The 41,795-nt window shown below is 66.8% G+C and carries 43 protein-coding genes and 1 tRNA gene; 27 read left to right on the top strand and 17 right to left on the bottom strand.

The genetic code is table 11. The annotated features are described in order from the left end of the window. Positions 1-224: 224 nt before the first annotated feature. The 3 genes from gyrB (at position 225) to ACTHJR_RS09335 (ending at position 4,280) form a co-directional block, all read left to right on the top strand. A complete protein-coding gene (gyrB, locus tag ACTHJR_RS09345) occupies positions 225-2,711 on the top strand; it encodes a DNA topoisomerase (ATP-hydrolyzing) subunit B (protein WP_440522877.1) in 2,487 nt (828 codons plus the stop codon). A gap of 88 nt (positions 2,712-2,799) precedes the next feature. Then, complete coding sequence (locus ACTHJR_RS09340; protein WP_440522876.1) at positions 2,800-3,543, top strand: class I SAM-dependent methyltransferase; 744 nt, start codon at positions 2,800-2,802, stop codon at positions 3,541-3,543. After that, complete coding sequence (locus ACTHJR_RS09335; protein ID WP_440522880.1) at positions 3,543-4,280, top strand: class I SAM-dependent methyltransferase; 738 nt, start codon at positions 3,543-3,545, stop codon at positions 4,278-4,280. The genes ACTHJR_RS09340 and ACTHJR_RS09335 overlap by 1 nt, the downstream gene beginning before the upstream one ends. A gap of 131 nt (positions 4,281-4,411) precedes the next feature. Here the strand turns inward: ACTHJR_RS09335 and ACTHJR_RS09330 are convergent, their stop codons facing one another. Beyond that, positions 4,412-5,398 (bottom strand): NAD(P)H-dependent glycerol-3-phosphate dehydrogenase, encoded by a 987-nt coding sequence (locus ACTHJR_RS09330; RefSeq protein WP_440522875.1) that lies wholly within the window; start codon positions 5,396-5,398, stop codon positions 4,412-4,414. Continuing rightward, positions 5,395-6,423 carry a tRNA (adenosine(37)-N6)-threonylcarbamoyltransferase complex transferase subunit TsaD gene (tsaD, locus tag ACTHJR_RS09325; protein WP_440522874.1) on the bottom strand — a complete coding sequence of 343 codons (1,029 nt, stop codon included), beginning with the start codon at positions 6,421-6,423 and terminating at the stop codon, positions 5,395-5,397. Before tsaD ends, ACTHJR_RS09330 begins: the two co-directional genes overlap by 4 nt. A gap of 253 nt (positions 6,424-6,676) precedes the next feature. On the opposite strand from tsaD, the gene hemC reads away from it, so the two are divergent. From hemC to ACTHJR_RS09310, 3 genes are read left to right on the top strand one after another with little or no spacing between them, the layout of a single operon-like run. After that, the gene (gene hemC / locus ACTHJR_RS09320; protein WP_440522873.1) at positions 6,677-7,579 is read left to right on the top strand and encodes a hydroxymethylbilane synthase; all 903 of its coding nucleotides are present in this window, start codon (positions 6,677-6,679) and stop codon (positions 7,577-7,579) included. Beyond that, on the top strand, positions 7,576-8,250 hold the full coding sequence (locus ACTHJR_RS09315) for a uroporphyrinogen-III synthase (RefSeq protein WP_440522872.1): 675 nt from the start codon (positions 7,576-7,578) through the stop codon (positions 8,248-8,250). Before hemC ends, ACTHJR_RS09315 begins: the two co-directional genes overlap by 4 nt. Positions 8,251-8,281: 31 nt before the next feature. Then, positions 8,282-9,109, top strand: coding sequence for a hypothetical protein (locus ACTHJR_RS09310; protein WP_440522871.1), 828 nt, complete (start codon positions 8,282-8,284; stop codon positions 9,107-9,109). 62 nt (positions 9,110-9,171) lie between these two features. Here ACTHJR_RS09310 and ACTHJR_RS09305 read toward each other — a convergent pair whose 3' ends face one another. Then, the gene (locus tag ACTHJR_RS09305) at positions 9,172-9,957 is read right to left on the bottom strand and encodes a DUF72 domain-containing protein (RefSeq protein WP_440522870.1); all 786 of its coding nucleotides are present in this window, start codon (positions 9,955-9,957) and stop codon (positions 9,172-9,174) included. 99 nt (positions 9,958-10,056) lie between these two features. Continuing rightward, positions 10,057-10,251 carry a KTSC domain-containing protein gene (locus ACTHJR_RS09300; RefSeq protein ID WP_440522869.1) on the bottom strand — a complete coding sequence of 65 codons (195 nt, stop codon included), beginning with the start codon at positions 10,249-10,251 and terminating at the stop codon, positions 10,057-10,059. A gap of 177 nt (positions 10,252-10,428) precedes the next feature. Between ACTHJR_RS09300 and ACTHJR_RS09295 the strand changes: the two genes are divergently transcribed. The 8 genes from ACTHJR_RS09295 to virB11 are packed head-to-tail and all read left to right on the top strand — an operon-like array spanning position 10,429 to position 18,231. Continuing rightward, positions 10,429-10,746: a TrbC/VirB2 family protein gene (locus tag ACTHJR_RS09295; protein ID WP_440522879.1), complete on the top strand. Its 318-nt coding sequence runs from the start codon at positions 10,429-10,431 to the stop codon at positions 10,744-10,746. Positions 10,747-10,749: 3 nt separating this feature from the next. Further along, positions 10,750-11,037: a type IV secretion system protein VirB3 gene (locus ACTHJR_RS09290; RefSeq protein WP_440522868.1), complete on the top strand. Its 288-nt coding sequence runs from the start codon at positions 10,750-10,752 to the stop codon at positions 11,035-11,037. Next, a complete protein-coding gene (locus tag ACTHJR_RS09285; RefSeq protein WP_440522867.1) occupies positions 11,016-13,388 on the top strand; it encodes a VirB4 family type IV secretion/conjugal transfer ATPase in 2,373 nt (790 codons plus the stop codon). Before ACTHJR_RS09290 ends, ACTHJR_RS09285 begins: the two co-directional genes overlap by 22 nt. After that, positions 13,388-14,659 carry a type IV secretion system protein gene (locus ACTHJR_RS09280; protein WP_440522878.1) on the top strand — a complete coding sequence of 424 codons (1,272 nt, stop codon included), beginning with the start codon at positions 13,388-13,390 and terminating at the stop codon, positions 14,657-14,659. Before ACTHJR_RS09285 ends, ACTHJR_RS09280 begins: the two co-directional genes overlap by 1 nt. Beyond that, positions 14,656-15,462, top strand: coding sequence for a virB8 family protein (locus tag ACTHJR_RS09275; RefSeq protein WP_440522866.1), 807 nt, complete (start codon positions 14,656-14,658; stop codon positions 15,460-15,462). Before ACTHJR_RS09280 ends, ACTHJR_RS09275 begins: the two co-directional genes overlap by 4 nt. Beyond that, a complete protein-coding gene (locus ACTHJR_RS09270; protein WP_440522864.1) occupies positions 15,459-16,145 on the top strand; it encodes a TrbG/VirB9 family P-type conjugative transfer protein in 687 nt (228 codons plus the stop codon). The genes ACTHJR_RS09275 and ACTHJR_RS09270 overlap by 4 nt, the downstream gene beginning before the upstream one ends. Beyond that, a complete protein-coding gene (locus ACTHJR_RS09265; protein ID WP_440522863.1) occupies positions 16,145-17,251 on the top strand; it encodes a TrbI/VirB10 family protein in 1,107 nt (368 codons plus the stop codon). The genes ACTHJR_RS09270 and ACTHJR_RS09265 overlap by 1 nt, the downstream gene beginning before the upstream one ends. A gap of 50 nt (positions 17,252-17,301) precedes the next feature. Next, positions 17,302-18,231: a P-type DNA transfer ATPase VirB11 gene (virB11, locus tag ACTHJR_RS09260; protein WP_440522861.1), complete on the top strand. Its 930-nt coding sequence runs from the start codon at positions 17,302-17,304 to the stop codon at positions 18,229-18,231. A gap of 150 nt (positions 18,232-18,381) precedes the next feature. On the opposite strand, the gene ACTHJR_RS09255 is transcribed toward virB11, so the two are convergent. Further along, a complete protein-coding gene (locus ACTHJR_RS09255; RefSeq protein WP_440522860.1) occupies positions 18,382-19,326 on the bottom strand; it encodes a hypothetical protein in 945 nt (314 codons plus the stop codon). A gap of 248 nt (positions 19,327-19,574) precedes the next feature. Next, positions 19,575-20,567, bottom strand: coding sequence for a hypothetical protein (locus ACTHJR_RS09250; protein WP_440522858.1), 993 nt, complete (start codon positions 20,565-20,567; stop codon positions 19,575-19,577). Between the two features lie 599 nt (positions 20,568-21,166). Here ACTHJR_RS09250 and ACTHJR_RS09245 point away from each other — a divergent pair. After that, positions 21,167-21,568, top strand: a complete 402-nt coding sequence (locus ACTHJR_RS09245) for a hypothetical protein (RefSeq protein WP_440522857.1) — start codon at positions 21,167-21,169, stop codon at positions 21,566-21,568. Between the two features lie 260 nt (positions 21,569-21,828). Here ACTHJR_RS09245 and ACTHJR_RS09240 read toward each other — a convergent pair. Then, positions 21,829-21,903: transfer RNA gene (locus ACTHJR_RS09240), tRNA-Gly, on the bottom strand. A 172-nt stretch (positions 21,904-22,075) separates the two neighbouring features. Between ACTHJR_RS09240 and ACTHJR_RS09235 the strand changes: the two genes are divergently transcribed. Together ACTHJR_RS09235 and ACTHJR_RS09230 are read left to right on the top strand one after the other, a co-directional pair. Further along, a complete protein-coding gene (locus ACTHJR_RS09235) occupies positions 22,076-22,969 on the top strand; it encodes a tetratricopeptide repeat protein (protein ID WP_440522856.1) in 894 nt (297 codons plus the stop codon). Then, positions 22,966-23,580, top strand: coding sequence for an LON peptidase substrate-binding domain-containing protein (locus ACTHJR_RS09230; RefSeq protein WP_440522855.1), 615 nt, complete (start codon positions 22,966-22,968; stop codon positions 23,578-23,580). Before ACTHJR_RS09235 ends, ACTHJR_RS09230 begins: the two co-directional genes overlap by 4 nt. A gap of 145 nt (positions 23,581-23,725) precedes the next feature. Here ACTHJR_RS09230 and ACTHJR_RS09225 read toward each other — a convergent pair whose 3' ends face one another. The 3 genes from ACTHJR_RS09225 to ACTHJR_RS09215 form a co-directional block, all read right to left on the bottom strand. Beyond that, the gene (locus ACTHJR_RS09225) at positions 23,726-24,403 is read right to left on the bottom strand and encodes a hypothetical protein (protein WP_440522854.1); all 678 of its coding nucleotides are present in this window, start codon (positions 24,401-24,403) and stop codon (positions 23,726-23,728) included. A 144-nt stretch (positions 24,404-24,547) separates the two neighbouring features. After that, a complete protein-coding gene (locus ACTHJR_RS09220; protein ID WP_440522853.1) occupies positions 24,548-25,525 on the bottom strand; it encodes an agmatine deiminase family protein in 978 nt (325 codons plus the stop codon). Further along, a complete protein-coding gene (locus ACTHJR_RS09215; protein WP_440522852.1) occupies positions 25,522-27,165 on the bottom strand; it encodes a M28 family metallopeptidase in 1,644 nt (547 codons plus the stop codon). Before ACTHJR_RS09215 ends, ACTHJR_RS09220 begins: the two co-directional genes overlap by 4 nt. Positions 27,166-27,361: 196 nt before the next feature. On the opposite strand from ACTHJR_RS09215, the gene ACTHJR_RS09210 reads away from it, so the two are divergent. Continuing rightward, positions 27,362-29,359, top strand: a complete 1,998-nt coding sequence (locus ACTHJR_RS09210; protein ID WP_440522851.1) for an alpha/beta hydrolase family protein — start codon at positions 27,362-27,364, stop codon at positions 29,357-29,359. 176 nt (positions 29,360-29,535) lie between these two features. On the opposite strand, the gene rpsD is transcribed toward ACTHJR_RS09210, so the two are convergent. From rpsD to ACTHJR_RS09185, 5 genes are all read right to left on the bottom strand, one after another. Next, a complete protein-coding gene (gene rpsD / locus ACTHJR_RS09205) occupies positions 29,536-30,150 on the bottom strand; it encodes a 30S ribosomal protein S4 (protein ID WP_440522850.1) in 615 nt (204 codons plus the stop codon). A gap of 187 nt (positions 30,151-30,337) precedes the next feature. Further along, positions 30,338-30,607 carry a hypothetical protein gene (locus ACTHJR_RS09200; RefSeq protein ID WP_440522849.1) on the bottom strand — a complete coding sequence of 90 codons (270 nt, stop codon included), beginning with the start codon at positions 30,605-30,607 and terminating at the stop codon, positions 30,338-30,340. A 67-nt stretch (positions 30,608-30,674) separates the two neighbouring features. Continuing rightward, positions 30,675-31,406 (bottom strand): RNA methyltransferase, encoded by a 732-nt coding sequence (locus tag ACTHJR_RS09195; protein WP_440522848.1) that lies wholly within the window; start codon positions 31,404-31,406, stop codon positions 30,675-30,677. Next, a complete protein-coding gene (locus tag ACTHJR_RS09190) occupies positions 31,399-32,010 on the bottom strand; it encodes a class I SAM-dependent methyltransferase (protein WP_440522847.1) in 612 nt (203 codons plus the stop codon). Before ACTHJR_RS09190 ends, ACTHJR_RS09195 begins: the two co-directional genes overlap by 8 nt. A 20-nt stretch (positions 32,011-32,030) precedes the next feature. Further along, positions 32,031-33,266 (bottom strand): DUF3419 family protein, encoded by a 1,236-nt coding sequence (locus ACTHJR_RS09185; protein ID WP_440522846.1) that lies wholly within the window; start codon positions 33,264-33,266, stop codon positions 32,031-32,033. Between the two features lie 263 nt (positions 33,267-33,529). On the opposite strand from ACTHJR_RS09185, the gene rpiB reads away from it, so the two are divergent. Genes rpiB through nrdR form a run of 4 tightly spaced genes read left to right on the top strand, consistent with a single transcriptional unit; the run spans position 33,530 to position 36,073 of the window. Then, positions 33,530-33,970: a ribose 5-phosphate isomerase B gene (rpiB, locus tag ACTHJR_RS09180; RefSeq protein ID WP_440522845.1), complete on the top strand. Its 441-nt coding sequence runs from the start codon at positions 33,530-33,532 to the stop codon at positions 33,968-33,970. 3 nt (positions 33,971-33,973) lie between these two features. Next, positions 33,974-35,287, top strand: coding sequence for a serine hydroxymethyltransferase (gene glyA, locus ACTHJR_RS09175; protein WP_440522844.1), 1,314 nt, complete (start codon positions 33,974-33,976; stop codon positions 35,285-35,287). Positions 35,288-35,290: 3 nt separating this feature from the next. Beyond that, a complete protein-coding gene (locus ACTHJR_RS09170) occupies positions 35,291-35,605 on the top strand; it encodes a zinc-ribbon domain-containing protein (RefSeq protein ID WP_440522843.1) in 315 nt (104 codons plus the stop codon). 3 nt (positions 35,606-35,608) lie between these two features. Next, complete coding sequence (nrdR, locus tag ACTHJR_RS09165; RefSeq protein WP_440522841.1) at positions 35,609-36,073, top strand: transcriptional regulator NrdR; 465 nt, start codon at positions 35,609-35,611, stop codon at positions 36,071-36,073. A 317-nt stretch (positions 36,074-36,390) separates the two neighbouring features. On the opposite strand, the gene hemA is transcribed toward nrdR, so the two are convergent. Continuing rightward, complete coding sequence (hemA, locus tag ACTHJR_RS09160) at positions 36,391-37,635, bottom strand: 5-aminolevulinate synthase (protein ID WP_440522840.1); 1,245 nt, start codon at positions 37,633-37,635, stop codon at positions 36,391-36,393. A 199-nt stretch (positions 37,636-37,834) separates the two neighbouring features. Between hemA and ACTHJR_RS09155 the strand changes: the two genes are divergently transcribed. Further along, positions 37,835-38,008 (top strand): hypothetical protein, encoded by a 174-nt coding sequence (locus ACTHJR_RS09155; protein WP_440522839.1) that lies wholly within the window; start codon positions 37,835-37,837, stop codon positions 38,006-38,008. Between the two features lie 6 nt (positions 38,009-38,014). On the opposite strand, the gene murI is transcribed toward ACTHJR_RS09155, so the two are convergent. Next, the gene (murI, locus tag ACTHJR_RS09150; protein WP_440522838.1) at positions 38,015-38,830 is read right to left on the bottom strand and encodes a glutamate racemase; all 816 of its coding nucleotides are present in this window, start codon (positions 38,828-38,830) and stop codon (positions 38,015-38,017) included. Between the two features lie 72 nt (positions 38,831-38,902). On the opposite strand from murI, the gene plsY reads away from it, so the two are divergent. The 4 genes from plsY (at position 38,903) to ACTHJR_RS09130 (ending at position 41,687) form a co-directional block, all read left to right on the top strand. Then, positions 38,903-39,511, top strand: a complete 609-nt coding sequence (plsY, locus tag ACTHJR_RS09145) for a glycerol-3-phosphate 1-O-acyltransferase PlsY (protein ID WP_440522837.1) — start codon at positions 38,903-38,905, stop codon at positions 39,509-39,511. Continuing rightward, positions 39,504-40,583, top strand: coding sequence for a DNA-processing protein DprA (dprA, locus tag ACTHJR_RS09140; protein WP_440522836.1), 1,080 nt, complete (start codon positions 39,504-39,506; stop codon positions 40,581-40,583). Before plsY ends, dprA begins: the two co-directional genes overlap by 8 nt. Before the next feature lie 67 nt (positions 40,584-40,650). Then, positions 40,651-41,316, top strand: a complete 666-nt coding sequence (locus tag ACTHJR_RS09135) for a hypothetical protein (RefSeq protein ID WP_440522835.1) — start codon at positions 40,651-40,653, stop codon at positions 41,314-41,316. Beyond that, positions 41,313-41,687 carry a hypothetical protein gene (locus tag ACTHJR_RS09130; RefSeq protein ID WP_440522834.1) on the top strand — a complete coding sequence of 125 codons (375 nt, stop codon included), beginning with the start codon at positions 41,313-41,315 and terminating at the stop codon, positions 41,685-41,687. Before ACTHJR_RS09135 ends, ACTHJR_RS09130 begins: the two co-directional genes overlap by 4 nt. Positions 41,688-41,795 lie beyond the last annotated feature (108 nt).

Genomic DNA, 41,795 nt, shown 5'->3' with positions numbered 1-41,795 from the left:
TATCGCCCGATCCGCGACGGCAGCGTCGGCGCAGCGATGGCGAACGCGGTCTGTACGTCGACCCTGCCGCCCGACATCAGCATCGACGCGGTCGGTGGCGGCCAGACGATGAACCAGCGAGTCAGGGAACGCTGAAACCACGGCGATCCGGTCCCGGATCGACTCGCCGGAAAGCCGTGCGCGACTCGCCCATTTCGCTTCCGTTTACGGGGGCGACTCCCTATATGCTCGCTATGGCAACACCCCCGCAGAATTCAGAATATGGCGCCGAGTCGATCAAGGTGCTCAAAGGCCTCGACGCCGTCCGCAAGCGCCCCGGCATGTATATCGGCGATACCGACGACGGATCGGGTCTCCACCACATGGTGTTCGAGGTCTCCGACAACGCGATCGACGAGGCGTTGGCCGGTCATTGCGACCGCATCGACATTGCGCTGAACCCGGATGGATCGGTCAGCGTCACCGACAACGGCCGCGGCATTCCGACCGGCATCCACCCCGAGGAAGGCGTGTCGGCGGCCGAGGTCATCATGACCCAGCTCCATGCCGGGGGTAAGTTCGAGAACACGTCTGACGACAATGCCTATAAGGTTTCGGGCGGCCTGCACGGCGTCGGCGTGTCGGTGGTCAATGCGCTCAGCGAATGGCTCGACCTGACGATCTGGCGCGACGGCGAGGAGCATTACATGCGCTTCGCCCATGGCGATGCCGTCGCTCCGCTCAAGGTCGTCGGCAAGGCCGAAGGCAAGAAGGGCACCCGCGTCACCTTCCTGCCGAGCCCGGCCACGTTCAAGATCACCGAATTCGACTTCGAGAAGCTCGAGCATCGCTATCGCGAGCTCGCCTTCCTCAATTCGGGCGTGCGACTGTTCCTGACCGACGCGCGGCATGAGGACGTCAAGACGATCGAACTCTATTACGAAGGCGGCATCGCCGCGTTCGTGAAGTGGCTCGACCGCACCAAGACGCCGCTGTTCCCCGATCCGATCGCGATCTCCGGCCAGCGCGAAGATATCGGCATCGACGTCGCGCTCGAGTGGAACGACTCCTATTACGAGAACGTCCTATGCTTCACCAACAACATCCCGCAGCGTGACGGCGGCACCCATCTCGCCGCGTTCCGCTCGGCGCTGACCCGCACGATCAACAATTACGCCGAGAAATCGGGGCTGATGAAGAAGGAGAAGGTCACGCTCCAGGGCGACGACATGCGCGAGGGGCTGACCGCGATCGTCTCCGTGAAGCTGCCCGACCCCAAGTTCAGCTCGCAGACCAAGGACAAGCTCGTCTCGTCCGAGGTGCGCCAACCGCTCGAAAGCCTGCTCGCCGACAAGATGGCCGAGTGGCTGGAAGAGAATCCGGCCAATGCGCGTCAGATCATCCAGAAGATCATCGACGCCGCCGCCGCGCGCGAAGCCGCGCGCAAGGCGCGCGAGGCGAGCCGCAAGTCGGTACTGGGCATCGCCAGCTTGCCGGGCAAGCTTGCCGATTGCCAGGAGAAGGATCCGGCCAAGTCGGAGCTGTTCCTGGTCGAGGGCGATTCGGCCGGCGGCTCGGCCAAACAGGGCCGCGACCGCCATTTCCAGGCGATCCTGCCGCTGCGCGGAAAGATCCTCAACGTCGAGCGCGCGCGGTTCGACCGCATGCTGTCGTCGAAGGAGATCGGCACGCTGATCCAGGCGATGGGCACCGGCATCGGGCGCGACGACTTCAACCTGGAAAAGCTGCGCTACCACAAGATCGTCATCATGACCGACGCCGATGTCGACGGCGCGCACATCCGCACCTTGCTGCTGACCTTCTTCTATCGCCAGATGCCCGAGATCATCGAGGCCGGACACCTCTACATCGCGCAGCCGCCGCTCTACAAAGCGACGCGCGGGCGCTCGGAAGTGTATCTCAAGGACGAGGCCGCGCTCGACGAATATCTGGTCGAAGCCGGCGTCGCGGCGAGCGCGCTGGAGAGCATCGGCGGGGGCGACGCGCTGCGTCATCTGGTCGAACATGCCCGCCGCATGCGGACGCTGATGCGCTTCGTTCCGCGGCGCTACGATCCGGTGATCATCGAAGGCCTCGCACTCGGTCGCGTGCTCGATCCCGAAGCGAGCAGCGCTGAGCGCGCCGAGCGGCTGGCGACGGCGACCGCGCGGCTCGACGCGGGCGATCCCGAGGCGACCTGGTCGGCACGTGTCACCGGCGAAGGTTCGCTTCATTTCGAGCGGTTGTGGCGCGGCGTCACCGACCATCACATCATCGAGGCGGCGTTCCTGACCTCGGCCGAGGGGCGCAAGCTCCACGCGCTGGCCGCCGAACAGGCCGACGCTTATGCCGCGCCGACTAAATTGGTCCCGAACAAGGGCGCAACGGCGGCCGAGGAGGCCGTCGAGACCGACGAGGACGGCGAGGAGCTGCCGGTCACCGTCGGCAAGGGCGAGGCGCTGATCGCGCGGCCGTCGCAATTGCTCGAGGCCGTCCTGGCGGCGGGGCGCAAGGGCCTGTCGATCCAGCGCTACAAGGGGCTGGGCGAGATGAATCCCGAGCAATTGTGGGAAACCACGCTCGATCCGACCAACCGCTCGATGCTCAAGGTCGCGGTCGACCAGGCCGACGTCGCCGACGAGATCTTCACCCGATTGATGGGCGACGTGGTCGAGCCGCGCCGCGAATTCATCCAGGAGAATGCGCTGAACGTCGCCAATTTGGACGTGTGACGCGCCGCGGGCATTGAACCGCCGCCGCGCCGATCTAGATCAAGGGCGTAACGATTGTCACTGAACCATGGTCACGGGGAGAGGGTCGATGCGCTTTGGAATCCTGTTGGCGGCGGCTGCCGCGGTCGCGGTGCCGGTCGGCGTGATGGCGAAATCGGACGGATCGCCGACGATCGCCAAGGCATTGGCCGATCCCGCGCGTGCCGATCAGGCCAATGACGACGCCCGGCGCCAGGCGGCCGCCGTGGTCGCATTCTCGGGCGTGAAGCCCGGCTGGCGGGTGGTCGATTACCTGCCGGGCCAGGGCTATTGGACGCGCATCTTCACCGGCGTGGTCGGCCCGGCCGGCCATGTCTATGCGCTGTGGCCGAGCGTCGCGGGCGCCGGCGCCAACGCCACGATCGACGCGATGAACGGACGCAAGCTGGGCAACGTCACCGCCGCGCGCGACCCGGCGATGATCACGCTCGACAAGCCGGCGGACCTGGTCTGGACCGTCCAGAATTATCACGACATCTCCAATGGCGGCCGCGGAGAGGCGGCGCTCAACGCGTTCAACGCCGCGGTGTTCAAGGCGCTCAAGCCCGGCGGCACCTATGTCGTGATCGACCATGTCGCTCCCGCGGGCAGCGGCCTTTCCGATACCGAGACGCTGCACCGGATCGACCCGGCGATCGTCAAGAAGGAAGTGCTCGCCGCCGGCTTCACCTTCGCCGGCGAGTCCAAAGTCCTGGCCAATCCCAAGGACGATCACAGCCTCAAGGTGTTCGACCCCGCGATCCGCGGCCATACCGACCAGTTCGTCTACAAGTTCCGGAAGCCGCTCAAGTGATGCGGGCCGGGCTGGCGGTGCTGATGGGCATCGCGATGCTGGGCGGCTGCACGGCCAAATGGGATACCGGCAACACGGCGACCGCCGACACCCGGCTGGCGCGCGACGTCGCGGCGGATGCGCGCCGTCACGGCCCGGAGATCGCGGCGTTCGCCGGGCTGAAGGCGGGCGACAAGGTCATCGACCTGATCCCGGGCGGCGGCTATTGGACGCGCACCTTCGCGCGGATCGTCGGGCCGACCGGGCATGTCTACGGCATCTGGGCCGAGCCCTACGCGCATGAAGCGGCGAGCGATGTCAAAACTTATGCCGCGCTCGCCGGCAGCCCGGCCTTCGCCAATGTGTCGGCGAGCACCCAGCCGGCGACCAGCCTGGCCGTGCCGGAGAAGGTCGACCTGGTCTTCACTTCGCAAAACTATCACGATTATCCCGACAAATTCATGGGCCCGACCGATCCCGCCTTGCTCAACAAGGCGGCGTTCGACGCGCTCAAGCCGGGCGGCATCTATCTGATTATCGACCATGTCGCGGCCGCGGGATCGGGACTGCGCGACACCGACACGCTGCACCGGATCGATCCCGAGATCGTCCGCAAGCAGGTCACCGCGGCGGGATTTGTGTTCGCCGGAGAATCGAAATTGCTGGCCAATCCGCAGGACGATCACAGCAAGCCGGTGTTCGACAAGGCGATCCGCGGGCACACTGACCAATTTATCTATAAGTTTCGGAAGCCCTGAACCCTCCAACCCTGCACCGTCAACCCGGCCTTGTGCCGGGGTCTGCCTGGCCCCGCGTCATGGACAAGGGGCTCAATGGCATGACGGGTAGCACGGCGGATCCCGGCACAAGGCCGGGATGACGTACTGGGTTAGCCCCGTTCGTCACGGAGAGGGCGGGACAGAAGGGCGCCGATGACGTCACCGACCGGCGCACCGTCGAGCAACGCGCAGACCGCTTCCGACACCGGCATGTCGATCCCCGCCTCTGCCGCCGCTTCGCGCAACACCGGCGCGGTGAACGCGCCTTCGGCCACGGTGCGGCGATCCGCGAGCAACTCGCGCGCCGAACGCCCCTCGCCCAGCCCGACGCCGAGCGAGAAATTGCGGCTGCTGGTCGAGGAACAGGTCAGGACGAGGTCACCGAGCCCCGACAGTCCCGCCATGGTTTCCGCTCGCGCCCCGCGCGCCAGCCCGAACCGCGTCATCTCGGCGAACCCGCGCGCGATCAAGGCGGCGCGCGCATTCTGGCCGAGCCCGGCACCCTCGACCACGCCGCAGGCGATCGCCAGCACATTCTTGACAGCGCCGCCGATCTCCGCGCCGATGGCGTCGTCCGAGGCATAGATACGGAAGGTGGGTCGGCCGATTAACTCGGCAAGATAGCCGGCAAGATCTAGGTCATCGGCAGCCAACGTAACCGCCGTTGGCAATCCGGCGGCAACTTCGTGCGCGAAAGTAGGTCCGGACAATACCGCGATCGGAGAACCGTCTACTTCTTCGGATGCAACCTCATGGAGCAATTTGAAGCTGCCCGCTTCGATGCCCTTGGAACACAGGACCAGTGGTTGCCCATGGCAAGGCATGTCGGCGAGCACAGAACGCATATGTTGTGCCGGCGTAACCACCAGCACCACCTCCGCCTCGCCGACCCAAGTGATATCGTCGGTTGCCTCGATACGCGGAGAGAGATCAATGTTCGGCAAGAAAAGCGAATTTTGGCGCGTTCCGTTGATCGCACCGATCACTTCCGGTTCGCGCGCCCACAGCCGCACGTCACGACCGGCCGAGGCCGCGACTTGTGCCAACGCCGTGCCCCACGCCCCGCCACCAACGACACCAACCGCCTTGCTACTCATGCCTTCACTCCCGCGCCGCGCACCTTTTCCGCGTCCGGGTCGAGCGGCCAGCGCGGGCGCGCGGCGATGTCGAGCGGATCGGTGAAGCCCGCGGCGAAACGCTCGGCGCCGGCCCAGGCGATCATCGCGGCATTGTCGGTGCACAGCCATTGCGGCGGCACGCTGAACGGCAAGGCATAGTCGCCAGCGAGCGATTCGAGCGCCGCGCGCACCGCGCCGTTCGCGGCGACCCCGCCCGCGACCACCAGCGCCGTCGCGTCGGTATCGCCCAATTGACGTCGCGTGCGGTCGACGAGGCAATCGACCGCCGCCTGCTGAAAGCTCGCGGCGATGTCCTCGACCCGCCATTGCCCGGTCTCGTGCGCGCGCAGCACCGCGCTCTTCAATCCAGCGAAGGAGAAATGCGGCTCGGCCGAGCCGACCAACGGACGCGGCAGCGGTACCACGTCCCTGCCCTGCGCCGCCGCGCGCTCGACGGCGGGACCGCCGGGAAAGCCGAGCCCGAGGATCTTGGCCGTCTTGTCGAACGCCTCCCCGGCCGCGTCGTCGATCGTGGTGGCGAGACGACGATAGCGCCCGACGCCCTCGACCAGCAGCAATTGGCAATGCCCGCCCGAGACGAGCAGCAGCAGGTAGGGGAAATCGAGATCGGGATCGGCGAGCCGCGGGCTCAGCGCATGGCCCTCGAGATGATTGACCGCGACCAGCGGCTTGCCCGCCGCGTGGGCGAGCGCCTTGCCGGTGACCAGCCCGACCATCACCCCGCCGATCAGCCCGGGGCCGGCGGTCGCGGCGATCGCGTCTACGTCCGCCAGCGTCAAGCCTGCCTCGGCCAATGCCGCCTCGATCAGCGGCTCGAGCGCCTCGACATGCGCGCGCGCGGCGATCTCTGGCACGACGCCGCCAAAGGGGCGGTGCGCGGCTTCCTGTCCGGCCAGCTTGTGCGCCAGGATGCGCCGGTCGCCGGTCACCAGCGCCGCCGCGGTCTCGTCGCACGAGGATTCGAGGCCAAGGATCAGAGTCATCGGATTGCCCTACACCGTTCGGGTTGGACTTGTCGAAGGCATGCCATGGGGAATGATCTAGGGTGCCAGACAGTTCACATCCACGTCATCCCCGCGAAAGCGGGGACCCATCTCCGACGCGATCGGCAAACCACTTCGACCGTAAGGTGGGATAGGGCATGAGATGGGTCCCCGCTTTCGCGGGGACGACGATAGAGTTCGGCGCAGTGTCATCCCTTCGACACGACCGAAACGACCCGCTAGAGGCTGGGCTATGACCATCCTCAAGCTCGGCACGCGTGGATCGCCGCTGGCCCTTATCCAGGCCGATATGGTGAAGGACACGCTGTTCGCCGCGCACGGCATCGCGTGCGAGATCCACGTCATCAAGACCACCGGCGACCGCGTGCAGGACCGCGCGCTGGCCGAAATCGGCGGCAAGGCGTTGTGGACCAAGGAACTCGATCGCGCCTTGCTCGATGGCGAGATCGACGCGGCGGTGCATTCGATGAAGGATGTCGAGACGATCCGGCCCGACACGATCACTATCGCGGCGATGCTCGAACGCGCCGATGTCCGCGACCGGCTGGTCGGCGTCGACAGCCTGGCGGCGATCCGCCACGGCGGGGTGGTCGGCACCAGCAGCCCACGGCGCAGCGCCCAGGTGCGGCGCGCCCGGCCGGACCTGTCGGTGGTGCTGTTCCGCGGCAACGTCGACACGCGGCTGGCCAAGCTGGCGGCGGGCGAGGCCGATGCCACCTTGCTCGCCGCGGCGGGCCTCGCACGACTGGGTCGCGACGATGTCGGCGTGCCGATCGCGATCGAGGAGATGCTGCCCGCCCCGGCGCAAGGCGCAGTGGGGATCGAATGCCGCGCCGATGACGCCATGACGCGAGGCTTGCTCGCTGCGATCGACCACCAGGCGACCAGCCGAGCCGTGCGCTGCGAGCGCGCGTTCCTGGCGGCGCTCGGCGCGACTTGCCATTCGCCGGTCGGGGCGCTGGCGATGACCGACGGCGATACGCTGACGCTGCGCGGCGAATTGTTCTCCGAAGACGGCGCCGAGCATGTCGCCGGCGACGCCGCCGGCCTCGACGGCGAGGCTCTGGCGCGCGACCTGGCGACCGCTTTGCTTGAGCGTGCGACCCCGGCGGTGCGCGCGGGGTTCGGCGGATGACGCGCCCGCTCGCGGTGCTGCGCCCCGAGCCGGGCAACGCCGCGACCGTCGCCCGGATCGAGGCGCTCGGGCTGGCCGCGATCCGGCTGCCGCTGTTCGAGGTGCGGGCGCTCGACTGGGCAACGCCCGATCCCGCGCGGTTCGACGCTCTCCTGCTGACCAGCGCCAATACCGTGCGTCACGCCGGGTCGGGGCTCGCGGCGCTGGCACAGCTTCCCGTTCACGCCGTCGGCGAAGCGACCGCTACGGCCGCGCGCGGGGCGGGCCTCGACGTCGTCGCGGTCGGGGCACGAGACGGCGCCGCCTTGCTCGCGACCGCCGCCGAGCGCGGCGTGCGGCGCGCCTTGCTGCTCGGCGGGCGCCATCGCGCGGTCGACAACCATCCGATCATCGCCGCGACGATCGCGGTCTATGCCAGCGAGCCGATCGCCATCGCGGTCGCGGCGATCGATCGACTCGCGGGATCGGTGGCATTGCTCCATTCGCCGCGCGCCGCGCGCCGCGTCGCCGAGCTGGCCGGTCGCGCCGGGCTCGACCGCCGCAGAGTGCGGCTCGCGGCGATCAGCGCGGCGGCCGCCGAGGCGGCGGGTGGCGGCTGGGACCGGGTCGCCGTTGCCGGCACGCCGGAGGATGCCGCACTGATCGATCTCGCCCGCACGCTGGCCGATTGACCGCTTCCACGTCGCGACGGATAAGGGCGCCATGACCGACATCGCGCCAAGCCCGCCGGAACAGAACCGGCAGCTGACCTTGACCGCGACCGCCGGGATCGCACTCGCCACGTTCGTCGTCGGCCTGCTGATCGCGGGATTGATCGCGTGGCGCCTGATGCCGGCATCGCCCGCGCCGCAACCCCAGACGGCAGCCCCGGCCGCGACCAAGGTCATCGTCGCCCCGCCCGTCGCGACCGATCCCGCCTCCCTGTCGGCGCGCCAGCAGATGCTCGCCGCCGAGCTTACCGCGCTCGAACAGCGGACCGCGGCGGTGACCGGAGAGGCCGCCAATTCCTACGGCAATGCGACGCGTGCCGAAGGGCTGATGATCGCCTTCGCGTCGCGCCGCGCGATCGATCGCGGGCTGGGCCTGGGCTATCTCGAACAGCAATTGAAGGACCGGTTCGGCGCTACCCGGCCCAATGAGGTCGCCGCGATCATCGACGCGGGGCGCCATCCGATCACGGTCGAGGACCTGCGGCTGGGACTAGACCAGATCGGGTCGCAACTCGCATTGGGGCCGGCGGGTGACGGTTGGGGCGGATCGTTCCTGCGCATGCTCGGCAGCCTGGTGGTGATTCATCCGCGCACCGCGCTGTCGCCAGTGCCGGGCGAACGGCTGGCACGGATCCGCCGCCTGCTCGCACAGGAACAGGTCGAGGCCGCGGTCGAGGAAGTGAAGCGCCTGCCCGGCGCGGCGCAATCCAAGGCGTGGCTCGACGGCGCCAATCGTTATGTCGCGACGCGTCGCGCGCTCGACACGCTCGAGGCCGCGGCGTTGCAGGGCAATACGGCAGCGGCGCCGGCCAAGCCCTGACGACAGAATTCGTCCCGTCATCGCCGCGAAAGCGGAGACGACGGCTTGGGGTCGGGAGAATCCTACAACCGCGCGATCAAAGCCTGCGCCGCGGCGGGCGCGCGGACCTTGGCGCCGTTGATCATGAAGACGAAGGTGTCGCGCGGCCGCTTCGGCGCGGGGTCGGCGACATAAGGCAGTCCGTCGGGCGACCCGCCCGCCGCCCAGTCCTTCGCCACCGCCACCCAGCGGTCGAGCGCGGCGGCGGAATAGCCCTGCGGCTCTTCCTCCACCGCATTCTCCAGCCGGGCATAGACAAAATCGGCGGTGACGTCGGCGATCGCCGGATAGTCGGCCGATTCGGCATAGATGATCGCGACGCCGGCCTGGCGACACAGGTCGACGAAGGCGGGAACATGGAAGCTGTCGTGCCGCACTTGCACCGCGTGGCGCAATGCGACGCCCCCGTGACTGGCGGGCAGCAGCTTGAGGAAGGCGCCGAAATCGTCGGGGTCGAATTTCTTGGTCGCCATGAACTGCCACAGGATCGGGCCGAGTTTCGGTCCCAGCTCGACTATGCCCTGGCCGACGAAGCGGGCGATCGATTCGCCGCCTTCGGCCAGCACCTTGCGATTGGTGCAGAAACGCGACGCCTTGACCGTGAAGACGAAGTCGTCTGGCACGACTTCTCGCCAGCCGGCGAAGGTGGCCGGCTTGAACCCCGAATAATAGGTGCCGTTGATCTCGATCGCGGTCAGCTGGCGCGAGGCATATTCGAGCTCGCGCTTGTGCGGCCATTTGTCCGGAAAGAAGGTCCCCCGCCAGGGTTCGTAGGTCCAGCCGCCGATGCCGACTCGTATCTTTGTCATGCCCGATGGATAAACCCAGGTCGCATCGACATTCAAATTATCCTCCCCAGCCAAGGGGAGGATTATGACGACTGGACGCCAGTCTGAATATCGAGGTCTCTACCGCTTCACGAAGCGATAGCGGTCGCGGATGCGGCGGTTGAAGAATCCGCCCTTGGAGGTCGCGCGGCGCATCGCCGCGACCACGCGTTCGGGAACGTCGAGATAGGAATAGAGCCGCCCGCTGACGAAGTGGATGTCGAGCCGGTGCTCGGCAGGGTCGTAGTCGAACGATCGGATCACGCTGGACGGCATGATTCCTCAACGCATTTGGCCGTCGCGACGTTTCACGACGGGAAAGGCGCGCCGCTTGAATCGCATGGCGCGCTGGTGCACACCCGCGACTCGGGTGTGGGGGGTGCCTGAAACCGCGAAATGCGGTCCAGCGCGCCGTCACTCCAGCAAGTGAGAGGGTAAGGCGTGTTGCGTTCGATCAAGTCACGGATTGTTCCCCTGCTGGTGGCGTTGGGCGCCACGATCAACGCGAGCGTCGCCTATGCGCAGGAAACGGTCGGCGATCCCGCCGGGTCGGGCGTGCTGGTGTCGGCGGTGCGCTGGCTGCAGGGCACCTTGCTCGGCACCGTCGCCACCGTGGTCGCGATCATCGCGGTCGCCTCGGTCGGCTTCCTGATGCTGACCGGGCGGATCAACTGGCGCTATGGCGCGACCGTCATCGTCGGCTGCTTCATCCTGTTCGGCGCCGCCTCGATCGTCGCGGGAATCCAGTCCACCGCCACTTTGGGCAATTGAGCCATGGCCGGGGGGCTCGATCGCGATCCCTTGTTCGTCGCGTTGACGCGCCCGCAGATGTTCGCGGGCGTGACCTATAGCTATTTCGTCGTCAACGGCGTCATCGCGACCGAATTGTTCCTGATCTTCCATTCGATCTGGGTGCTGGCCGCGGCCGCCCTGATCCATGTCGTCGGCATGATCCTGTGCGTGCGCGAGCCGCGCTTTTTCGACTTGTGGCTGACCAAGGTCAGTCGCTGCCCGCGCGTCCGCAATTATGCGATCTGGCGATGCAACTCCTACCGCCCCTGACCAGCGACCGGCGAGCGGTGGCTCGCGAGAAAGCGGCGGGCGCGCATCTGCCTTATGCGCGGCACGTCGACGATCACACGATCGAGACGCGCGACGGCCTGCTGATGCAGGTCATCCAGTTGCGCGGCCTGCTGTTCGAGACCGCCGACACCGACGAGATCAATTACCGCAAGTCGCTTCGCGACGCGATGCTCCAGGCGATCGGGTCGTCGCGCTTCGCGGTCTATCATCACGTCATCCGGCGCGAGGCCGATGCCCAGCTGAGCGACAAATTCCCCGACGAGTTTTCGACCCGGCTCGACGCCGCCTGGCGCGCGCGGCTGTCGGCGCGCCGGCTCTACGTCAACGACATCTTCCTGACCCTGGTCCGCCGGCCGATGCAGGGCCGCGTCGGGATCGCCGATCGCATTCGCGGCTGGTTCGGCTCGACCGGGGTCGATCCCGACGTGACGCGCAGCCACGAAGTGCACCAGCTCGACACCGCGCGCGACGCCTTGCTGGCACAGCTCGGCAGCTATGATCCGCGGCTGCTGTCGGCCTATGAGACCAAGGCCGGCTTCTGCTCCGAGCCGCTCGAATTCCTCTCTGCGCTGTACAATGCCGAGATGCGCCCGGTGCTGATGCCGATGCAGGATGCCGGCGCCTATCTCCCCTATCGCCGCGTCAGCTTCGGCGAGGAGACGGTCGAGCTCGGCCCGGCGGGCAACACGCCGCGCAGCTTCGTCGGCATGGTGTCGATCAAGGATTACCCCGCGCAGACCGCGCCGGGGATGCTCGACGAACTCTTGCGGCTCCCGTTCGAGATCACCGTGTCGCAGAGCTTCGGCTTCGTCGATCGCCAGGCCGCGCTCGGCAAGATGAACCTCGCGCTCCGCCGGATGCGCTCGGCCGAGGATGAGGCCGTCAGCCTGCGCGCCGAGCTGTCCAACGCCAAGGACGACGTCGCTGCTGGCCGCGCCGGGTTCGGCGAGCATCACATGACCGTCGCGGTGCACGGCGAGACGATCGACGAGGTCAATGCCGGCGTCGCCGAGGTCCAGGCCTCGCTGTCCGACCTGGGGATCATCGCGGTGCGCGAGGAGATCGCGATCGAGCCCGCCTTCTGGGCGCAATTCCCCGGCAACTTCAAATATATCGCACGCCGCGGCCTGATCTCGACCGGCAATTTCGCCGGCTTCGCCTCGAGCCACAATTTCGCGCTGGGCAAGCCGGAGGCCAACCATTGGGGCCAGGCGGTCAGCCTGCTCGAGACGACTGCGGCCGGCCCTTATTATTTCAATTTCCACCAGGGCGACCTGGGCAATTTCACCGTCATCGGCCCCTCGGGATCGGGCAAGACGGTGGTGCTCAATTTCCTGCTCGCCCAGGCGCGCAAATTCCACCCGCGGATCATCTTCTTCGACAAGGATCGCGGCGCCGAATTGTTCATCCGCGCGATCGGCGGGCGCTACGACGTGCTGCGCCCCGATCTCGCCGCCGGGCTCAACCCGCTGCAGATCGACGACAGCCCGGCCAATCGCCAGTTCCTGATCGACTGGGTCGCGCAATTGGCCGGCGGCGCCGATATCGACGAGATGGCGCGGATCAAGGACGCGATCGACGCCAATTTCGATCAGCCGATCGAGCATCGCCGCCTGCGCCACCTCGCCGAATTGTTCCGCGGCGGCTCACGCCCGACCGCGGCCGACCTCTATTCGCGGCTCAGGCCCTGGTGGGGCGAGGGCGAGCGCGCCTGGCTGTTCGACAATGAGCGCGACCTGACCGACCTATCGGCCGAGGCGGTCGGGTTCGACATGACCCAGATCCTCGACGATCCCGCGGTCCGCACCCCGGCGATGATGTATCTGTTCCACCGCGTCGAGGAGCGGCTCGACGGGTCGGCGGCGATCATCGTCGTCGACGAAGGGTGGAAGGCATTGGACGACGAGGTGTTCGTCCGCCGCATCAAGGATTGGGAAAAGACGATCCGTAAAAGGAACGGCATCGTCGGCTTCGCGACGCAGAGCGCGCAAGACGCGCTCGAGAGCCGGATCGCCTCGGCGATCATCGAGCAAGCCGCGACGCAGATCTTCATGACCAATCCCAAGGCGCGCGCGGCCGATTATATCGACGGCTTCGGGCTGACCCCGCACGAATACGAGATCGTGCGGACCTTGCCCGACGACGCGCATTGCTTCCTGATCAAGCACGGTACCGAAAGCGTCGTCGTGCGGCTCAACTTGACCGGCGAGCACGATATCCTGACCATCCTGTCGGGCCGCGAACGCACGGTGCGGCTGCTCGACGAAATCCGCGCGGCCAAGGGCGACGATCCCGCCGACTGGATCCCCGCCTTGCTGGAGCGCGCGTGATGCAGGTGACCTGCCCCGCGATCAACGACAGCCAGTTCCTGTCGAGCGTGCTCGGCCATATCGATTGCCAGGCGCAGACCTTGGGCGCGGCCGGCTATCAGGCGATGGCGGCGGGGGGATCGGCGTCGTCGCTGGTGCTGGGCGGCGTGCTGACGATCTTCATCGCCTTGTTCGGCTATCGCCTGATCCTGGGCGACACGCCCGACGTGCGCTCGGGCATACTGACCGCGGTCAAATTGGGCGTCGTGCTGGTGCTGGCGACGAGCTGGCCAGCGTTTCGCACGCTTACCTATGACGTCGCGCTGAAGGGGCCGGCCGAGCTGGCCGGCGCGATCGGCGGCGCGTCGGGTCTGCCGGGTGCGGGCAGCGGACTGGTTGCGCGGCTGCAGGTGATCGACGACGAAATCGCCGAACTCACCGTGATCGGGACCGGGCGGCCGCCCAATACCGACCTGGTCACGGGCCCGACCACCCAGCCGATGACCCCGGACCAGCAAGCGCAGGAGCGCCGTCGGCTGCAGGATCTCGCCAGCCATGCGCGCTGGGACCCGGCGCGCGACCTGTCGCTGCTGGGCAGCGCCCGAACGTTGTTCCTGTCGGGCACGATCGCCGCTTTCGCCAGCGTGCGGTTGCTCGCCGGGCTGTTGCTTGCGCTGGGCCCGTTGTTCGCGATCTTCCTGTTGTTCGCAGGGACGCGCGGCCTGTTCGTAGGCTGGGTGCGCGGGCTGGCCGGCGCGGCGCTCGGCGCACTCGGCACGTCGATCGTCCTCGGCGTCGAGCTCGCCTTGCTCGAACCCTGGCTCGCCGCGGTGATGGACCTGCGGCATCAGGAGATCGCGACGCCCGCGGTGCCGGTCGAGTTGCTTGCCCTGTCGCTGGTGTTCGCGGTCACGCTGATCGCCGTGCTGGTCGCGGTCGCGCGCGTTGCGCACGGCTTCCGCATTCCCGACAATTGGGGGCAGGCCCGCGAGCGCATCGTCGGCGGGCTGGTGCCCGCGGTGCCGTTGCTCGCCGGGCCGAGCGCGGCAGAAGGCAATATCCACGACCAGCGTTCGCGCGCGATCGCGATCGCCGATGCGGTCGCCGCGACGCAGCGGCGCGAGAGCCACGCCGCGCAGCCGGCGCCGGCCTCGCTCGGCCGCGCGGCGATTTCGCCCACCAATACGCGAGAGATCGCCGTTGCGGCCGCGGTGCCGCTCGGCCAGAGTTTCAGGCGGCGGACGCGGGGGCGCGTGTCGGCCGGGGCAACACGGCGGGATAGCAACAGATGAAACAGGCCGCGCGCGAGTCGCTCGACGCTTATTACCGCGAAGCGGACAGCTGGGCCGACGACCGGCAGGACATGCTGCGCGCGTCGCGCCGCACGGCGTGGATCGTCGCCGGCGTGGCGGTGGCGATCGCCTTGTTCGAGGCGATCGCGCTGATCGTGCTGATGCCGCTCAAGACCGTCGTTCCCTATACGCTGATGGTCGACAAGCAGACCGGCTATGTCCAGGAATTGAAGCCGCTCGACGCCGAGAAGATCGCGCCCGACACCGCGCTGACCCAGTCGTTCCTGGTGCAATATGTCATCGCGCGCGAAAGCTATGACGCGACCACGCTGCAATCGCAGTATCGCAAGGTGCAATTGTGGTCGGTCGACGTGGCCAGGGCCGATTACGTCAACACGATGCAGGCGGCCAATCCCGCGAGCCCGCTGGCGCGCTACCCGCGCAGCACGATCGTCGACACGCGAGTCAAGAGCATCAGCGCGATGGGCGGCAACCAGGCGCTGGTCCGGTTCGACACGGTGCGCCGCGACCAGGGCGGGCAAGTTCAGCCGCCCGAAAGCTGGGTGGTGGTGATCAGCTATCGCTTCTCGACCGGGCCGATGCGGGCCGAGGATCGCTTCGTCAATCCACTCGGATTCCAGGTCTTCCGCTACAATCGCAGCCAGGAGACTCTCGCGCCGGCGCCGGCGTCCGCCGTCGTCACCCCACCTCCGCCGGCGTCGGGCCAGCCGCAAGTGCTCGCTCCCGGCGCACAGCCGACCCCGGCGCCGCGTCCCGCCAATACCCCAGAGGTCGTGCTTTGAGGCGCTTTGCCGCTTTTCTGCTGGCCGCGGCGATCGTGGCGGCGCCGGCGCATGCCCAGGTGCGACCGCAGCCAGGCGCCGGCGATCCGCGCATCCAGACGGTGATGTACGATGCCGACCAGGTCGTGTTGCTCCAGGTCCCGACCGGCTACGAGCTGACGGTCGAATTCGCCCCCGACGAGCGGATCGAGAATGTCGCGGTCGGCGATAGCGCCGCTTGGCAAGTCACGCCCAACAAGCGCGGCGACCGGCTATTCCTGAAGCCGATCCAAGGCAGCACCACCAACATGACGGTGGTGACCGACGCGCGCACCTATGTCTTCGAGCTGTCGCCGGGCAGCCCGGGCAGCGCGCCCTATATCGTCCGCTTCCAGTTCCCGCCGCCGCCCACCCCGGCCAATACCGGCCCGGCGCCGGTCGAGCCTGGGCGCTACAAATTGGCGGGATCGGCGGACATCCGGCCCGACGCGATCTCCGACGACGGGTCCAAGACCTATATCATCTGGCGCGACAGCCAGACCCTGCCCGCGGTGTTCGTGATCGACCGCGACGGCAAGGAGACATTGGCCGACGGCGCGATGCGCGACGGGCGCTACGTGCTCGACAGCATCAACAACAAACTGGTCTTCCGCCTCGACAAGAAGATGGCGACCGCGGCGCGGGTGCCGCAGGTGGCGCGCTGATGGCGGTGGCCGGCCAGGATCCGCGCGCGCTGCCGCCGCCGGTCGAGGTCGAGCCCGGCGCGCGCCCGGTGGTCGCGCGCCCGGGCCGAGGCCTGCCCAATTGGGCGATCGCCGCCGGCATCGTCGTCGCCGCGCTGATCCTGTTCCTGATCCTCGACGGACGCCGCCGCCAATTGTCGGCGCCGGCGACGCGGGTGCGCACCGCCGATCTGCGCAATGGCGCCGAGCCCCCGGCGCTGTACGTTCCGCCGGTACCGGCGCCGCCACCGCCGCCAGCCCCGCCACCGCCGCCTCCCCCGCCGCCGCCGCCGGCACAGCCCAGGATCGTCTATGTACCGGCGCCGCCGCCGCCTCAGCCGGTCGCGCCACCGGCGCCGCCGCCGCGCGCGTCGACCGAGCCGGTGCTGGTACTCGACACGACGACCGGCGAAGCGACCGGCCCCGCGGCGCCGGCGGGCGAAGGCGGCGCGCAAGGTGCCGTGGCGACGACCAACCCGGGCGGCAGCGCGGGGGCCCTCGGCGGTCGCGCGCGCGCCTCGGTCCTGCGCAATCGCGCGACCACGGTGCCGCAGGGAACGCTGATCCCGGCCGTGCTCGAGACCGCGCTCGATTCGACGCGCCCGGGCCCGGCGCGCGCGCTGGTCACGCGCGACGTGCGCGGATTCGACGGCAGCAAGGTGCTGATCCCGCGCGGCAGCCGCTTGATCGGCGAATACAAGGCCGACCTCCAACCCGGGCAGAATCGCGCGCTGGTGATCTGGACGCGGCTGGTCCGTCCCGACGGTGCGACGATCGCTCTGTCCTCGCCTTCGGCCGACCCGCTCGGACGCATCGGCATCAAGGGCAAGGTCAACAGCCATTTCCTCGAACGGTTCGCCAGCGCGCTGCTCCAGACCACGCTCAATGTCGGTGTCGGGCTCGCGTCGCGGATCGGTAGCAGCAATTCGGTCGCGGTGCTGACGCTGCCCGGCGCGCTCGGCGGCACCACCCCGCAACTGACCAATGGCGACCAGATCCAGCGCACGCTCCGCGTCAAGCAAGGCGTGTCGGTCAGCGTGTTCGTCGCGCGCGACCTCGATTTCACCGCCGTGGAGACGAAGCGATAGCCGCCAGCGATCCCGTCTATCTCAAAAGCTACCTCGCGCCGCTGGGCGGGGTGCTGGCGCGCGACGACGTCACCGACATCTATGTCAACCGGCCGGGCGAGATCTGGGTCGAGACGCTGGGCGGCGCCACCGAGCGGCACGAAGCGCCGGCGCTCGACCGCGCTACGCTCGACCGGCTGTCGCGCCAGATCGCGGCGCTGTCGCATCAAGGGATCAGCCGCGAACATCCCCTGCTCTCGGCGACGCTGCCCGACGGCGCGCGCGTCCAGGTCGTGGCGCCGCCAGCGACGCGCGGCGACCTCGCGCTGGCGATCCGCAAGCATATCTCCTCGGACCTCAGTCTCGGCGATTATGTCGCGGCTGGGTCGTTCGCCGAGACCAGGCGCGGCGATGTCGGTGAACGCTCGCCGGTCGATATCGAATTGTCACGCCTGCTCGATAGCGGCGACATCGCGGGAATGCTCGCCAAGGCGGTGACGGCGCGCAAGAACATCCTGGTGTCGGGCGGCACCTCGACCGGCAAGACCACGTTTCTCAACGCGCTGATTCGCGAAATCCCGCCGCACGAGCGGCTGATCCTGATCGAGGATACGCCCGAGCTCCATCTCGGCCATGCCAATGCGGTCGGGCTGCTCGCCGCGCGCAGCGCCCTGGGCGAGGCACAAGTCACCGCCGACAGCCTGCTCGCCGCATCGCTGCGCATGCGGCCCGATCGCATCATCGTCGGCGAGTTGCGCGGTCCGGAGGCCTATACCTTCCTGCGCGCGGTCAATACCGGCCATCCCGGATCGATGACCACGGTCCATGCCGACAGCGCCGAGCGCGCGATCGAGCAGATCGCCCTGCTGGTGCTGCAGACCGGCACCCGGCTGGGCCGCGACGATGTCCATCATTATGTCCGCAGCACGGTCGACGTGTTCGTCCAGCTCGCGCGCACCGGCGGCCGCCGCCACGTCGCCGAGGTCGTGCTGGCACGCTGAAGCGATGTCGGAGCGGGGAGGCGCCCGCCAGCGAGGAAGTCGCGCCAAGCCAGGACTGGAGCGATCGCTCCCGAGCGGTCCGGCTATCCGCTCCAGAAAAAAGGCCCGGCCGTCTCCGGCCGAGCCCCTTTTCCCCGATCCGTGCGACGATCAGCTGTGCGGGATCGTCGCGGTGAATGCGCCCGGATTGCTGTTGGCGGTCACGTCATTGTCGCCGAAGCTCTCCAGCTTGGCGCTGTTCGCGCTGTTGAGTGCGGTGCCGTTGTTGGTGATCGCCGTGCCGCCCACCCGAACCGCCGCGCCGGCACCGTTCGAATTGATGCCATAGATCGGGTTGCCCGAGATCGACGACGACTTGATGAGGATGGTCGCGGTGCCGGTCAGCGCCTTTGCCACGACGCCGCTCGCGCCAGCGGTGCCGCCGCCCGCGATCTCGCTGTCGACGACCGTCGCCACGATCGCGGTACCGCCGCTGGCGGTCGAAACGGCCAGGCCGGTCACGCCGTTGTTCAGCAACCGGACGTTATGCAGCTCGAGACCCGCAGTGTATCCCGAACCGGGCTGAACGACGATGCCGCCACCGGTATTGTTGTTGATCGTGCTGTTGTTGACGAAAAGCTGGACGTTCGATGTCGTGCCGTCGACGCTGATGCCGCGCGCGCTGCCCGAACCGAACCCGAAGATATAGGAATCCTCGATGGTCACGCTCTGCGCTTGAAAGATGTGCACACCATAAGTCCCGGGGGTCGTGCCGGCGCCGTTGATCGCCAATCCGCGCAGGATCACCACGGCATTCGCGCCGTTGACATTGATGCCGGTCGTGCCGGAAGCCAGGATGCTTCCTTCGGTTTCACGACAGTCGAACGTGATCGACTTCGTGATCGTCACCGTGCCGAAGCCACCCGGATCGAGACAATCGATCTCACCGCCCGTGGCCGTCTTGGAAATGGCGCCGGCGAAGGTCTTGCACGGCGCGGTGCGGCTGCATGGATTGGCATCGTCGCCGACGCCTGAAATCCAGGTACGGGTCGCCTGCGCCGCGGCGGGCGAGCTGTAGAGCAACGAAGCCGCGAACAGCGCACCGATCAGCAGCATCAACCGTTTGCTAATGTGAGACATCCTCTCCCCCAATCTTCAATGCGCCGACTCTCGCGCGCGCCAGATGATTAACAGTCTATTGCAGTTTTGGAGGGAGAGATAGTCCTCCTTTTCAAGTCTTCGACCGTGCCGATCCAAGGCTTGACGCCGGTTTCGAACTCTCAATTCGGGTAAGGCTGAAGTAAAAAGGGGTCCGGCCATTGCCGGCCGGAACCCCTTGTTTTGAAGCACTTGGTGTTGACGGATCAGTGCCGCGGGATCGTCCCGGTGAAGGCGCCGTCGACGCCATTGCCGTCGAGACGATTGTCGCCGTAGCTGTAGAGCTGCGCGGTGTTGAGGATCATCAGGCCGGTACCGTTGCCCGTGATCGACGTCCCGCCGACGCGCGCATTGACCGAGGTCGGCGTGCCGTTGACGATGATCCCCTGATTGGCGTTGAGCGTCACCCGCGAATCGGTGAGCAGGAACTTCACCGTGCCGGTTCCATTCGGCGCCTTGACCAGGATACCGGCGCTGTCGTTCGACAGCGTGACGTTGTCGATGGTCGCGTTGATCGCCGAACCGACGATGCCGGTGGTGTCGACGCGGATGCCGACGTTCATATTGTCGACCACCTGGGTGTTGGTGATCGTCGCATTGCCGGTGAAGCCTGCCGCAGGGTTGATGGTGATGCCGCCGGTGGTCGTCGGCGAGCCGCTGCCGCCATTCTCCGTCAGCGTGACATTGTCGACGAACAGCTGGCTATTGCCGCTCTGCGGCGAGAAATTGATTCCATAGCCGTTCCGGAAGCCGCGAATCTTGGTGTTGCGTACGTGTACCGCCGCCGCGTTTATGACGTAGACGCCGTTGATACCGGCCGTGGTCGGCGCATTGCCGAGCCCCTCGAGATCGAGCCCGCTGATCACGACATAGGCGGTCGTCGAGTTGATGACGATCGCGCTGCTGCCCGCGACGACGATCCCGGCCTGGGTATTGTCGCAGATCAGCGAAATCGACTTGGTGATGGTGACGGCGCCGAACCCGCCGGGATCGAGGCAGTTGATCTCGCCGCCCGCGGCGGTCTTGGAAATCGCGCCGGCGAAGGTCTTGCAGGGCGCCGTGCGGCTGCAGGGATTGACGTCGTCGCCGACCCCCGAAATCCACGTCCGGGTAGCCTGCGCCGCGGCCGGCGCGCTCCATAGCATCGCCCCCATCGCCGCGGCGATGACGAACAATATCGAACGCTTCAATCTCATCATGATTTTCCCCTCCTCATTCGAGCGCCTGCGCGGCGCGAACCCGACCCGCGATGGGGCCGTATCGATGCGATCGACGTGCCGCCGCGTCCCGGTCGCGCAGCCAGGGCTCGACGAGAAATCGGCCTATCCATCCGCTACCGGATCCCGCCCCCGGCCCTGTGCCGCGATTTATTGCACTTCTCGCGAGATGGGTAGTCCCTTTGCGGACAATGTCGGCGGTCGAAAAGGCGATCGACTTGCCGCTGCCGCTCTCGACTTTCCGTCGGCAAGAATCCGCGGGATTTTTTCGGCCGTGCCGCGCACAATACCCGCCGATCCACAGCCGAGTCTCCCAACAAGCTGATCGAGATGGATTTTTTCTCACCCCGCGATCAGCGCCGACCTATAACGCTCGCCAATTTTCCTGTTCGGTTGGCCTGTCGCCCGTCGCCTTACTATCCTCGCGCGTCCGGTTATTGCTCGAAAACGACACGGCTCAATCGTTCATACTGGTTGTATTGAGGCCAACGGCGGCTTAGGCTGACGGTAATAGTTTGTTAGGGGAAATCGACATGGGCACTTCCCGGAATTCCATCAGTCGCCGCGGAGCGATGGGCCGAATGGCATTGGCGGCGGCGGCGGGCGCAGTCGCCCCGGGACTGACCCCTGCGGCGCATGCCGCGCTCGGCGGCGACGGCGATCTCAGCGTCTTCAAGGGCCGCTACGCGTTCAGGGGCGGCCGGATCATCGACGGCTATTTCGTCGCGCCCAAGGGTGGAACCGGCCTGGACGTCGTCGTTCTGCTGCATGGCGAAGGGGGGCTGGATGCCGGCATCTGCACGCTGGCGCACCGCTATGCCCGCGCCGGCAAGCTGGCGATCGTGCCCGACATGCCGGCGACCTATGGCGGGGCGGCGGCGCTCGCGGGGCGCGACGCGCACCTCGCCGATCTGGCGCGCTTGCGCGCGACCTTCGGCAATCATCTGCGCGGCAACGGCAAGGTCGAGTATATCTCGGCCTGACGCGGCGACAGCGCCGATCGAAAGAAGCCGCCGAAGATCTTCGGCGGCTTTTTTTGTGACTGCGGAAAGATGGTTCGCGGGAAGTTCGCCCGCATGGCGGGCGGAGGATCCGGAGTCCGCATAGGGCGAAGGGCGAAGGGGAAGCACCAGCAAAGAGCGGGGGTTCCGGCACCGCGAAGCCGTGCCGTCGGTCGCCGCGAGCGGCGCCGGCCGACTTCTTGCTCCGTCGCGAAACAGCGCCGCTATTTCGCGGCAAGAACTGGAGCGGGCGAAGGGATTCGAACCCTCGACCCCAACCTTGGCAAGGTTGTGCTCTACCCCTGAGCTACGCCCGCTCTGGCGCCGGCCCGTGGTGTCACGGGCGGGTAAGGAGCGGGGCCATTAGCAGCGCTCCCGCGGGTCCGCAACCCCTTGTCGCGCCATCCGCAAAAAGCCTTGGCTTCGCGGGCGCAGCGCCCACATAAGGACCTTTGCCGCTGACGGAGAAGAGACTTGGCCACGCTTGGAATGACCCCGGAGCAGAAGGAAGCCGTCGAGGGGTTCCGCCGTGACGTCGTCGAACCGTCGATGAGCAAGCTGGTGATCATCGATTTCTGGGCCGAATGGTGCGGGCCGTGCAAGGCGCTCGCCCCGGTGTTGGAAAAGGTCGCTGCCGATTATGCCGACAAGGGCGTGGTGCTGGCCAAGGTCGATACCGACAAGAACCAGTTCATCGCCGCGCAATTCCAGATTCGCTCGATTCCAACCGTCTATGCGATGTTCCAGGGCCAATTGGTCGCCGACCTGACCAGCGCGCGCACGGAATCGCAGCTCAAGGCAACGCTCGACCAATTGCTTCGCCAATTGCCCGTCGACAGCGCCGAGCAGCAACAGGAGGCCGAGCTCGAGCCGCTGATCGCGATGGGCGAACAAGTGCTGAGCGAGGGCGATGCCGAACGCGCGCTGTCGATCTTCGACCAGATCGCCGAGATCGCGCCCGACCATGCGGAGGTCGCCTCTGGCCGCGCCCGCGCCTTGGTCGCGCTGGGCCGACTTGACGAGGCCGATGCGGCGCTCGCCGCCTTGCCCGAGGATGCCAAGGGCCCCGAGATCGATCGCGCGCGCGCCGCGCTCGATCTCGCGCGCTCGGCGCCGCCCGCCGAGGATCTGGCGCCGCTGGTGGCCGCGGCCGAGGCCGATCCCGACGATTTGCAGGCGCGATTCGATCTCGCCAATGCGCAGATGGCGGCCGGCGAACGCGACGCTGCGGCCGAGTCGCTGCTGGCGATCGTCGCCAAGGATCGGGAGTGGAACGAGGGCGCCGCACGCGCGCAATTCCTGAAGCTGCTCGAAGTGGTCGGGCTGGAGGACCCCTGGGTCTCGGCACAGCGCCGCCGCCTGTCGGCGATCTTGTTCACGTGACGACGACGCGGCTCTCGATCTTTCCGCTGGCGGGCGCCTTGCTGTTCCCGCGAATGCATCTGCCGCTGCACATTTTCGAGCCGCGCTACCGCGCGATGGTGTCCGACGCGATGGCGCGCGACCGCCGCATCGGCATGATCCAGCCGCGCGGCGAGGGCGAGCGCCCGCCGCTGTTCGACCTGGGTTGCGTCGGCCGCATCGCCGAGGTCGAGGCGCTCGACGACGGCCGCTACAATATCGTGCTCGAAGGCCAGGCGCTGTTCCGCGTCGCGCGCGAGCTCGACGTCACGACGCCGTTCCGCCAGGTCGAGGCCGAATTGCTGCCGTTGCCTGCCGAATCGGAGACGCTGTCGCTCGGCCATCGCGCCGCGCTCGAAACCGAATCGCGGCGCTTCGCCGACGCGCAAGGCTATGCGGTCGATTGGGATTCGGTCGCGCGGCTGGACGACGAGGCGCTGGTCAACGGCATCGCCCAGATCGCGCCGTTCGATTCGGCGGCGAAGCAGGCCTTGCTCGAGGCGCCGGATCTCGCCGCCCGCGCCGAACTGACCGTGCAGCTGATGCAATTCTTCGGCCGCCACGACGGCGAGGATCGCGTCACGTTGCAGTGAAGCCGCGCGCGAAAGTGGGTTTCCGGTTTCGCGCAGAATGCGACGCGATGGCTACCAAATTGGAACGGAGCGCGTGATTCGAAAATCAGACGCTCCGCTTTAGCGTCGGCGCTTCGGCGCCCCGGAGTCCGGAGCGCCGTCGCGACTATTTCGCCGCCTGGTCCGCCTTGGCCGGCGGCCAGGTCAGTCCCTTCGCGGTGGTGAAGGTGAATTGCTGGTTGCCCGATTGATAGAAGGGCAATTCGACGATGATCTTCTTGCCCGTTTTCAGTGCCTTGATGATCCCCGCTTCGCCATTGGCGAACAGCGTGTCGTAACTGCCGTCGGACGAGGTGCTCAACGACAGGCGCCGGGTCGCCCCGTCGACGTTCATCTCACCGCTGCACGATTCGATGCCGCAGACGAACTGGCCCTTGGAGATCGTGAAATAGACATTGTCGCCGCGATGATCGTGGCGAACCGTCATCTGCAGCGACGACCCGCCATTATACGGGAAGTCGAAATCGACCTTGTTGTCGCTGGTGATCGACGCGAAGCTGTTGGTCGCGTTGCGGACCTCGTCCTTGTCGGTCGTATAGGTCCATGAGGAGCCGTCGTTCGCCGCGCCGGCGGTCGCATCGGCGGCTGCCGTCCCGGTGGCCGCCGGCGCCGCAACGTTCCCCGACGTCCCGCCAACGCCGCTCAGCGCGCCGATCGCGCCGAGGATCGTGAACAAGATGAACAATCCGACGACGATGAGAATCGCCAGGACGCATCCGGACATCTTCTTTTTCGGCGGCACGCTACCCGGCGGCTGCGCGCCGGGCGTATGGAAATCTGACATGACGACCCCCTCCTTGATTGCCGGCAAGCTGCCCGCGAGGCCGACGGCGCGTCAAGCGTCAGTTGGATCGATTTTGGCGCCAATTGGAGAAAATTGTCGATATCTCGGCCTGTTACCGGCGCCGATACGCCCGTACCGGCCCGGTCACACCGGGATTTGCTGCGAGATGCAATGGAAGCTGCCGCCACCGGTCAGGATATGGTCGGCGCGCAGCCCGACCGTCTTGCGGCCAGGGAATAGCGCGCCGATCGCCTCGACCGCCGCCTGATCGTTCTCGGTCCCGTAGAGCGGCACCACCACGCTGGCATTGCCGATATAGAAGTTCATGTAGCTCGCGGGCACGATCTCGTCGTCGCGCAGCACGCGGCCGGGCGAGGGGATCGCGACGACCTCTATATCGCCATGCTGCTGCGCGCGTGTCGTCGCGCGTTGATAGACCTGCCAATTGGGATCGTTCTCGCTGGCTTCGGGGATCGCCAGCCGGCGCTTGCCGACGAACCGCGCGAGATTGTCGACATGGCCGTCGGTATGGTCGTTGAGCAGCCCGTCGCCGAGCCACAGCACCTCGCCGAAACCGAGGTCGCGGCGCAGCAATTCCTCGATCTCGCCGCGCGACATCGACCCGTTGCGGTTGCGATTGAGCAGGCATTGCTCGGTGGTCACCACCAGGCCCTGGCCGTCGCCGTCGATCGCGCCGCCCTCGAGGATCCAGTTGAAGGTCTCGACCGTCTTGCCGCGCGCCTCGGCCAATCGCGCGCCGATATCGTCGTCGCCCGGCAGGTCGTATTTCCCGCCCCAGCCGTTGAAACCGAAATCGGCGGCGACGCCGTCGCCGCGGATGATCGGGCCGGTGTCGCGCAACCAGATGTCACCGAACGGCTGGACCACGACCCGGGCGAAATCGCCGGCGCGGCGGCGCGCGGCTTCGGCCGCCTCGTCATCGGCGGCGACCAGCAGCACCTGCTCGCCCTTGCCGTCGGCATGGACCGCCCGGGCGAAGGCGGCGACCTCGTCGCGCGCCGGCTCGAGGTCGAGCTCCCACAATTCGGGATGGCTCGGGAAACCGATCCAGACCGCCTTGTGCGGCGCCCATTCGGGCTTGGGAGGCGCGAGCTTGGTCATTTGCCGGCGGATACCCCGGCGCGCGACCGATCGCGGATCGTGCGGAATTCGGCGGTCTTGTACCACTTGGGCCACGCATTGCCGTCGGCGAGCTCGCGCCCGAGCTGATAATAAAGCGTCAGATCCTGCACCGCGCCCGCCCAGTTCCAATTGGGATCATATTCGTCCTGCGGCTTGTGGTAGCGATTCTCGATATAATCGAGCGTCGCGGCGTGCCCCTTGGCGACGCCGCCATCGACCTGGTCCTCGCCCGACCCGCCGTCGAACATCGGCACGCCCAGTTTGGCGAAGCTGAAATGGTCCGAGCGATAATAGCCGCCGCGTTCCGGATTGGGCTCGGGCTTCATCACTCGACCCTGCGCCTCGATCAGCGGTTTCATCAGATCGTCGAGCTCCGATTTGCCGTAGCCGGTGACCACCACGTCGCGGGTCGGGCCGACGACGTTCAGCCCGTCCATGTTCACCCCTCCCACCGTCCTGGCGAGCGGGAAGATGGGATGTTCGGCATAATATTTCGAGCCGAGCAGCCCCGATTCCTCGGCGGTGACCGACAGGAAGACCATCGTCCTTTTCGCCGGCCCGGCCTTGGCCTGCGCTTCCGCCAGCGCGATCAGCCCGGCCGAGCCCGAGGCATTGTCGAGCGCGCCGTTGCAGATGCCGTCGCCCTTGACCGGCGCGCAATGGCCGAGATGATCCCAATGCGCCGAATAGATCACCGTCTCGTCGGGGCGTTCGGTGCCGGGCAGGATGCCGACGACGTTCTTGGACGCCTGGCGGCGGATCGCGTTGGTGAAGCCGACCGAGAATTTGACCCCGAGCGGGACGGCCTTGAAGCCCTTGACCTTGGCGGCGGCGGATAGCCGGTCGAAATCCTTGCCGGCACTGGCGAACACTTGTTTCGCCTTGGCCAATTGCATCCAGCCGATCGCCTGGCTCTGGTCGAGATGATCGCCCTTCTCGTCGAGTTCCAGCTGCGATCCCGACCAGCTCGATTCGACCACGCCCCAGCCGTAAGCGGCGGGGTCGGTGTCGTGGACGATGATCACCGCGGCCGCCCCCTGGCGCGCCGCCTCCTCATATTTGTAGGTCCAGCGGCCGTAATAGGTCATCGCCTTGCCGTCGAACAAACCGTTCAGTCCGGGCGTCTGCCAGTCGGGATCGTTGACCAGCACGATGACGGTTTTTCCCTTGACGTCGACGCCGGCATAATCGTTCCAGCCCTTTTCGGGAGCGTTGATGCCATAGCCGACGAACACGACGTCGGAATTGCGGACGTCGACCCTGGGCACGACGCGATAGGTCGAAACCACCATGTCGGTACGATAGGCGAGGCTGACCGGCGCCTTGCCGCCGGTGAAGGTCATCGGCGTGATGTTCTCCGCGGTCATCTGGACCATCGGCACATCCTGGAACCAGCTGCCGTTGTTGCCGGGCTTGAGCCCCGCCGCCTTCATCCGCTCGACGATGTAGCCGACCGTCCTGTCCTCGGCCGGGGTGGTCGGCGCGCGGCCTTCGAACGCGTCGGAAGACAGCGTTTTCGTCACGTCCTTGAGCGTGTCGACCGAGATCGCGGGCGCGCTCGATTGCGCGAGCGCCGGCGCGGCGGCGAAAGCGGCGAGGGAAAGGATGAGACGGCGCATCGATGGTCTTTCGCGTGGAAAGGTCGCTGTCTGGCAGCGCGCCGCTGGGCACGCAAGCGTCTGCCGTCAGGGCCATCGGACCCATCCGATCATTCAATCCACAACGGCGCGAATTCTCTGGTCGTTTCGCTCCGCTCTCTTGCCGGCCAGCACGTCTTCGTTAAACTTCGCGGGATCAGGGAGTTGGGGGATATATATGCGAAAAATCGGGTTGGCGGCGGCGCTGGGGCTGGCGGCGCTGGCAGGACAGGCTGCGGTCGCGCAAGATACGCCGGCCAATCCACCCGCGGACCTCGCCGCGGCGTTCGGCGCACGCGAATATATTCAGCAAGTCAGCCTGTCGCCCGACGGGACCAAGATCGCGATGCTGGTGCCCGCCAAGCATCGGGGGCTGGCGCTGATCGTCGGCGACATCGCCAAGAACGGATCGATGAAGGCGATTCTGGCATCGACCGGCGACGGCGATCAGCTCGCCGGCTGCCATTGGTCGACCGATACGCGGCTGATCTGCCAGATCGCGCTACGCAACGGCAGCGGCAAGTCGATCATACGATACAACCGCATCGTCGCGATCAATGCCGACGGCTCGGGCATCAAGGAATTGAGCGCCAAGGCGACGGGCGAGGCCCTCGGGTTCCTGGGCTATGGCGGCGAGCTGATCGATTGGGGCGCGAACGGCAACGGCTCCGCTCTGCTGACCCGCTATTACGTGCCGGAAATGAGCACGGGCACGCTCGTGTCGAACACGCGCCAGGGTCTCGGCGTCGAGCTGGTCGACACCAATACCGCGGCGCGCAAGTCGGTCGAACCCCCGAAGGACGGCGCGGCCGGCTATATCAGCGACGGTGAGGGCAATGTCCGGATCATGGCGATCCGCCCCGACACCAGCGTCGGTTATGGCGGCAATCGCCTGATCTATTCCTATCGCCTGCAGGGCGATCGCAGCTGGAAGCCGTTGAGCACCGCGACCATCGAGGGGGGTGACCGGCTGAACGGGTTCGAGCCCGTGGCGATCGATCGTACCCAGAATCTGGTTTACGGCCTCGAGAACCAGAACGGCCATACGGCGCTGTACAGCGTGGCGCTGGACGGGAGCCTGACCAAGAAATTGATCGTGGCGCGCCCCGATGTCGACATCGACGGCCTGATTGGCATCGGGCGGCAAAATCGGGTCGTCGGAGCCAGTTTCGTCACCGACAAGCGCCAGACGATCTTCTTCGATCCCGAACTGAAGACGCTGCAAGCCAGCCTGGCCAAGGTCCTGCCCGGCCGCGCGATCTCCTTCGTCGACGCCAGTGCCGACGAAAGCAAGCTGGTCCTGTTCGCGGGCAGCGACGTCGATCCGGGGCGCTTCTACCTGTTCGACAAGAAGACGCACTCGCTCGCGATCATTTCACCCGTCCGGCCCGATCTGGCGCAAGTGAAGCTCGCGACGGTCAAGTCGATCACTTACCAGGCCGCCGACGGCACGACCGTCCCGGCCTATCTGACGCTCCCCGCTGGCAGCGACGGCAAGAGCCTGCCCGCGATCGTCATGCCGCATGGCGGCCCCGCCTCGCGCGACGAATGGGGATTCGATTGGCTGGCGCAATATTTCGCCGCGCGCGGTTATGCCGTCATCCAGCCCGAGTATCGCGGATCGACCGGCTATGGCGACGCCTGGTTCCTGAAGAACGGCTTCCAATCTTGGCGCACCTCGATCGGCGACGTCAACGACGCCGGTCGCTGGCTGATCAAGTCCGGCATCGCCGACCCGAAGAAACTGGCGATCGTCGGCTGGTCCTATGGCGGTTATGCGGCGCTGCAATCCTCGGTGCTCGACCCCGATCTGTTCAAGGCGGTCGTCGCCGTCGCGCCGGTCACCGATCTCGATGCGATCCGGGAAGAGGCGCGCAACAGCTACGACTTCCCCCAGGTCGACGCGATGATCGGCCACGGTCCCTGGGTCAATGAAGGCTCGCCGGCCAAGAACGCCGAGCGGATCAAGGCGCCGGTGCTCCTGTTCCATGGCGACCGCGACACCAACGTCGGCATCGCCGAATCGCGGTTGATGGAGGACAAGCTCAAGAGCGCGGGCGACAAGGTCGAACTGGTCGAGTTCAAGGGCCTCGACCACCAGCTCGACGACGACACCGCGCGCGCGACGCTGCTCGGCCGCGCCGACGCCTTCCTTCGGGCCTCGATGGGGATGTGACGGCGAACGGCGCGGCGCCAGCCGCTGCGCCGTTTGCTCGCCGATGCGCCGGCGGCGAGGCGGTCAGTAGAGTGGATCGCCGCCGCTGGAGAGAGGACCAAAAGAGAAAGGGCGGCCCCACCGGGGACCGCCCTCTTTCCTTGCCTGTCGGGACCGGCTCGCGCCGATCCGCGTCATCAGCGCGAATAGAATTCGACGACCAGGTTCGGTTCCATCTTCACCGGGTACGGCACCTCGTCGAGGGTCGGCACGCGGGTGAAGGTCACCTTGGCATTGCCGTCCGGCGAGACGTAATCGGGAATGTCGCGCTCGGCGAGTTGCTGCGCTTCCATCACCAGCGCCATTTCCTTGGCCTTGGTGCCCAGCGTGATCTCGTCGCCGACGAAGCAGCGGCGCGACGCGACGTTGCACTTCACGCCGTTGACGCGGATGTGGCCGTGGCTGACCAGCTGGCGCGCGGCGAAGATGGTCGGCGCGAACTTGGCGCGGTAGACGATCATGTCGAGACGCTGCTCGAGCAGGCCGATCAGGTTCTGCGAGGTGTCGCCCTTCATCCGGGCGGCCTCCTGATAGCATTGCTTGAACTGCTTCTCGGTGACGTCGCCGTAATAGCCCTTGAGCTTCTGCTTGGCGCGCAGCTGGATGCCGAAGTCCGACATCTTGCCCTTGCGGCGCTGGCCGTGCTGGCCGGGGCCGTATTCGCGCTTGTTCACCGGGGACTTGGGACGGCCCCAGATGTTCTCGCCCATGCGGCGATCGAGCTTGTGCTTGGCGCTGGTGCGCTTCGACATCGGATATTCCTTTGCAATTGCCAACAACGACGCCGCCCGAAGGCGGCGCTATCTTCCGGTCATCGCTCTGCACATGATCGCTGGGATCTGCAGGGCCACCGCTTCACCGGAAATGCGGGGCCGCTTGCGAAGGCGGCGCCTCTCGCAGAGACGCCCGCCCGAGTCAAGCTATGACGTCCGACCGCGATTAGCGGTTGATGCCGCCATTCTGGGTGTTGCGCGAGTTCGACAGCGCATTGTCGGCATTGGCCGAATTGCGCGCGTCGATCTTTTCCCATTCGGCCTTGGTATGGCAAACGGCAGGGCTGCCCAGGATCGACCCGGTCTGGGCCTCGCGGCGGCAAATCTTCTTTTCCTTGACCGGTTTCGGCGCCGAGTCGCTCGTCGTGGTCTCCTGAGCCATCGCGGGAATCGCGACAGTGATCGCGACGACGCACGCCATCATCTTGAAACGCATCAGTAACTCCAAAGATTCGGGATGGCCGACCTGTATCGGTTTCGGCGTCCGCATCAAAGTGAAAAAGTCAGGAACGCTGACGCGGATTGGAAAGTGCGGAAAGCACGCCGCGCAACGTGCGAACTTCTTGGCTCGACCAGCCGGGCTTCGTCAGCAAGGTCCGCAACGTGCGCTTGGTCGCCGGCACGCGGTCGGGCGGAAAGTAAAAACCCGCCGCATCGAGCATCTGGTCGAGCTGGCCGATCATGCCGTCGAGTTCCTCCTGCGGCGCCCGGTCCGGCAGATCCGTATCGGTCGGCTGCGCGAGCGCGACCCCCTTCGACCATTCATAGGCGACGAGGATCACCGCCTGGGCGAGGTTGAGGCTGCCGAACTCCGGGTTGATCGGCACGGTGACGATCGATCGGGCGATCGCGACGTCGTCTGTTTCGAGCCCCGAGCGCTCGGGGCCGAACAGGATCGCCGAGCGCCCGGCCTGCTCGTGAATTTCGCGCGAGGCCGCTTCGGGCGTCAGTACCGGCTTGGTGATGCCGCGTTTGCGGACGGTGGTCGCATAGACATGGGGACAATCGGCGACCGCATCTGCGACGCTGTCGAACACCCGGGCGCGTTCGAGCACGACATCGGCGCCCGATGCCGCGGGCCCCGCCTGCGGATTGGGCCAGCCGTCGCGCGGCGCCACCAGCCGCATCTCGGTCAGCCCGAAATTGAGCATGGCGCGCGCCGCCTTGCCGATATTCTCCCCAAGCTGCGGGCGGACGAGGACGATGACGGGTTGACGAAGGTCGGTATCAGTCACGGGAGAGGCGCGCGCTCCAGGCATAGCCACGATAGAGCGCGCGGTGTTGCGCCTTCAGCCCGACCTTGTCCACCACCTCGAACAGGTCGGCGCGCGGGCTGACGTCGAACTTGGCGAGCCAGGCGAACAGCATCGCGCGGAACCAGCGCGGCAGCCGCTCCTGCTGGCCGAAATCGACGATATCGAGCCGGCCGCCCGGCGCGAGCTTGGCCGCCGCCTCGCGGATCGCGCCTTGCCAGTCGGGGATCATCGACAAGGTATAGGATTGGAACACGCGGTCGAACTCGGCGCGGCCGAACATCGCCAACGCGTCGAACGCGGTGGCATCACCCTGCGCGACCTTGATGCGGTCGCTCAATCCCGCCTTGGCGACATTGGCGCGCGCCGTCTGGAGCATCGCTTCGGAAATATCGACACCGTAATACCAAGCATCGGGCCAGCGCCGCGCGGCGACGATCAAGTTGCGCCCGGTGCCGCAGCCCGCTTCGAGCACGTGCCCGCCGGCCGGCGGCGAGAGCCCCTCGATCAAGGCGTCGCGCCCCAGCAGATAATATTTGCGGGTCAGATCGTAGAAATGGCGCTGGCTGCGATAGATCGCATCCATGTGCGCCGCGTGCGGCGCGTTCAGGCGGCGTCCCCCAGAACGTAGAGATGGACGCCGCCATAGATCGAGGAACGGTCGCGGCGCGTGTAATCGAGCGATTGCTCGGCGCGATAGGTCCAGCGGCGGAGTATCGCGTCGGACACGCGCCCCGGCAGGATCGTCGGCTCGCCCGCGGTGCGGAACAGCACCCGCGATCCCGGCCGCGCGGTCCGCGTGATCTCGGTCCAGAGATCGGTCAATTGCTCGTCGGTCATCCAGTCCTGCGCATCGAGCAGGATGTAGCGGTCGAGCGACGCGTCGGGCTGACGCCGGAGGAACTCGGCATAATTCGAATGGAGGATCTCCATCCGGTCGAGCCGGTCGACCACGTCGGCGTAATTATCGGCCTGGAGATAGGGCGGCAACGGCGCTTCCGGACCTTCGCCATAGCCGCGCCCGAATGCCTGCCAGGCGAAATAATTGTCCTTGAGATCGAAATCGCAAGCGAGCTTTTCGAGCCGCTCGCGCAGCACGGTCGCCATCTTGGCGTCGCCGGCCAGCGCCTCATATTGCGCCGGCGGGATGCCGAGCCCGAACAGCGACGCCGGCTGGTCGGTCAGCCAGCGCACGAACGCCTTGTCGAAGAAGGGCGCATATTCGCGATCGAAAATCTCGCGCTGTTCCTCGATCGTCCTGGCCTTGAGCAATGCCTTTGGATCGACCCCATGAAGCCGTGCCAGCACATGCGCCGCGCCGATGAAGCCGCCGAGCAATCCGCGCTTGTAGAGTCCCTTGGCGAACCCGCCGATCCGCCGGCGGCCGATCAGGTCGCGGCTTTCCCAATAATGCCGCGTCGGCTCGTCGAGATGCGGGCGGATATAGGTCTTGTACGCCGCGATGTTCGCCTTGGTGTTCGCCTCGGCGAAGAAGCGGTGGAAGGCGTCGTAATCGGGCAGATGCCGCGCCGCGGCGAGCTTCAGCTTGTTGAGCGCGATATGCGCGGTGTTGAGGTCGACAGCGGTGATCCGGCGCGGATTGGCGGTCAGATAACTCAGCGCGTTGCACCCGCCCGAGGCGATCGTCACGACGTGGTTGTCGGGCTCGATCGCCAGCGCTTCCATGTCGACCGCCGGATCTTCCCAGATCTGGGCATAGACCAGGCCGCGGAACGCGAAAGTGAAGGCGCGTTCGAGAATGCCTTGCTTGGTCAGGTGGTCGTGGCGGTGGACCGCGTCCTGGACGGCGCGATTCTTTTGCGAGGCGAGGGCTGTGGCCATGCGAATTGTCCCAGGGATGCGCGGCTGTACCGCGCCGCTATTCCGCGCGCTAGGCCAATCCGGTGACGTTTCGATGACCATCGCCCGACGCGCGACGAGGCGAGCCGGGCGAGCGTCGCCGCCCGGTGGCGACCGGCTCGGGGCGGCGCTTCTCGAGCCCGCGACCCGGCCGCGAGATAAAAGCCAAAGTCGGGGTGGCGTAACGCGCGCGAGGCCGGTAAGGGCGTCCGCACACGACAGCTCAAAGGACCTGCGCCCAGTTCATGCGCATCGCCATCGCGTCCGATCACGCCGCCCTCGCGCTCAAGGCGATTCTGGCGGAATGGTTGCGTGCGGCGGGGCATGAGGTCGACGATCTCGGTCCCCACGACGCGACGAGCGTCGACTATCCCGATTCCGGCTACAAGCTGGCCGAGGCGGTGGCCTCGGGCGCGGCCGAGCGCGGCGTCGCGCTGTGCGGATCGGGCATCGGCATCTCGATCGCGGTCAACCGCCATCCCCGGGTCCGCTGCGCGCTGGTTTCCGAACCACTGTCCGCGGCACTGGCGCGCGAGCATAACGACGCCAACGTCCTCGCGATGGGCGCGCGGCTGACCGGCGAGGCGATGGCCATCGCCTGTCTCGACGCTTTCCTTTCCTCCCCCTTTGCCGGGGGCCGCCACCAGCACCGGGTCGACAAGCTCGGGCTCCCAATGAAAGCCTGACCGATGAGCAGCAATCCCACCGCCATCAGTGACGTTCAGCCCGACGGCTATTTCACGCGCGGCCTGGCCGAGGCCGATCCGGCGGTGTTCGCCGGCGTGCGCCACGAACTCGCCCGCGAACAGAATCAGATCGAGTTGATCGCGTCGGAGAATATCGTTTCCAAGGCGGTGCTCGAGGCGCAGGGATCGGTGTTCACCAACAAATATGCCGAGGGCTATCCGGGCAAGCGTTATTACCAGGGCTGCCACCCGTCGGACGAGGTCGAGCAGCTGGCGATCGACCGCGCAAAGCAGCTCTTCGGCTGCGAGTTCGCCAACGTCCAGCCGCATTCGGGCGCGCAGGCCAATGGCGCGGTGATGCTCGCGCTGACCAAGCCGGGCGACACGATCATGGGCCTGAGCCTCGATTCGGGCGGGCACCTGACGCACGGCGCACGGGCGGCGATGTCGGGCAAGTGGTTCAACGCGGTGCAATATGGCGTCACTCCCGACACGCATTTGATCGATTACGACCAGGTCGAGCGCCTCGCGAAGGAGCATCAGCCCAAGCTGATCATCACCGGCGGCTCGGCCTATCCGCGTCACATCGACTTCGCCCGCTTCCGCGCGATCGCCGATGAGGTCGGAGCGTTGTTCATGGTCGACATGGCGCATTTCGCCGGCCTGGTCGCGGGCGGCGTCCACCCGACGCCGTTCGGCCACGCCCATGTCGTCACCACCACGACGCACAAGACGTTGCGCGGCCCGCGCGGCGGCGCGGTCTTCACCAATGACGAGGCGATCGCCAAGAAGATCAATTCGGCGGTGTTCCCGGGGCTTCAGGGCGGCCCGCTGATGCACGTCATCGCCGCCAAGGCGGTCGCGTTCGGCGAGGCGCTGCGGCCTGATTTCAAGCTCTATGCGGCTGCCGTGATCGAAAATGCCAAGGTGCTGGCCGCGACGCTCAAGGAGCGCGGCTGCGCCGTGGTCTCGGGCGGCACCGATACCCACCTCGCCTTGATCGATCTGAGCCCGCTCGGCGTCACCGGCAAGGACGCCGACGAAGCGCTCGAGCGTGCCGCCATCACCTGCACCAAGAACGGCATTCCCAACGACCCGCTGCCTCCGGTCAAGACCAGCGGCATCCGCGTCGGCTCGCCCGCCGGCACCACGCGCGGATTCGGCCCTGCCGAGTTCCGCGAGATCGGGCATATGGTCGCCGACGTGCTCGACGGACTCGCCAAGAATGGCGAGCAGGGCGATGCTCAAGTCGAAATGGCTGTGCGTGAGCGTGTTAATACGCTATGTCACCGTTTCCCGATTTATCCGGAGGCGTAAGTCATGAGTGAGGACAATCTGAAGCGGATGTGCGCGCATTGCGACGCGGCGCTGCCCGAGGGCGCGAAATTCTGCCCGGCATGCGGCGTGGCGACCGGCGACGGCTCGACCACCTATGAGGAAGCCAAGGCGTTCGTCATGAACAGCGCGGCCGAGGCGGAGAAGACCGCCCGCGACCTGATGAAGAACGAGGACGCGCAGAAGATCGCCGGCGCTGCCGCGGTCGGCGCGGTCGCGGCGATCGTGCTGCCGATCTCGATGGTGACCGGTGCGGTCATCGGCGCCGGGATCATGGCCTACAACCGGTTCGCCAAATAAACGATGCGTTGCCCCTTCTGCGGACATGAGGACAGCCAGGTAAAGGACTCGCGTCCGACCGAGGATGGCGCCGCGATCCGCAGGCGGCGGCAATGCGAAGGCTGCGCGGCGCGCTTCACGACGTTCGAGCGCATCCAGCTGCGCGAATTGGTGGTGCTCAAGAGCGACGATCGCCGCGAGCCGTTCGATCGCGAGAAGCTGATGCGCTCGATTTCGGTGGCGACGCGCAAGCGGCCGATCGACCCGGTGCGCGTCGAGAAACTGGTGTCGGGCATCCAGCGCCAGCTGGAAACCGCCGGCGATCCCGAAATCCGCGCGCAGCAGATCGGTCAGATGGTGATGGAGGGGCTGAAGGGCCTCGACTCCGTCGCCTACATCCGCTTCGCGAGCGTCTACAAGGATTTCACCGAGGCGAAGGATTTCGAGGAATTCGCCGGGTCGGTCAGCGAGATCGGGGGGAAGCCCTAAAGCTGCCCTCCCGCGCTCGGCTCGAGTCTGCTCCGCTCGACCCCGCTGCGCCGTCACCCCGGCCTTGTGCCGGGGTCTGCCGCGCCACAAGCCTCATGACTTGCGGCTCGGCGGATGCCGGCATGACAGTGGGAGAAGACGGCCTCCTCGTCATCCCCGCGAATGCGGGGACCGATCTCCAGAACGGGCTACGAGTACGGACGGCTGGAATGGCGCGCGGCGCGGCCCGCAGGCAAATTAGCCGGCTGTCGATGTTGCTACTGTAGGAGATGGGTCCCCGCTTTCGCGGGGATGACGGCTATTAGGCAGGGCCAGCCTTACGCCGCCTTGCGCAATTCCAGTTCCAGCCGGCCCCAGATCTCGACCAGCGCGTCGGTCAGGTCGCGCATCATCGCCTCGTCATGTGTCGGCCCCGGCGTGAAGCGCAGCCGCTCGGTGCCGCGCGGCACGGTGGGGTAATTGATCGGCTGAACATAGACGCCGTATTCGGACAGCAGGATGTCGCTGATCCTTTTCGCCTTGACCGGATCGCCGACCATCAGCGGCACGATATGCGTGTCGCCCGGCAACACCGGCAGCCCGGCGTCGGTCATCATCGCCTTGAGCCGGCGCGCCGCCGCCTGCTGGCCGTCGCGCTCGACGGTCGAGGCCTTGAGATGCCGCACGCTCGCCAGCACGCCCGCGACCAGCACCGGCGACAGCGAGGTCGTGAAGATGAACCCCGGCGCGTAGCTGCGGATCACGTCGATGATCGTCTGGTCGGCGGCGACATAGCCGCCCATCACCCCGAACGCCTTGCCCAGCGTGCCCTCGATGATCGTGATACGATCGGCGACCCCGTCGCGTTCCGAAATGCCGCCGCCGCGCGGGCCGTACATGCCGACGGCATGGACCTCGTCGAGATAGGTCAGCGCATTGTACTTGTCGGCCAGGTCGCAGATCGCGCCGATCGGGGCGATGTCGCCCTCCATCGAATAGACGCTCTCGAACGCGATCAATTTGGGCACCGACGGATCCTCGGCCGCGAGCAATTGCTCGAGATGCGCGAGGTCGTTGTGGCGGAACACGCGCTTCTCGCAGCCCGAATTGCGGATGCCCGCGATCATCGAAGCATGATTCAATTCGTCCGAGAAAATGATGCAGCCGGGCAGGATCTTGCCGAGCGTCGCCAGGGTCGCCTCGTTCGAGACATAGCCGCTGGTGAACAGCAAAGCGCCTTCCTTGCCGTGGAGATCGGCCAGCTCGCCCTCGAGGTCGATATGGTAATGCGTGTTGCCGGCGATGTTGCGCGTGCCGCCCGAGCCCGCGCCGACATCGTGCAGCGCTTCCTCCATCGCCGCGATCACCTTGGGATGCTGGCCCATCGCGAGATAGTCGTTCGAACACCATACGGTGATCGGCATCGGGCCGTTGTGCCCGGCGAAGCACCGCGCATTCGGGAACATCCCCTTGTTGCGCAATATGTCGATGAAGACGCGATACCGTCCCTCGGCATGCAGCCGGTCGATCGCCTGGGTGAACACCCGCGAATAGTCGACGGGCCGCGCGGTGGAATCGCTCATGAAGCATGCCCTTAGCCGCGCTTCGGCGGATTTTCCATTGGTAACGCGTGCAAAAACTGCATGCGCGAAATTGCCTTGAGTCAACGCCGCTGTCGCATTGGCATGCTATAGAAGAGCATCGCCGTCGGATCGAGGTCGAGCATCGCGGCGACCGAGAGCAAAGGGAAAGCTCCCGCTTGGCGCATGCCGGAGCAGTGCGATGTCCAACAAGAACAAGCCCTTGGTTCACGATTCCGATTATCTGACGCGCCGCGAGGCGCAGGAACGACTCGCCGCGGAACGATCGGGCGATCTTTCCGCGCGGCGAGTCCACGAGGTACTCGCCGAGCGCTATGCCGAAAGATTGCGAGCGACCCCGCCGCCAGTCGCCTGAACGCGCCTAAAGCGACTCGGCGTGATCGATGCCGTAGCGCAGCAGTGCCGGCGCGAGATGGCGTTCGGCGCCGCCGAACTGGGTGAACCCCGCGCGGGGCCGGGGCGTTTCGGGCCTGGCCTGCCCCTCGGTCAGAGGCGCGACGCGGCGCGCGATGCCCGGGGCGCCGTCGACGAAGCGGACCGGGTGCGGCGTCACCTGGGCAAGCTCTTCGGTCACCAAGGGAAAATGCGTGCAGGCATTGACGACGACGTCGATACGATCGCCGCCGGGCCTGTCGAACAGGCCGGCAAGCGCGGCGCGATACTCGTCGATCGGCCGAGGTTCGCCCTGGAGTTTGGCCTCGGCAAGCTCGACCAGCGCCGCCGAGCCGTGGCGCAACACGCGGCAATCGCCGGCGAAACGCGCGGCGAGCGCGTCGACATAAGGCTGGCGTACCGTCGCCTCGGTCCCCAGCACGCCGATCACTCGCGTCTCGCTGAGTTCGGCGGCGGGCTTGATCGCCGGCACGGTGCCGACGATCGGCACGTCGAGCGCGGCGCGGACCGCGCCAAGGGCGATGGTCGAGGCGGTGTTACAGGCGATGACGATCAGCCGCGGGTCGAATCGCTCGGCGAGCCGGCCGAGCAAAGCGGGAACGCGCGCGGCGATCTCCGTCTCGGTCTTGGTACCGTAGGGAAACCCCGCCGAATCCGCGACATAGACGAGCGGCGCATGGGGCAGCAGCCTCCGCGTCTCAGCCAGCACCGACAGGCCGCCCACGCCAGAATCGAACAACAATAACGGGCGCTCGTCCATCTCGGTCGCCTTAAGAGGATGCATCCATTCTGATCAAGATGAGTGGCGCGCGGGGGACGCCTCGATTATGTATCCGGGCGATTGGGGAGCGTTCAGGTGGCGACGGAATATCTGTGGGCGGCACCGGCCGGTGCGGTGCTGCTGGGGTACCTGCTGGGGTCGATCCCGTTCGGCGTCATCCTGACGCGGGCGTTCGGCGCGGGCGACCTGCGGCAGATCGGATCGGGCAATATCGGCGCGACCAACGTGCTGAGAACCGGGCGCAAAGGGCTGGCCGCCGCCACCCTGCTGCTCGACCTCGCCAAGGGCGCCGCCGCGGTCCTGGTCGCCGGCTGGCTGTTCCACGGTCACCAGATCCCGGCCGCCGCCGCCGCGTTCATCGGCCATTGCTATCCGGTCTGGCTGAAGTTCAATGGCGGCAAGGGCGTGGCGACGATGATGGGCATCGTGCTCGCGCTGCATGGGCCGATCGGGCTGATCTACGCATTAGTGTGGCTGGGTTTGCTGGCGACGCTGCGGATCTCGTCGGTCGCCGGCATGGCCGCGGCCATATCCGCGCCGATCGCCGCCGCGGTGCTGAGCGATTTCGATTCGGTGTTCCTGCTGGTCGCGCTGGCGCTGATCGTGTTGTGGAAGCATCGCGAGAATATCGAACGGCTGATCCAGGGGAACGAGCCGCGGATCGGCGCCAAGAAGGATGGCTGATCCACGGGTCGCACGCCTCCGGCTGATCCGCACGCCGTCGATCGGGCCGGTCACCTATCGCCAGTTGCTCGCCCGGTTCGGCAGCGCCGAGCGCGCGATCGAGGCGCTGCCCGAACTCGCCGCACGCGGTGGCGGCAAGGCGCCGCGGATCGCCGACACAGGCACGGTCGAGCGCGAGATCGCCACGGTCGAAAAGCTCGGCGCGCGCTATCTGTTCGTCGACGATCCCGACTATCCGCCGCTCCTCGCCGAACTCGACAATCCTCCCGCCGCGATGACGGTGAAGGGCGATACCGCGCTGTTCGCGCGCACCGGCGTGGCGATGGTCGGCGCGCGCAATGCCTCCGCCGCGGCGTGCCGCTTCGCGCGCGGGCTGGCGGTCGAACTGGGGCGAGAGGGCGTGGTGATCGTCTCCGGCCTGGCGCGCGGGCTCGATACCGCGGCGCATCACGGATCGCTGGCGACCGGCACGATCGGTGTGATCGCGAGCGGCATCGACATCGCTTTCCCGCCCGAGAATCGCGATCTGCAGCGCCAGGTGGCGGAACAGGGCCTGCTGATCGCCGAACAACCGCCGGGCAGCGAGCCGCTCGCGCGCAATTTCCCGCATCGCAATCGCGTCATCGCCGGACTGGCCACCGGCACCGTCGTGGTCGAGGCCGCCCCGCGATCGGGATCGCTGATCACCGCGCGACTCGCCGCCGAAGCCGGACGTGACGTCATGGCGGTACCCGGCAGCCCGCTCGAACCGCGCGCGCAGGGCTGCAACCAGCTGATCCGCGACGGCGCGACCCTGGTCCAGTCGGCGACGGACATCCTCGAGACGATCCGCCCGATCGACGCGCGGATGGTACGATCGCCGGTCAGTCCCTTCGACGGCACCGCGGCGGCCGAACCCGACGACGGCGATCGCCGCAAGCTTCACGGCCTGCTCGGCCCGGTGCCGGTCGCGATCGACGAACTGATCCGCCAGTCCGGCCTGGCGCCCGCGACGGTCGCCCTGATCCTGCTCGAACTCGAACTGGCCGGGCGGATCGAACGGCACGCCGGCGGGCGGGTCAGCGCGACCTGATCCGAATCGACTTCGACAGCGCTTGCCCGGCCCTGTTTCCCGGGGCAGGCTGGCGATAGGGGGACAGATGGATCGCAGGCCTTCGTTCAATGAACTGATCGGCACGACCTTCTCGCTGATGTCGGGCGACCTGGCGGTGATCCTCTGCGTCATCGCCGCGCTCACGATCGGGGCGACCTACACAGATATCGCGGCGCCGATGGCGGGCCTCGCGATAGGCATCGCCGCGTTGGTCGCCGAATATTATCTCCTCCGTCGGCTGATCGATCGATACGAGCTTCGCTCCGCGGATCGGTTTGCAGGGTTCGGCTCGTTCTTCATATTGGGCCTCATCACCGGTCTCGGAATCGCGCTCGGTTTCGTGTTGTTGATCGTCCCGGGCATCTATCTCAGCGCGCGCTGGTCGATGGCCGGCCCCGCGCTGTTGGCCGAGAACGAAGGCTCGGGGGAAGCGATGCGGCGGAGCGCCGATGCGACGCGGGATCACATCCTGCCGATCGCGTTGGTCTGGGCGCTGATCGCGCTGCCCCTCGTGGCTGGCGCCCTTTTGATCAACGGGCTCGGCACGATGGTCGCCAATGCGGAGGGGAACGGCGGGACGATCGTCGCGCTCGACGCCGTCTTCAATGCGTTGATCTACGTGTCGCAAGTGACGAGCTGGTATTTCGGCGTCGCAATCTATCAATTGCTCGCCGCGCCCGCCGAGACGCAACTCGGCCCGGTGTTCGCATGACGCCGCGCGCGGCAAGCTGGCTGTTCCGTGGCGCGGCGATCTACGGCCTGATCGTCCTGCTGCCGCTCTATTTGCTCGAGCATCAGGTCGCCGCGCCGGCCGCGTCGCTGCCGCATCCCGAATATTATTACGGCTTCGTCGGCGCCGCAGCGGCGTGGCAGCTGGTCTATTGGACGATCGGCGGCGAGCCGCTGCGCTATCGCGCGTTCATGCCGCTGGGCGTCATTGCCAAGCTCGGTTTCTGGCTTCCGACCTTCCTGTTGTGGTTGAACGGACGCACGCCGACCTCCACCTTTGTGTTCGTGAACGTCGATCTCGTCCTGGGCATCGCCTTCTTTTTCGCCTGGCGGAGCCTCAAGCCCCCCGCTTGACGGGGCCGATTCCGACTCTCCATCCTCGCGCGTACACGTAAGGACCGCTTTTCACCGCCATGCAGCTTGTCATCGTCGAATCGCCGGCCAAGGCGAAAACCATCGAGA

Origin of the sequence: Sphingomonas sp., from assembly GCF_051962185.1 — a bacterium.
In the GTDB taxonomy this organism is placed as follows: Bacteria; Pseudomonadota; Alphaproteobacteria; order Sphingomonadales; family Sphingomonadaceae; genus Sphingomonas.
Note: the sequence above shows the minus strand (reverse complement) of the source record. Positions and strands in the feature narration are given on the sequence as shown.

Coding starts and splice junctions, on each gene's coding strand:
- gyrB (WP_440522877.1), top strand. CDS start 225: ATGCTCGCTATGGCAACACCCCCGCAGAATTCAGAATATGGCGCCGAG.
- ACTHJR_RS09340 (WP_440522876.1), top strand. CDS start 2,800: ATGCGCTTTGGAATCCTGTTGGCGGCGGCTGCCGCGGTCGCGGTGCCG.
- ACTHJR_RS09335 (WP_440522880.1), top strand. CDS start 3,543: ATGCGGGCCGGGCTGGCGGTGCTGATGGGCATCGCGATGCTGGGCGGC.
- ACTHJR_RS09330 (WP_440522875.1), bottom strand. CDS start 5,398: ATGAGTAGCAAGGCGGTTGGTGTCGTTGGTGGCGGGGCGTGGGGCACG.
- tsaD (WP_440522874.1), bottom strand. CDS start 6,423: ATGACTCTGATCCTTGGCCTCGAATCCTCGTGCGACGAGACCGCGGCG.
- hemC (WP_440522873.1), top strand. CDS start 6,677: ATGACCATCCTCAAGCTCGGCACGCGTGGATCGCCGCTGGCCCTTATC.
- ACTHJR_RS09315 (WP_440522872.1), top strand. CDS start 7,576: ATGACGCGCCCGCTCGCGGTGCTGCGCCCCGAGCCGGGCAACGCCGCG.
- ACTHJR_RS09310 (WP_440522871.1), top strand. CDS start 8,282: ATGACCGACATCGCGCCAAGCCCGCCGGAACAGAACCGGCAGCTGACC.
- ACTHJR_RS09305 (WP_440522870.1), bottom strand. CDS start 9,957: ATGACAAAGATACGAGTCGGCATCGGCGGCTGGACCTACGAACCCTGG.
- ACTHJR_RS09300 (WP_440522869.1), bottom strand. CDS start 10,251: ATGCCGTCCAGCGTGATCCGATCGTTCGACTACGACCCTGCCGAGCAC.
- ACTHJR_RS09290 (WP_440522868.1), top strand. CDS start 10,750: ATGGCCGGGGGGCTCGATCGCGATCCCTTGTTCGTCGCGTTGACGCGC.
- ACTHJR_RS09285 (WP_440522867.1), top strand. CDS start 11,016: ATGCAACTCCTACCGCCCCTGACCAGCGACCGGCGAGCGGTGGCTCGC.
- ACTHJR_RS09280 (WP_440522878.1), top strand. CDS start 13,388: ATGCAGGTGACCTGCCCCGCGATCAACGACAGCCAGTTCCTGTCGAGC.
- ACTHJR_RS09275 (WP_440522866.1), top strand. CDS start 14,656: ATGAAACAGGCCGCGCGCGAGTCGCTCGACGCTTATTACCGCGAAGCG.
- ACTHJR_RS09265 (WP_440522863.1), top strand. CDS start 16,145: ATGGCGGTGGCCGGCCAGGATCCGCGCGCGCTGCCGCCGCCGGTCGAG.
- ACTHJR_RS09255 (WP_440522860.1), bottom strand. CDS start 19,326: ATGCTGCTGATCGGTGCGCTGTTCGCGGCTTCGTTGCTCTACAGCTCG.
- ACTHJR_RS09250 (WP_440522858.1), bottom strand. CDS start 20,567: ATGATGAGATTGAAGCGTTCGATATTGTTCGTCATCGCCGCGGCGATG.
- ACTHJR_RS09245 (WP_440522857.1), top strand. CDS start 21,167: ATGGCATTGGCGGCGGCGGCGGGCGCAGTCGCCCCGGGACTGACCCCT.
- ACTHJR_RS09235 (WP_440522856.1), top strand. CDS start 22,076: ATGACCCCGGAGCAGAAGGAAGCCGTCGAGGGGTTCCGCCGTGACGTC.
- ACTHJR_RS09225 (WP_440522854.1), bottom strand. CDS start 24,403: ATGTCAGATTTCCATACGCCCGGCGCGCAGCCGCCGGGTAGCGTGCCG.
- ACTHJR_RS09220 (WP_440522853.1), bottom strand. CDS start 25,525: ATGACCAAGCTCGCGCCTCCCAAGCCCGAATGGGCGCCGCACAAGGCG.
- ACTHJR_RS09215 (WP_440522852.1), bottom strand. CDS start 27,165: ATGCGCCGTCTCATCCTTTCCCTCGCCGCTTTCGCCGCCGCGCCGGCG.
- ACTHJR_RS09210 (WP_440522851.1), top strand. CDS start 27,362: ATGCGAAAAATCGGGTTGGCGGCGGCGCTGGGGCTGGCGGCGCTGGCA.
- rpsD (WP_440522850.1), bottom strand. CDS start 30,150: ATGTCGAAGCGCACCAGCGCCAAGCACAAGCTCGATCGCCGCATGGGC.
- ACTHJR_RS09200 (WP_440522849.1), bottom strand. CDS start 30,607: ATGCGTTTCAAGATGATGGCGTGCGTCGTCGCGATCACTGTCGCGATT.
- ACTHJR_RS09190 (WP_440522847.1), bottom strand. CDS start 32,010: ATGGATGCGATCTATCGCAGCCAGCGCCATTTCTACGATCTGACCCGC.
- ACTHJR_RS09185 (WP_440522846.1), bottom strand. CDS start 33,266: ATGGCCACAGCCCTCGCCTCGCAAAAGAATCGCGCCGTCCAGGACGCG.
- rpiB (WP_440522845.1), top strand. CDS start 33,530: ATGCGCATCGCCATCGCGTCCGATCACGCCGCCCTCGCGCTCAAGGCG.
- glyA (WP_440522844.1), top strand. CDS start 33,974: ATGAGCAGCAATCCCACCGCCATCAGTGACGTTCAGCCCGACGGCTAT.
- ACTHJR_RS09170 (WP_440522843.1), top strand. CDS start 35,291: ATGAGTGAGGACAATCTGAAGCGGATGTGCGCGCATTGCGACGCGGCG.
- nrdR (WP_440522841.1), top strand. CDS start 35,609: ATGCGTTGCCCCTTCTGCGGACATGAGGACAGCCAGGTAAAGGACTCG.
- hemA (WP_440522840.1), bottom strand. CDS start 37,635: ATGAGCGATTCCACCGCGCGGCCCGTCGACTATTCGCGGGTGTTCACC.
- ACTHJR_RS09155 (WP_440522839.1), top strand. CDS start 37,835: ATGTCCAACAAGAACAAGCCCTTGGTTCACGATTCCGATTATCTGACG.
- murI (WP_440522838.1), bottom strand. CDS start 38,830: ATGCATCCTCTTAAGGCGACCGAGATGGACGAGCGCCCGTTATTGTTG.
- dprA (WP_440522836.1), top strand. CDS start 39,504: ATGGCTGATCCACGGGTCGCACGCCTCCGGCTGATCCGCACGCCGTCG.
- ACTHJR_RS09135 (WP_440522835.1), top strand. CDS start 40,651: ATGGATCGCAGGCCTTCGTTCAATGAACTGATCGGCACGACCTTCTCG.
- ACTHJR_RS09130 (WP_440522834.1), top strand. CDS start 41,313: ATGACGCCGCGCGCGGCAAGCTGGCTGTTCCGTGGCGCGGCGATCTAC.